The sequence below is a fragment of the Sporosarcina sp. BP05 genome, assembly GCF_014282005.1.
Classification (GTDB): domain Bacteria; phylum Bacillota; class Bacilli; order Bacillales_A; family Planococcaceae; genus Sporosarcina.
Genome location: NZ_JACFTD010000009.1, coordinates 1 through 57,671 on the forward strand (window position 1 = coordinate 1; position 57,671 = coordinate 57,671).

51 protein-coding genes and 1 pseudogene (1 of these 52 running past the window's edge) are annotated in these 57,671 nt (G+C 40.6%); 19 read left to right on the top strand and 33 right to left on the bottom strand.

Annotated features, from left to right (window positions below):
- Positions 1–385: pseudogene (locus tag H2672_RS11965) on the top strand (NADP-dependent phosphogluconate dehydrogenase); the annotation flags it as partial.
- 137 nt (positions 386–522) lie between these two features.
- Here the strand turns inward: H2672_RS11965 and helD are convergent.
- On the bottom strand, positions 523–2,754 hold the full coding sequence (helD, locus tag H2672_RS11970) for an RNA polymerase recycling motor HelD (protein ID WP_186671629.1): 2,232 nt from the start codon (positions 2,752–2,754) through the stop codon (positions 523–525).
- A 393-nt stretch (positions 2,755–3,147) separates the two neighbouring features.
- Here helD and H2672_RS11975 point away from each other — a divergent pair, with 393 nt between their 5' ends.
- Positions 3,148–3,336, top strand: coding sequence for a hypothetical protein (locus tag H2672_RS11975; RefSeq protein ID WP_186671632.1), 189 nt, complete (start codon positions 3,148–3,150; stop codon positions 3,334–3,336).
- Between the two features lie 129 nt (positions 3,337–3,465).
- Here H2672_RS11975 and H2672_RS11980 read toward each other — a convergent pair whose 3' ends face one another.
- Positions 3,466–4,149: an N-acetyltransferase gene (locus tag H2672_RS11980; RefSeq protein WP_186671634.1), complete on the bottom strand. Its 684-nt coding sequence runs from the start codon at positions 4,147–4,149 to the stop codon at positions 3,466–3,468.
- Complete coding sequence (locus H2672_RS11985) at positions 4,146–5,258, bottom strand: mandelate racemase/muconate lactonizing enzyme family protein (RefSeq protein WP_186671636.1); 1,113 nt, start codon at positions 5,256–5,258, stop codon at positions 4,146–4,148. Before H2672_RS11985 ends, H2672_RS11980 begins: the two co-directional genes overlap by 4 nt.
- 83 nt (positions 5,259–5,341) lie before the next feature.
- Between H2672_RS11985 and H2672_RS19965 the strand changes: the two genes are divergently transcribed.
- Positions 5,342–6,592: an HTH domain-containing protein gene (locus H2672_RS19965; protein ID WP_186671638.1), complete on the top strand. Its 1,251-nt coding sequence runs from the start codon at positions 5,342–5,344 to the stop codon at positions 6,590–6,592.
- A 70-nt stretch (positions 6,593–6,662) separates the two neighbouring features.
- Here the strand turns inward: H2672_RS19965 and nhaC are convergent, their stop codons facing one another.
- Positions 6,663–8,117, bottom strand: a complete 1,455-nt coding sequence (nhaC, locus tag H2672_RS11995) for a Na+/H+ antiporter NhaC (RefSeq protein WP_186671640.1) — start codon at positions 8,115–8,117, stop codon at positions 6,663–6,665.
- Between the two features lie 519 nt (positions 8,118–8,636).
- Here nhaC and H2672_RS12000 point away from each other — a divergent pair.
- From H2672_RS12000 to H2672_RS12010, 3 genes are all read left to right on the top strand, one after another.
- On the top strand, positions 8,637–9,965 hold the full coding sequence (locus H2672_RS12000) for a TrkH family potassium uptake protein (RefSeq protein ID WP_186671642.1): 1,329 nt from the start codon (positions 8,637–8,639) through the stop codon (positions 9,963–9,965).
- A 127-nt stretch (positions 9,966–10,092) separates the two neighbouring features.
- Positions 10,093–10,842: a polysaccharide deacetylase family protein gene (locus tag H2672_RS12005; RefSeq protein WP_186671644.1), complete on the top strand. Its 750-nt coding sequence runs from the start codon at positions 10,093–10,095 to the stop codon at positions 10,840–10,842.
- 256 nt (positions 10,843–11,098) lie between these two features.
- Positions 11,099–11,815, top strand: a complete 717-nt coding sequence (locus H2672_RS12010) for a 3-ketoacyl-ACP reductase (RefSeq protein ID WP_186671646.1) — start codon at positions 11,099–11,101, stop codon at positions 11,813–11,815.
- Between the two features lie 71 nt (positions 11,816–11,886).
- Here the strand turns inward: H2672_RS12010 and H2672_RS12015 are convergent, their stop codons facing one another.
- Positions 11,887–12,435 carry a DUF420 domain-containing protein gene (locus H2672_RS12015; RefSeq protein WP_370569643.1) on the bottom strand — a complete coding sequence of 183 codons (549 nt, stop codon included), beginning with the start codon at positions 12,433–12,435 and terminating at the stop codon, positions 11,887–11,889.
- Positions 12,436–13,427: 992 nt separating this feature from the next.
- Between H2672_RS12015 and H2672_RS12020 the strand changes: the two genes are divergently transcribed.
- Both H2672_RS12020 and H2672_RS12025 read left to right on the top strand, forming a co-directional pair.
- Positions 13,428–14,333, top strand: a complete 906-nt coding sequence (locus tag H2672_RS12020; protein WP_186671650.1) for an AEC family transporter — start codon at positions 13,428–13,430, stop codon at positions 14,331–14,333.
- Between the two features lie 118 nt (positions 14,334–14,451).
- Positions 14,452–14,883: a YusW family protein gene (locus H2672_RS12025; protein ID WP_255485795.1), complete on the top strand. Its 432-nt coding sequence runs from the start codon at positions 14,452–14,454 to the stop codon at positions 14,881–14,883.
- Between the two features lie 70 nt (positions 14,884–14,953).
- On the opposite strand, the gene H2672_RS12030 is transcribed toward H2672_RS12025, so the two are convergent.
- From H2672_RS12030 to efeO, 3 genes are read right to left on the bottom strand one after another with little or no spacing between them, the layout of a single operon-like run.
- Positions 14,954–16,687 (bottom strand): FTR1 family protein, encoded by a 1,734-nt coding sequence (locus H2672_RS12030; RefSeq protein ID WP_370569639.1) that lies wholly within the window; start codon positions 16,685–16,687, stop codon positions 14,954–14,956.
- A complete protein-coding gene (gene efeB / locus H2672_RS12035) occupies positions 16,662–17,939 on the bottom strand; it encodes an iron uptake transporter deferrochelatase/peroxidase subunit (protein ID WP_186671656.1) in 1,278 nt (425 codons plus the stop codon). The genes H2672_RS12030 and efeB overlap by 26 nt, the downstream gene beginning before the upstream one ends.
- A 5-nt stretch (positions 17,940–17,944) precedes the next feature.
- Complete coding sequence (efeO, locus tag H2672_RS12040) at positions 17,945–18,799, bottom strand: iron uptake system protein EfeO (protein ID WP_186671658.1); 855 nt, start codon at positions 18,797–18,799, stop codon at positions 17,945–17,947.
- Positions 18,800–19,108: 309 nt separating this feature from the next.
- Here efeO and pssA point away from each other — a divergent pair, with 309 nt between their 5' ends.
- Together pssA and asd are read left to right on the top strand one after the other, a co-directional pair.
- Positions 19,109–19,642: a CDP-diacylglycerol--serine O-phosphatidyltransferase gene (gene pssA, locus H2672_RS12045; protein ID WP_186671660.1), complete on the top strand. Its 534-nt coding sequence runs from the start codon at positions 19,109–19,111 to the stop codon at positions 19,640–19,642.
- 25 nt (positions 19,643–19,667) lie between these two features.
- Positions 19,668–20,447 (top strand): archaetidylserine decarboxylase, encoded by a 780-nt coding sequence (gene asd, locus H2672_RS12050; RefSeq protein ID WP_186671662.1) that lies wholly within the window; start codon positions 19,668–19,670, stop codon positions 20,445–20,447.
- Positions 20,448–20,952: 505 nt separating this feature from the next.
- Here the strand turns inward: asd and H2672_RS12055 are convergent.
- From H2672_RS12055 to corA, 11 genes are all read right to left on the bottom strand, one after another.
- Positions 20,953–22,398, bottom strand: a complete 1,446-nt coding sequence (locus H2672_RS12055; protein WP_186671838.1) for a DEAD/DEAH box helicase — start codon at positions 22,396–22,398, stop codon at positions 20,953–20,955.
- 157 nt (positions 22,399–22,555) lie between these two features.
- On the bottom strand, positions 22,556–24,601 hold the full coding sequence (gene ptsG, locus H2672_RS12060; RefSeq protein ID WP_186671664.1) for a glucose-specific PTS transporter subunit IIBC: 2,046 nt from the start codon (positions 24,599–24,601) through the stop codon (positions 22,556–22,558).
- Between the two features lie 310 nt (positions 24,602–24,911).
- On the bottom strand, positions 24,912–25,754 hold the full coding sequence (glcT, locus tag H2672_RS12065) for a glucose PTS transporter transcription antiterminator GlcT (RefSeq protein ID WP_186671666.1): 843 nt from the start codon (positions 25,752–25,754) through the stop codon (positions 24,912–24,914).
- An 85-nt stretch (positions 25,755–25,839) separates the two neighbouring features.
- Complete coding sequence (locus H2672_RS12070) at positions 25,840–26,814, bottom strand: quinone oxidoreductase family protein (protein ID WP_186671840.1); 975 nt, start codon at positions 26,812–26,814, stop codon at positions 25,840–25,842.
- A gap of 15 nt (positions 26,815–26,829) precedes the next feature.
- Positions 26,830–28,602, bottom strand: coding sequence for an acyl-CoA dehydrogenase family protein (locus H2672_RS12075; protein WP_255485769.1), 1,773 nt, complete (start codon positions 28,600–28,602; stop codon positions 26,830–26,832).
- Between the two features lie 21 nt (positions 28,603–28,623).
- Complete coding sequence (locus tag H2672_RS12080; RefSeq protein ID WP_370569641.1) at positions 28,624–29,688, bottom strand: phosphotransferase family protein; 1,065 nt, start codon at positions 29,686–29,688, stop codon at positions 28,624–28,626.
- 50 nt (positions 29,689–29,738) lie between these two features.
- Positions 29,739–30,602, bottom strand: a complete 864-nt coding sequence (locus H2672_RS12085) for a 3-hydroxyacyl-CoA dehydrogenase family protein (RefSeq protein WP_186671669.1) — start codon at positions 30,600–30,602, stop codon at positions 29,739–29,741.
- Positions 30,603–30,605: 3 nt separating this feature from the next.
- Complete coding sequence (locus H2672_RS12090) at positions 30,606–31,175, bottom strand: TetR/AcrR family transcriptional regulator (protein WP_186671671.1); 570 nt, start codon at positions 31,173–31,175, stop codon at positions 30,606–30,608.
- Complete coding sequence (locus H2672_RS12095; RefSeq protein ID WP_186671673.1) at positions 31,172–31,945, bottom strand: SDR family oxidoreductase; 774 nt, start codon at positions 31,943–31,945, stop codon at positions 31,172–31,174. The genes H2672_RS12090 and H2672_RS12095 overlap by 4 nt, the downstream gene beginning before the upstream one ends.
- A 2-nt stretch (positions 31,946–31,947) precedes the next feature.
- Positions 31,948–33,174, bottom strand: coding sequence for an acyl-CoA dehydrogenase (locus H2672_RS12100; RefSeq protein ID WP_186671675.1), 1,227 nt, complete (start codon positions 33,172–33,174; stop codon positions 31,948–31,950).
- A gap of 308 nt (positions 33,175–33,482) precedes the next feature.
- Entirely contained in the window at positions 33,483–34,445 is a 963-nt protein-coding gene (corA, locus tag H2672_RS12105) for a magnesium/cobalt transporter CorA (protein WP_186671677.1), read from the bottom strand.
- 300 nt (positions 34,446–34,745) lie between these two features.
- Here corA and H2672_RS12110 point away from each other — a divergent pair, with 300 nt between their 5' ends.
- On the top strand, positions 34,746–35,012 hold the full coding sequence (locus tag H2672_RS12110; RefSeq protein WP_186671679.1) for a DUF5658 family protein: 267 nt from the start codon (positions 34,746–34,748) through the stop codon (positions 35,010–35,012).
- Between the two features lie 190 nt (positions 35,013–35,202).
- Here the strand turns inward: H2672_RS12110 and H2672_RS12115 are convergent, their stop codons facing one another.
- Positions 35,203–35,520, bottom strand: coding sequence for a spore coat protein (locus H2672_RS12115; RefSeq protein ID WP_186671681.1), 318 nt, complete (start codon positions 35,518–35,520; stop codon positions 35,203–35,205).
- On the bottom strand, positions 35,517–36,281 hold the full coding sequence (locus H2672_RS19670; protein WP_255485772.1) for a hypothetical protein: 765 nt from the start codon (positions 36,279–36,281) through the stop codon (positions 35,517–35,519). Before H2672_RS19670 ends, H2672_RS12115 begins: the two co-directional genes overlap by 4 nt.
- A 296-nt stretch (positions 36,282–36,577) precedes the next feature.
- On the opposite strand from H2672_RS19670, the gene H2672_RS12125 reads away from it, so the two are divergent.
- Complete coding sequence (locus H2672_RS12125) at positions 36,578–37,195, top strand: YIP1 family protein (RefSeq protein ID WP_186671683.1); 618 nt, start codon at positions 36,578–36,580, stop codon at positions 37,193–37,195.
- A 541-nt stretch (positions 37,196–37,736) separates the two neighbouring features.
- Positions 37,737–39,713, top strand: coding sequence for a methyl-accepting chemotaxis protein (locus tag H2672_RS12130; protein ID WP_186671685.1), 1,977 nt, complete (start codon positions 37,737–37,739; stop codon positions 39,711–39,713).
- A 165-nt stretch (positions 39,714–39,878) separates the two neighbouring features.
- On the opposite strand, the gene H2672_RS12135 is transcribed toward H2672_RS12130, so the two are convergent.
- The 3 genes from H2672_RS12135 to H2672_RS12145 all read right to left on the bottom strand — a co-directional run bounded on the left by H2672_RS12135 (position 39,879) and on the right by H2672_RS12145 (position 41,901).
- Positions 39,879–40,400, bottom strand: a complete 522-nt coding sequence (locus H2672_RS12135) for a 5' nucleotidase, NT5C type (RefSeq protein WP_186671687.1) — start codon at positions 40,398–40,400, stop codon at positions 39,879–39,881.
- A gap of 475 nt (positions 40,401–40,875) precedes the next feature.
- Positions 40,876–41,430, bottom strand: coding sequence for a hypothetical protein (locus tag H2672_RS12140; RefSeq protein WP_222439381.1), 555 nt, complete (start codon positions 41,428–41,430; stop codon positions 40,876–40,878).
- A 93-nt stretch (positions 41,431–41,523) separates the two neighbouring features.
- Complete coding sequence (locus H2672_RS12145; RefSeq protein ID WP_186671691.1) at positions 41,524–41,901, bottom strand: PH domain-containing protein; 378 nt, start codon at positions 41,899–41,901, stop codon at positions 41,524–41,526.
- A gap of 594 nt (positions 41,902–42,495) precedes the next feature.
- Between H2672_RS12145 and H2672_RS12150 the strand changes: the two genes are divergently transcribed.
- The 5 genes from H2672_RS12150 (at position 42,496) to H2672_RS12170 (ending at position 48,137) form a co-directional block, all read left to right on the top strand.
- The gene (locus tag H2672_RS12150) at positions 42,496–43,005 is read left to right on the top strand and encodes a ferritin (RefSeq protein WP_186671693.1); all 510 of its coding nucleotides are present in this window, start codon (positions 42,496–42,498) and stop codon (positions 43,003–43,005) included.
- Positions 43,006–43,537: 532 nt separating this feature from the next.
- Positions 43,538–43,870 (top strand): DUF485 domain-containing protein, encoded by a 333-nt coding sequence (locus H2672_RS12155; protein WP_186671695.1) that lies wholly within the window; start codon positions 43,538–43,540, stop codon positions 43,868–43,870.
- 15 nt (positions 43,871–43,885) lie between these two features.
- Positions 43,886–45,436: a solute symporter family protein gene (locus tag H2672_RS12160; RefSeq protein ID WP_186671697.1), complete on the top strand. Its 1,551-nt coding sequence runs from the start codon at positions 43,886–43,888 to the stop codon at positions 45,434–45,436.
- 59 nt (positions 45,437–45,495) lie between these two features.
- Positions 45,496–47,439, top strand: a complete 1,944-nt coding sequence (locus H2672_RS12165; RefSeq protein ID WP_255485774.1) for a DUF294 nucleotidyltransferase-like domain-containing protein — start codon at positions 45,496–45,498, stop codon at positions 47,437–47,439.
- A 32-nt stretch (positions 47,440–47,471) separates the two neighbouring features.
- On the top strand, positions 47,472–48,137 hold the full coding sequence (locus H2672_RS12170) for a 3'-5' exonuclease (protein WP_186671699.1): 666 nt from the start codon (positions 47,472–47,474) through the stop codon (positions 48,135–48,137).
- A gap of 97 nt (positions 48,138–48,234) precedes the next feature.
- On the opposite strand, the gene H2672_RS19675 is transcribed toward H2672_RS12170, so the two are convergent.
- The 8 genes from H2672_RS19675 to argC form a co-directional block, all read right to left on the bottom strand.
- Positions 48,235–48,363, bottom strand: coding sequence for a hypothetical protein (locus H2672_RS19675; RefSeq protein ID WP_255485776.1), 129 nt, complete (start codon positions 48,361–48,363; stop codon positions 48,235–48,237).
- On the bottom strand, positions 48,356–48,664 hold the full coding sequence (locus tag H2672_RS12175; protein ID WP_370569642.1) for a hypothetical protein: 309 nt from the start codon (positions 48,662–48,664) through the stop codon (positions 48,356–48,358). The genes H2672_RS19675 and H2672_RS12175 overlap by 8 nt, the downstream gene beginning before the upstream one ends.
- Before the next feature lie 167 nt (positions 48,665–48,831).
- Positions 48,832–50,373, bottom strand: a complete 1,542-nt coding sequence (locus H2672_RS12180; protein WP_186671704.1) for an NlpC/P60 family protein — start codon at positions 50,371–50,373, stop codon at positions 48,832–48,834.
- A 173-nt stretch (positions 50,374–50,546) separates the two neighbouring features.
- Positions 50,547–51,470, bottom strand: coding sequence for a stalk domain-containing protein (locus H2672_RS12185; RefSeq protein ID WP_186671706.1), 924 nt, complete (start codon positions 51,468–51,470; stop codon positions 50,547–50,549).
- Positions 51,471–51,712: 242 nt separating this feature from the next.
- On the bottom strand, positions 51,713–52,864 hold the full coding sequence (locus H2672_RS12190) for an acetylornithine transaminase (RefSeq protein ID WP_186671708.1): 1,152 nt from the start codon (positions 52,862–52,864) through the stop codon (positions 51,713–51,715).
- Positions 52,861–53,640: an acetylglutamate kinase gene (gene argB, locus H2672_RS12195; RefSeq protein ID WP_186671710.1), complete on the bottom strand. Its 780-nt coding sequence runs from the start codon at positions 53,638–53,640 to the stop codon at positions 52,861–52,863. Before argB ends, H2672_RS12190 begins: the two co-directional genes overlap by 4 nt.
- Positions 53,603–54,829, bottom strand: coding sequence for a bifunctional ornithine acetyltransferase/N-acetylglutamate synthase (argJ, locus tag H2672_RS12200; protein ID WP_186671712.1), 1,227 nt, complete (start codon positions 54,827–54,829; stop codon positions 53,603–53,605). Before argJ ends, argB begins: the two co-directional genes overlap by 38 nt.
- Positions 54,830–54,844: 15 nt before the next feature.
- Positions 54,845–55,879: an N-acetyl-gamma-glutamyl-phosphate reductase gene (argC, locus tag H2672_RS12205; protein WP_186671714.1), complete on the bottom strand. Its 1,035-nt coding sequence runs from the start codon at positions 55,877–55,879 to the stop codon at positions 54,845–54,847.
- A gap of 216 nt (positions 55,880–56,095) precedes the next feature.
- Between argC and H2672_RS12210 the strand changes: the two genes are divergently transcribed.
- The gene (locus H2672_RS12210) at positions 56,096–56,875 is read left to right on the top strand and encodes an enoyl-ACP reductase FabI (RefSeq protein WP_186671717.1); all 780 of its coding nucleotides are present in this window, start codon (positions 56,096–56,098) and stop codon (positions 56,873–56,875) included.
- A gap of 328 nt (positions 56,876–57,203) precedes the next feature.
- On the opposite strand, the gene argH is transcribed toward H2672_RS12210, so the two are convergent.
- A protein-coding gene (gene argH / locus H2672_RS12215; protein WP_186671719.1) for an argininosuccinate lyase crosses the window boundary here: on the bottom strand, positions 57,204–57,671 show its 3' end. It continues 861 nt past the right edge of the window; the window shows 468 of its 1,329 coding nt (coding positions 862–1,329); its start codon lies off the right edge, out of view; it ends in the stop codon at positions 57,204–57,206.

A 57,671-nucleotide genomic window follows, 5' to 3' on the forward strand; every position in this document is an offset into this window, starting at 1 on the left:
TCCTTACGGAGAAGTAGCCATGATTTTCCGCGGAGGTTGTATCATTCGTGCCCAGTTCTTACAGAATATCAAAGATGCATTTGACACGAATAGTGAATTACCAAACCTATTAGTCGATCCATACTTCCAAGAAATAGTAGGAGACTATCAGAATTCGCTTCGCGAGGTATTAGCTATAGCCATTCAACATGGCATTCCAGTTCCTGCTTTCTCAAGCGCATTAGCTTATTATGATAGTTATCGTACTGAAACATTGCCAGCCAATCTGATCCAGGCACAGCGAGATTATTTTGGTGCGCATACCTATGAACGCCTTGATAAAGAAGGACATTTCCATACTGAATGGTCAGCGAAAAAAACAAAAACGCTAGTACCCTCAAAATGAACTTTGCCTACGTTTTCCACGCTCTGTGGTAACAGCTGCATGACCTGCATTCTATAGACCTAAAAAAAGTACCAGACCCGAAACGACTCAGAATCGTTTTGGCCTGGTACTTTTTATTATAAAAAGTCTATTCACAATTAGGAAGGGTTGACCCCTTCTGTGTCTGTCATACCAACAATATGCAGTTCATGCATCGGCCTTGTCATTGCTACATATAGCAACTTCCGGTCAATTGGATGACCCCGAAATGGTTCATCGAAAGCAGCGATAATGACCGCATCGAATTCTAATCCTTTTGCTAAGTGGCTTGGAACAATCAACAGACATTTGTCGTTGATTCCAGATTGATCACCCACTAGATGAACTGGCATTCCAAACTCATGCAGAGAGGTGAAAATTCTCTTTGCCTCTTTCCGCGTTTTACAAATAAGTGCGACAGATTGATGGCCACGTTCGATAATTCCTTCATAAATACGTTGAACGCCGACACCCTCTAGCTCATACATCTCATAATACTCAGGTTCCCTTCCATGACGGACGACCGGTTCTACGAGTGGTAGATCCTCATCCATCTGTGCGAGAACTTTATTCGCCAAATTCATTATTTCAATTGTCGTTCGGTAGCTTTTTTGAAGTGTCGTATACGTTGCCCGTGGAAACAGTGCCTTTATAGGTTCCCATGATGTTAATGATCTGTAACTATGAATTCCCTGGGCCAGATCCCCAACCATTGTAAACATATCCGTCTCTAGACCGTCTTGCATTGAAGCAAGCTGGAATTCGCTATAATCCTGCACTTCGTCGATGAAAACAACCCTCATTTTCCATTCGTCTGCAATGCCTCTAAGCTTTGCGTGCAAATAATAAAGAGCTGCTAAATCCTCGATTTCCCAAAACTCTTTTTTATGTTTTTCCAAAAAAACATATCTTTCGTTGTCAGACCATTCGTCTGCAAGTTCTGTTTGTAATTCGCTACTTGTTAACCATTCCCGATACAATTTCTTGACGTTGAACTTTTTGAATCTGCGCATATAAGCTGACACTACAGTTCTACCTTGCTTTTCAATGGCAGGAAGTCTTTCGTCGCGTTCTTCCAAGATTCTTGTTAGCTTAAGTTTCCGTCTTTCATCATCTCTGATTCCGTATAGAGCTTTATCAAGGGCTGCATCGTATTTTGTCGTCAGCATCTCCATAAGCTGCTTTCGTTTCCGCTTGACGTCACCTTGAATGATAATTTTAATTCTATCCAGTCTTTTCTCGACCGGCATATACGAAAACTCTTTCAGAAATAGCTGCTTCAACCGAGAGGCTTTCATGATCCGGTATTTTTCAATAAAGACATCTTCGAATAACGCAGCCGTTTCCAGTTCCAACTTATGCACGTAGCGTTGCATGATTTCCCTGTATTGAAGGCCTCCCTTCACGCGTGTTACAAAAAGCACCCCGGCATCCAACGTGTCTGACTCAGTCAGCTGTTCCAACTTGGCATCTGGATCTGTCAGCTTTAGTTTCAGTCCCGTAGCACTTAAAACATATTCGCTATATGTCGTCTGACAGATGCGCCCCACACCAAGTTCGGGAAGCACATCCGCTATATAATCCATAAATAATTTACTTGGCGCCAAAATCATAAGTTTATCGGAAGGGAAACTTTCACCCATTGTATAGAGGAAATAGGAAATACGGTGAAGAGCAATCGTTGTTTTTCCGCTTCCAGCCGCTCCCTGTACAATAATCGGTTGTTTCAAATTCGCACGAATGATTGCATTTTGTTCAGCCTGAATCGTCGATACAATTTCTGTCAGTCTTGTATCTGCCTTGCCAGCAAGGGCTTCCTGAAGAAGTTCATCATTCGTTGTAAGATCGACGTCACGGATATCAAGAAGTTCACCTTCCTCAATCCGATACTGCCGTTTGGAATAGAGATGTCCTTCGAACTCTTCATCTCGCACTTTATAGGATAGAGCACCCAGTCTTCCATCGTAATAAACATTTGCAACAGGTGAACGCCAGTCAACGATAATCGGTTCCTGCGTTTCCCGGTGGAATAAAGAAGTCTTTCCGATATAAAGTAGCTCATCCGCTTCCTCTTCCTTTCGAAAATGAATGCGAGCAAAATAGGGCTTTTGCTGAATAGCCTCCAGCCCTTCCTTTTGCGAACGGGCCATTTCAAAAAATCGGGCGTTTGTCAATATGTTGATATAGCTTAAACTGGAATCCAAATAATCCAAGTCAGCCATCGACTGACGGATTTGTTCTTGGGAGGATTTTACGTCACGTCGCGATTCCTCCAACAATTGCTGCATGTACTGTTTGGTGTAGTCAAGGCGCTGTAATTCAAACTCAAAGTCAGGATGTTTCTGAGACATACAGATCCTCCATTTGTCGTATTTTACGTCCTGTGCAGTTGTATGGGAGATGTTGGGGTTTATTAAACAGAATTGAAGTTTACCACTAGGTAGGGTTGGAATCAACACCGTTTCACATAATGGTATAAACATTCCGACAAATATGCTAATTCAGCAGGGTTATAGGCAAATAAGACACACTCGTTTCGAATTTTCAGACCTGGGCGTTTCTAGTATTAAAGTAAGTAGGCCTCTCATCAAATTCTCATCTGCCTCACATGTCCCTTTCATTTAGAAGCGCTATTCTATATTAGCAGGACAGGTTGAACGTATAACAACAGGCTTGCCGCGAGATATCCAGCCAGTAAAGATTGTTCCACAAAACTAGTAACGCAAAAAATGGAGGCCACCACTATGTTAACTAAACTTCAAAACCGAATTCATGAATGGATAACAGTAAACTACCAAGGGAAAGACTTTTCATGGCTTTCCCAAAATACAGTCACAAACTGGTTGAACCCAAATCCATTAAGCAAATATGAAATTCAGCAACTACAAATTGCAAAAATCAAAGCTAATGCCAAAATGCATAACTTTATTTAATATGCTTGGCGATCAATGCTAACGAATATACACTTTTCAGCATCCTCCCTAAAAAAGCTACTTTTTAAATTAAATCAACGAAAACACCCTACTTTACACATATGTAAAGTAGGGTGTTTCATACTTAGTTCATTTCTCAAAACGGACAACCCACTGATCTTCTACTAGATCAATTCCAGTACCCATCCAGCCCTCTTGCAGGTACCGCTGTTGTTGTTCTGTATCCTCCATCGGGACATAGTGACTTTCCGAGGCGACCTGTTCTTCGAACGAACGTGTTAAATCTTTCATCAATATATAACGGAGTAAGTTGCCGTATTTCACTTTAAGCTCGACGATCTGCATACCGTGAGCAAATTTATCTTTCAAACTGGCTATGTTAAAAGGAGCAACAGTTGTGCAAATGTAGCGAAACCGCTCTTGATTGACTTCCTTCATTAGAACTTTCCCCAATAACACTTGTAAGCCATTGCCTTGGAAGTCCGGATCAACATTCGAGATTTCGGAATATAGCACAAGCGGCCACTCATCTCTATGCAGTCCCGCATCCTTTCCAAGATGCTCTTCATCCAATTCAGGTTCAAGCATGGCCCGAAAAGCAATTAGTTGTTCCTTATAATAAGCACCTATCATTAGCCCTTTGCCATTTAAAATATACGTATATTCTTCCTCCATCAATGGCTGTAAAAAGGAACCAGTCGATAATGATCCAATCACTTTTCGCTGAAGTAAAAGGATTTCATCGAGCTGATCTACTGTTAAGCGTACGATAGTAATTTCATTTCCATTTTTCAAAAGATGATTTTGTTTCATCCGGTTACCTTCTCTGAGAACACAGTCAATTCTTGCAACACTTGCTCATCAATGTCGATTCCTAATCCTGGCTTGTCGCTCAAACGAATAAATGGAACGTCATAATGCAAATTTCCAACGTCTTTGCTGAATTTTAGAGGACCTGTTAATTCCACACTTGTTATAATCTTTTTCGAAAAGGCTACATGGAATCCAGCCGCTGAACCGATAGACGATTCAACCATCGAACCTATTTGGCACTCGATTCCCGCCATTTCCGCCATATGTGCAAGCTTAGTCGCCGGATAAATACCTCCGCATTTCATCAATTTAATATTCACTTTATCCGCAGCACGTTTGGCAATGATTTCTCTCATGTCACGCACGCCACGCAAACCTTCGTCAATCATCGTCGGAGTAGAAGATTTAGATTTCACTTCGACCATACCATCTATATCGTCGGCACGTACAGGCTGCTCCAACCAATCGAGCGAACAGTCCTGCAGCTTTTGAAGACCTTGCAATGTATTTGCGCTATTTACCCAACCCTGATTCACATCCACACGAATCGCGATATCTTCGCCTACACGCTCACGTACAGCTTGAATCCGTAACACGTCATCAGCCACATTGGTACCGACTTTCATTTTCATCGAACGGTATCCAGCGGCTACACGCTCTTCTGCTTCTTTCGCCATTGCTTCCGGAGCTGCAATGCTTAGCACATGCGTAATTGGAAACTCTTCGTGGTATCTGCCTCCAAGAAGATTATAGACAGGGACACCAAGTCCTTTTCCTGCGACATCATAGCACGCGATGTCAATGGCAGCTTTCGCCGTTGGTACGCCGTAAATTTCAGCATCCATCAATTCATGAATTCGCTCCATATTCATAGGGTTTTCACCTATTAACTTCGGTGCAAGTGTATTTTTCAAAATCTCGAAAGTGCCTTTCCAACTCTCGCCCGTTACATGTTCATCCGCTACACCTTCTCCATAACCGACTAAACCAGTATCCGTTGTGATTTTCACAATGATGGATGGCATGTAATCATAAGTTGCATAACTGATAACAAAGGGTTCATAAAGTGGTAAGTGAATCGCATAAATTTCAATTTCAGCTATTTTCATAAGTCAAAATCCTCTCTATTGGCAAACTCTATATTTTATTGTATCATTGTCGTTAAATAGTCGCTAATCATTGGGGGTTCATCGTGAAAATTAAAATCGCAGTTATCGGATCAACTGATTTTTGCCATCGTACAGAACAACTTGTCAGTAATCGCAAAGATATTGAACTTAACTGGTATCGCTACGCCGAACCAAGTGAAGCACCCCGTTTACTGCAAACGCTTAAACCGTGTGATGCCCTGTTGTTTTCAGGCTCACTCCCTTACTTTTATTCCAAGGAGTTACTTGATGCCTTACCGATTCCAGCCGTTTACCTGCAACAAGACGAAACAGCTGTAGCCATTACATTGCTTCAGTTAACTGCACAAAATCAGCAGGATTTGAGCCGCGTATCCATCGATGTACGTGACCAAAGCTATATTGAACATGTGCTCAATGATTTGGGCCGAAGTGTGGAGCTACCTTTTGTTCACTTGATAAAAGATGATGAAAAAATCACTACCATAGCGTCCTACCATCACACTCTCTCTTTACAAGGTAAAACAGATATGGCCATTACAAGTGTCCATGCTGTTTTCGAGCAGCTACAGCAACACAACATTCCTGCATGTAAGATGATCGATCCTGAAAGTACGATTCTTCGAAGTATTGAACATGCAAAACACCAAGCATTGTTACAAAAAAGTAACTCCGCCCAGATTGCAGTCGGAATTGTAAAAACAATCTCTCCGCAACAAGACATAGAAGTAATCATCACTGTAATGGCGTCCATCATGCAGGCACGGTGGAGTGTAAAGGATGGAGATTTCACCTTGTATACTTCAATGGGCAACATCGAATCTGCTATAAAAAACAAGGAATTCCTATCTGCGTTTCAATCACTTGCTACTAAAGCAAAAATGGCATTTGGCTGTGGTGAATCAATCATTGACGCAACCGAAAACGCGAATTTCGCACTTAATCTTATACAACAAAGTGATGGTCATTCTTTTTATATGTTAGATTCAAACAAAAGATTGCATGGTCCATTTCCACAATCTGACGTAGCGGTTGAGATGAAAACCACTGAACCCGCTCTCGTGGAGATGGCTGAAAAAACCAAGTTCAGTCCTGCAAATATTTCTAAATTGATGCAATACAGTCTGGAGCGTCAAACAAAACAATTTACTGCAAATGATTTGGCATTATATTTAGATGTCTCACGAAGAACCGCAGAACGTACGTTAAAAAAACTTGTCGACTATAAGTATGCGACAATCATTGGTGAGGAAATGACCTACCGGCAAGGAAGACCCCGTGCTTTATATGAATTTAACTTTCACTCTTATTTTTAAAAAGAATGGAAAGTCCACTTTTATCAGGTGAACTTTCCATTCTTTCTTGTCTAGGCTCAAGCGCCAGTTATTAAGCCAAATTTACCTCTTTGTTCATTTCCTCTTCTTTTAATTCGTCTACTGCAAGTTTTTCTTTTTCTTGTTCTGTCAACTTGACAATCGTAAAGCCTGTTAATGCATAAATAATGGATATTAACGGAACAACCAAATTCAATATGGCATATGGACCGTATTGGACGACGCTAACGCCCAATGTTCCAAAAATGAAGACACCACACGTATTCCATGGAATGAAAACAGAAGTCAGTGTTCCACCGTCTTCAAGTGCACGTGATAAGTTTTTCGAATGCAAGCCCATATTCTGATACGCTTTACTGAACATCCGTGATGGTACAACGATTGAGATATATTGCTCTGAACAAGATGCATTTGTTAAGAAACAAGCCCCGATTGTCGAGATAATTAACGACGCGGAAGATTTAACAACTTTTAGCAGCTGGTTCATTAATGCCTGAAGCATCCCTGAAAACTCCAATATCCCACCGAATGTCATAGCTACAATCGTCATGGAGACTGTATACATCATCGAATCTAATCCGCCCCTGTTAAATAATTCATCGACCATTACATTTCCAGTGGCAATTGTAAATCCGCTCTGCAACGCCTCAATCCCTCCTACGAGAGAACCGCCTTGTATAAATATTTGTGAAAGGAACCCAAGTACAATACCTACAACCAGTGCTGGAATTGCAGGTACTTTTAAGGCTACTAACACAATGACGGCAAGTGGCACAACTAAAAGCCAAGGAGAAATAAGAAAGTTTTCTTGTAGTACTTTTGCTGTTTGTGCAATTTCAGCAACTTCAATATTATTTTCAGCAAAACGCTTTCCTAAATATGCATATACACCAAGCGCGATCGCTAGTCCAGGAATCGTCGTGTAAAACATGTGCTTGATATGATCAAACAAATCCGTCCCCGTTAACCCGGCTGCTAAATTCGTAGTATCTGAAAGCGGTGACATTTTATCCCCAAAATAGGCTCCTGATATAATTGCTCCTGCAATCATGCCTGCTGGAATCCCCATACTTAAACCGATTCCCATTCCGGCTACGCCGATTGTTCCCATCGTCGACCATGAGCTACCAATTGCCAATGAGACAATTGAACAAATAAGACAAATTGTAACTAGAAACCAAGCGGGCGTAATGATTTGCAAACCATAGTAAATCATCGTGGCGACAATTCCGCCGCCCATCCATGCGCCAATTGTCAGCCCTACCAAAATAATGATAACAACAGCCGGAAGTGCCAAACGAATACCTTTATACATCATTTCCTCAATTTCTTTCCAAGTAAAGCCTGCTCTCCAAGCTACGATAGCTGCAGTCGACGTTCCAATTATCAATGGAATATGGGGGCCCTGTTCTAATTTAACAACCGTAAATATCATAACAATAATCATTATAACTAAAGGAAGTAGTGCCATCCAAAAACCAATTTTTTTCTCATTTTTTTGTTCCATCTATATTCCCCCCAAATGAAATATTCCCAAAATTATTAACTGTCGCTTAATAGTCGTTAATGAATATAGTAAGGGCTGTTTGAAGCAATGTCAACAGTATTTCCGCATTTATTGTAAGCGGTTTCAAACTTCCAGTAATTTTATACTAACTATTACTTTCTCAGGCCTGTATAGGTTGATAAAAAGTATCCTATTGAATTGGCTTAGGCTTCACCTTGTAAGGCACCTTCTCTCAGTAAATATAGGTATTCATTTGTTCAACTTATATAGTTGTTTATTTCCAAAAAAAGTATAGTGGAAAGGTAGCTGTTCTGATAATATGTAAGCAACTAAACACTATCAAGCTGATGTGCATAAATTCTATCCGCTGTTGCACTCTCGTCTTTTAGCTCATATAGTAACAGTCGAATGCATAATACTGTTCCCCATTGAGAAATTACAATGGGAAAGGTTTACTGTAGTTGGTTAATCAACAATCCTGCTATAAGGATTCATATTCTATAGGATGGGAGCCTGCATATGCATACAAAGAAAAAGTATAAACGACATATCTCCCCTCCAGTGGTGATTGCCGGGAATTTTCTGCTACTAATCCTTATCGGTACGCTACTTTTGAAATTGCCAATCGCGACTGAACATCCAATCACTTGGATAGATGCGCTATTTACGGTAACGTCTGCAACGACGGTGACGGGGCTAATTGTATTCGACCCGAGCTCTACACTCACCTTATTCGGTGAAATCGTTCTAATGTCCCTTATTCAAGTTGGAGGAATCGGCTTGATGGTATTTGCTGTAGCGATACTTTTATTGCTTGGTCGCAAAGTTGGAATGCAGAACAGAATTTATCTACAAGAATCATTTAGTTTTCAAACGCTCGGAGGAATGGTCAAATTCGTTCGTCAGATTCTTCTTTTTGTTCTAATTGTTGAAGGGGTCGCCATTATTATCCTGTCGTTCTATTGGGTACCAACTTTCGGGTTGCAAGATGGAATTTATTACAGTACTTTCCATGTCATCTCAGCATTTAATAACGCTGGTTTTTCATTATTCCCTGATAACCTCACTCAATTTGTTAGCGATCCGCTTGTTAATCTTGTTCTTTCCTCATTACTGATCATTGGAGGACTAGGGTTTGTAGTCGTGCTAGATCTTATTAAAAATAAGTCGTTCGTGCATTGGTCACTTCATACGAAGATGATGATTACCGGAACGATTGCATTAAATTGTGTGGCCACAGTGACAATCTTTGTTCTTGAGTTTAACAATGTGCACACAATTGCTGACTTTTCATTGGCCGATAAAGCACTGGCATCTTATTTCCAGGCGGTTTCACCTCGTACCGCCGGCTTTAACACAATCCCGACTGGTGACATGGAAGATGCTTCTTTGTTATTCACAATGTTCCTCATGTTCATTGGCGGAGGTAGTGCCTCAACTGCGTCGGGTATTAAATTGACCACATTTATGATTATTATCTTAGCAACCATTTCCTATTTTAGATCCATAGGGGAACCTCATCTTTTTGGGAGGACAATCAGATTTGAAATCATCTTTCGATCGTTAGCAATTGCAGCGGTTAGTACTATGATCGTTTTTGGTTTTATATTTTTATTAACAATTACAGAAACCATCCCAGTATTTCCTCTCGCATTCGAAGTCTTTTCAGCATTCGGGACTGTGGGATTATCAATGGGGGTAACCGAAGACTTTAGTGCTATTGGAAGAGTGTTATTATGTGCAGTGATGTTTTTAGGTCGCATTGGTCCACTGACATTATTCTTTTTACTGTTGAAACCGAAAAAAGAGTCTTTCCGTTATCCTTATGATCAAGTCCAGTCTGGATGAAAAATAAATGGTTCAAAGTACAAAAAAAATAGCCGTATAATCCTTCCTCTTTGACAAATACTATTTGCGAGGACATAAACACAAAAAAAATCCTCTGCCAAAATAGCAAGGCAAGGAGGGATAATACGTGAAGTATTGGGGATTAAAATTAGGAATTGTTAGTGTACTGTTTTTTTCAATTGCTTATGTTTCTTTTGCAACTGAGAAAGATAGGCCATATTACGAAGATAAAGGCTATGTACTGTGGAATATCAAGACAGAAGAGAAAATCATTGCTCTTACATTTGACGATGGTCCACACGCTACATATACACCACAAATTTTAGATGTGCTTAATAAATATGATGCGAAGGCTACATTTTTTGTTATTGGTGAGCGCGCAAAAAAATTTCCTGCTATTATCCTCAGAGAACAAGATGAGGGCCATGAAATAGCCAATCATACGTATACCCACCCCTATTCAAAAACTGCAGAAGTGCTAAAATCTGAATTAATAAAGACAAATGAGGTCATTTATGACATTACCGGTACTTATCCATCTTTGTATCGGCCCGTAGGTGGAAGTTATAATGATCGTATTATTAATATTGCCCTGGAGAATGGGTTTAGAGTAGTTATGTGGTCATGGCATCAGGATACAAAAGATTGGAAAAGACCAGGGGTATATAATATTGTAACAACAGTATTGTCAGGCGCTAAACCAGGTGATGTTGTTTTATTTCACGATGCGGGCGGTGATCGCTCCCAAACCGTGCAAGCACTCGAGGAAATTCTACCTGCACTTAAGAAGCAGGGATATGAATTCGTCACGATATCTGAACTTTGGAATAGGAATGGTAGTAAAGTTTCAAATCAAAAAGATGATTTATTGAAATGAAGTGCCATAAGATTTATCTACGATAGGCATATTGATGATTTCAAATTTCCCATTGTAAGTATAATAGGGCTGTCTACCATTAGTGTTGTGAAAGCAGTTAAAGTTAGTCGAAAACCAGTTTTAGTGTAACTATTTGTGTCACTTTTTTCACACCTCAGTTACCCCCAAACGTTTCTTATAATCGCCGCGGACACTAATTTACGCTGCATTTGTTATACTGCTCTATGTAGAAACTTTCATAGAGGGAGTGTTATGTATGCAAATCATAAAAGGTAAAAACGCTATAATTACTGGTGCAGGCAGGGGTATCGGCCGCGCAACAGCCATTGCTTTTGCTCAAGAAGGCATCAATGTAGGACTTATCGGAAAAACAGCCGAAAACCTTGAGAAAGTAGTAAAAGAACTAAGCGAATACGGTGTCGAAGTGACGATGGCAACTGCTGATGTATCGGATAATGAATCGGTTATTGCTGCAGTCGAACATATCAAATCAGAGCTTGGTCCAATCGATATCCTCATTAACAATGCAGGCATCGGTAAATTTGGCAAGTTCCTTGACCTTTCACCAGAAGAATTCAAAAATATTATTGATGTGAACTTGATGGGCGTCTATTACGTCACACGAGCTGTTCTTCCAGAAATGATTGAAAGAGAATCAGGCGACATCATTAATATTTCCTCAACTGCCGGTCAGAAAGGCGCACCTGTTACAAGCGCATACAGTGCATCAAAATTCGGCGTTCTCGGACTTACGGAATCACTTATGCTTGAAGTAAGAAAGCATAACATCCGTGTCAGCGCATTAACGCCAAGCACAGTTGCTACAGATTTGGCTTTCAGTGAAAACTTAACGGACGGCAATCCTGATAAAGTAATGCAACCGGAAGATCTTGCAGAAGTAATGGTCGCACAGTTGAAACTGCACCCACGTATTCTTGTTAAGTCTGCTGGTTTATGGTCGACGAACCCTTAATACCCCAGAATGTAAAAAGCCTTCCAAATCCCCTTTGGAAGGCTTTTTTACATTCTACAAACACTAATCACTTAATAATAAGGCGAAATCAATATATAGACCAACACACCAGTAAAACTAACATACAGCCAAATCGGCATTGTCCAACGAGCAATTTTCTTATGACGCTCATTCTCCATATTCCATGCTCGCGCCACACTTGTAAGTGCAAGCGGGACTATAGCTGCTGCAAGGATAATATGTGTGATTAGAATGAAGTAATAGAATCCAGCCATAAAGCCCTCTCCACCGTAGGGCGTGGATGGAGCCAGATAATGGTAAGAGACGTACGTAATTAGGAAGAGAAACGTTGTTACAAACGCCGCGTAAATAAAACGGCGATGAACAGTGATATTTCGTTTAAGAATGGCGATTAGAGCACAAACCAGGAATACAAACGTAAAACTATTCAAAATTGCATTCGTCAAAGGCAGAATTGTTAGATCGAACGCATCAAAATCTTTAACGCCTCGCATTCCAGACAAGACGCCAATTGCGCCGATAAGTATAACAGAAAGTGCAATAATCCATGGTTTATAATTACGTTTTTTAAACGTTTTTGTAGACTGTTCATTTTTCATCATAAATGTCATTCACTCCATTACTAGTTGAATAAAACGCTATCCTATAATTGTATAGCAAGAAGTAAATCAGTGCCTTATCAAAGAGTACTTTTTTGTGAACGAATACTGTGTATGTTGAACATATCTGTTGATTAACCCTTTATTTGCTTAAAATACTGGTGAGAAGGGCTAATAAAACACCGTTTTCACTAGACCATTTTCAGTCCGCTTTCGGCTAACTATTTATGACAGATTTACTGTGGGGCCCTAGTGTGGCTAGAAGTGACTCCGTCACTTCTAGCCACACTTTTTTCAGTAATCCTGTTACGAATAGTTGCCTGTCGCGTTCCTACAATGTTCAAGTGAAAAATGCAGGTATGTTTGAATGAAACGAATAGATGACTTTCTATATAGAGTGTAAGTGCCCGAAGATGCAATTTCTGGCACTCTTGCACGTTGGATAATGTGCTTCTTGCTTACTCTTAACAAAGTGAATGCATCTAATCATGTGACGTCCTATAGAAAGTGACTCTTCTTTAATTAAGAAAGAAAAAACCATAAAAAAAGCATCAGCCGCCAAAATTGCATCTTTGGCGGCTTTTCTCCAGGTAGATGCCCCTTTATTCTTTCGTTCCAAAAAGTTTCTGCACTCTGTGTACAAATGCATTTGGAATGCGACGGATGAAGGACCACCATACGATTAACGGTAAAAGTGTGTAGGGGTGCGACAATGTCGCATCCCTACACATTCAGACATCTCGATAATGGTATAGTAGTCATTCAATTCCAAAGCGATCCAAATGGAACTATACACATAGCACCCAGTAGGTGATCAAGTTATTTGCTGGTTACTTGGTAAATCAACAGACTTATAGGTTGAACAAATAAATCCTCATATAAGCCTTGAGCCGTACCTAAATCAATGGAATTCTTTACTTCACACTAGATAGTTGAATAGTCCGAATTCTGGTATGCTAGTAACAGGTCATACTGTTGGAGCTGAACCCTTAATGAATTTACTTTTAATTATTTTACCGGTATTTATCATCTTCTCTATTGGCTACATTGGACAAAAGTTTATAGGCTTTGATATTAAGTCTATTTCAACAGCAGCTCTTTATTTGATGTCGCCCTTTTTAGCGTTTCGGACATTTTACACAAATGAATTGACGATGGACTATTTCTATATTGTGTTATTTAGTCTACTCCTGACAACTATCCTGCTACTTGTCGTGTGGATTACGGCACTTAGTATGAAGGCAACGCGGTCACAATTATCAGCAATGATTCTTGGGGGCGTATTTATGAATAGCGGGAACTACGGAGCACCGGTAGTCCTGTTTGCATTCGGAGCAGTCGGATTTGACTATGCCGTCATTATGATGGTGTTTCAATCGTTACTCATGAATACTGTCGGCATCTTCTTTGCATCAATTGGTGGAGAAGAAAAATCTACATTAGGCCAGTCCGCACAACGAGTGATCCGCATGCCGCTCATTTACGCCGCCTTTTTTGGAATCGCACTCCAGCTAGTTTCAATTCCTATTCCAACCGCAGTCATGGAAGCCATCAGTCTCGTTGCAGATGCATCTATTCCGACGGTAATGCTTGTACTCGGTATGCAGCTTGCAGCTATTTCGCGAAAAAGAGTCGCTTACCGTTTTGTTTCCGCAGTCAGCATCATCAGAATGATAGCCTCTCCACTGATTGCAGTCGGAATTTTGTATTTCATGCCCGTCAATGACCTTCTAAAAGCGGTCATTATTGTACAAGCATCCATGCCGGCAGCGGCAAATACAACGATGCTTGCATTACAATTTGGGACGGAACCTGATCTTGTATCGTTTACAACATTTTTCACGACACTAATCAGTATTATCACCATTCCCGTCGTACTGTTCTTCCTAGGTGTTTAATTTTAACAGGTGATTGGATAACAGATTTGTCGTTCCCTCCCGTATAACTTCCCCCTACTACGGTTAGATTGAAAGTAATCTACTTTAGATAAGGCCGGAAAGGATGACCGAGTTGACAATGTTGCGCATAATTTTACGAATCGCGATGATTTCTGCCCTACTATTGATTGTTGGTTGTAGCAATAAGAACCTAGTAACAGAATCTGAATCGCCAAAAGAGCCGCTTGGTGATACATACGGCTTCACCGCTTTTGATGTAGCAATTGATACGAAAGAGATTAAAGGAGCAGTTACCGCCAATTATGATGAAAAGCGTGATAAAACAGAGGCAACTTACGAAAACCAAATGGAAGATCTTTATTTGCATGGTGATAAAGCCATGGAAAAACTCAATACGATCTTTGAGGAACTATCGCTTGAACCCGACATGGATGACGTAGATATCATCAAGCAGGCATCAGAGGCATTCGGAGTGATTGATTATAAAACGTTAAAATTGACAGTGAAATTTAAAGGTCATGATAAAAAAGTATTAATGATGACGAAGTAATCCCTGTAAAAAGATAGAAACGCCCCAATCAGCAAGTCGATTGAGGCGTTTTTTCTTGCAATCACTAGTACTACTTTTGCGCATCCACTCTTCTTTTATAAACAATCGTAATGACAATGGTAACGAGTAAAATCGCCTGGGCAATTATTGTCTCGGCAGTCGGATAAAAGCCAATACCATTTAGGATTGGCAACCCCTTCACCACAGTCATTGACACTACATTCGTCAATTGCAATGTATGCAAACTAACACCTATAATTTTAAATGCCAATACGTAGATGAGTACTGTCGCGACTAAAAAGAAACGATGAACTGGAATCCGACCACTAATGCGCAGCAACAGAAAGGCAATAATGACTAAAATGATGATTGCGAGTACGATTCCGCTGATAAATTCAGCTGTCGGCATTTTCGGTGCAATACCAGCGTAAAAGACAATGGTTTCGGCTCCTTCTCTAAACACAGAAAGAAAACTGATGAAGGCCATCGCCCATACACTTTGTTTTGAGATTGCATTACCCATCTGTTTCGAAATGTATTGATTCCACGAGATGACGGACGACTTTCTGTGAAGCCAAATCCCCACACCTAGCATGAGCACAGCCGCGGAAAGCCCGATATATCCTTCCATCATTTCACGGCTTGTGCCGATGGTAAGCGATTGAAACAGTGTCGACATCAAAATGGCCGCAACTGCACTTACCGTAATTCCGCCGAGTGCCCCGAGGTAAATCCATTTTTGCTTGGCTTCCTGGCCAGATCTCTTTAGAAATGCAATAAGTCCAATCATAATGAGTAAGGCTTCCAATCCCTCACGTAGTAAAATGAGGGCTGAATCCCAGAAACTATACGTTGTATTTCCTTGTAGAAGAGCAATCTGCTGTTTGAAGTTGTCCAACTTCACGTTGATGTCCTTTTCATCTACTGTCTGCTTTGACAGATCGCTTACAAGAATCGGAATCTCATTTTCAATTTTCGTATAGAGTTTAGCGTTTTTCGTTCGGATATCGCCTTCAACATTCGGCCAGATTGTGATGAATTCTCTTAGTGATTTAGCCGCTTCGTCGAATTTCTGGTTTTTAATAGAAACTTTACTGTCATCTAATAGATCAATTAGCGTAGCTAGCGAGTACCCCTCGTTTTTCACTACTACTTTTTCACCCAAAACAAAGTTTTGGATTGCTGTCGTTAATACATTGAATTGCTCCGTTAAAATAAGTGTATTCGGTTCATCTTCCGCTAAAGAAATGCGAATGAACGCGGTTTGTGTTTCAATTTTTCCGTAAGCGGCAAGATCTTGTTCCCGTACAGGCCGTTCACTTTTTTTCCAATCGGAAATGAAATTTTTAAGAGTAGCTTCCATCGTTGTTTTATCGCCTGATTGGATAGCCTCTTGAAGCACTTTCAAGGAAGGTTGGATTGCTTTATCAAAAACTTCCCTTTGCGCCTTTTCGTCGACAGGGTTCTCTGCTTTTTCAAGTGTATGCAATGCTTTTGATAGATTCGTTAATGCTTTAAGTCTGATTTCCGAACTTTTCGCTTCAAATGCTAGTTGCAGAGCTTGCTCGATTTCTTGAGATTTCACATTGTCCGCTACCGATAATTTTTGCCAATCCTCTTTGAAAGTGTCCAACGCCGCGATTGCCTCTGCATCATTTCCCTGTTTAGAGCCCATAATGGCATCACTGATTGAGATATACAATTCGCCGTATGATTCTGCCGCTTCAACTGGCGTCGTTATCAGTGTGAAAAATAGTAGTGCTATGAAACTGATTTGACTACAATATGCTAAAAAGTGCCTCACCGATATAACTCCCTTTTTGAATACCAGGGAAGCATGCAAAAAGTCCGCTGCCTCGATGTGTAATGTATTCATTCAATTTATCTGAACGACCGAAGCGATTTTGTATCGTTATAAACTGCTTCGGATTTTTTTGGAATGAAATGAAAAGTAATCCTGCATCGTATGCCCCTGTCTCATCAACAACGCCCGAGGCATAGCTGAATGCTCTTCTATGGATACGTTCGCCCGCTTCCCTTGCAAGGCGGGAATGGGAATCCACCGGAATGACTGGATTGCCTTTTTCGTCTAAGCGATTCACTTCCAGCTCATCCATTTCGTTCAATTTCCTAAGTGGTGCGCCACTATCTCGATGTCGTCCGAATACGTTTTCTTGCTCACGTAAAGCAGTGCGATCCCATGTTTCCAGATGCATTTGAATGCGACGAACAATTAAGTACGCTCCATCCGTCAACCAATTTTCGGATTCGCCCGGCTGAATCCAAACGACATTATTCATGTCTTGATTATTTTTCGAATTCGGATTGGCGCTTCCATCTTTAAACGCGAACAAGTTACGCGGAGTCTGTTTCACTCCATTCTTCACTGGGAATGAGTTAAAGCCAGTTTGAGACCACGCTAATGAAACCTTTCCGGAAGCCGCGCGAATCAAATTTCGAACTGCATGAAACGCAACTTGTGGGTCATCCGCACATGCTTGGATGCAGATGTCTCCGCCTACATAAGCTGGATTAAGCTGATCTTTCGGGAAGTGTGGAAGGTCTTTAAGCTCTTTCGGTTTTTTACCGCTCAATCCCAGGCCTGGTTTCTCAAAAAGCGAAGGTCCAACGCCAAAGGTCAACGTTAAATTGGATGCATCAAGCCCTCGAGCTTCACCTGTATCTTTCGGTGGAACAAAACCATTTGCGTCAGATTGCGAAATGGATTCACCATTCATCAGACGGACTGCAAGAGGCGTCCACATTTTGAACAGCTCTTGCAGTTCATTTTTAGATGTTACCAAGACCTTTAAAGATGCGAAGTAGACATGACTTTGGGTTTGCGTCGCAATTCCAGATTGATGCCTACCGTGAAACAACACTTTATTGGTAGCATTCATGTCATCTTCAAGAGCCATCATTCCGAACGTATTCAGAATGCTACCTAACCCCGAAGCACCTATAGCAATCCCGACCGCTCCAGCGCCTGTATATTTCAGCATCTGTCTGCGTGATATTTTCTTGTTGAATAATTTTTCTTGTTGTTGATCTGACATTCTACTCACTCCATAATAATGCCGATTTGACTTAATGGCTCGCCAAGTTGATTGACAGCTTCTGCTAACGCTTTAGTATCCTCTTTCGTTAGCTGCTCATAGGATATATAATTACCACTGCCATCTTCATGTTTCGCTAATAGATTGTTCAAATCTGTAAATTTCGCAGTTAACGTATCAACTAGTTTTGCATCTTTAAGTTTGATTTTTTCTTTTAGTATTTCAACTATCTTCTCTGCCCCTTCAATGTTCGCTTTAAAATCATAGAGGTCTGTATGGGAATAAATTTCTTCCTCTCCTGTAATTTTTGACGTAGATACCTCATTAAGGAGATCCACTGCACCCGTAATCATCAAATCTGGTGTTACTTCAACGGTTTCAACACGTGCTCTCAGTTCTTTCGCGTCTTTTAATAATTGATCCGCTGTCTCTTCGTAACCTACTGTCGTATTTTCAACCCAAAGACCATATTCAATTTTATGATAGCCTGACCAATCTTCTTTGCCCTGCCCCTCTTCCTCCAAATCGGCAAGACGCGCGTCAATACGTGGATCTAAATCGCCAAAACTTTCCGCTATAGGTTCTGATCGTTCAAAATACATACGGGCTTTCGGATAAATTTCTTTCGCTTTGTCAATGTCTCCATTTTTGACGGCTATTACGAATTTTTCTGTTTCAATAAGAAAGTGATCCATTTGTTCCATTGCGAATGCTTGATAAGCTTCCATTTCAGTTTGTAAATCAACCGTTTCCGGCTGTGTTTTATCAGTGTTAGCAGGGGCTGCATCCTTGTCGGCATTACAAGCTGCCATGATAACTCCGCCTGATAGAATTAGTGCTATAAGTGCTTTTGATTTCATCTTGAACCTTCTCTCAAGTTAATTTCTTTCTTAATTAATAATGATAATCATTGTCACTAAAATGTCAATATATAATTCATACTTTTTTAAGCGACCAGAATAGAGTAACAGTTGAAACTTGCACTCTAAATTGCACACCTTTCATTATTCAAGTATAATATAAGATTACCGGTTATATACTTTATTTTAATTCGTCATTAATTTCACAGTTTTCACCATAGAAATCATGGTATCATTGTATTTTGGGGTAGTTGAAATCATGGCTATTAATTAATCTGAAGTTGTCTATACACTATTAGGAGGTGTTTTATGTTTTCACCCGATTACGTTGAACAATCCAAAGTTAAAGCGCAGTTGGCGAATGCAATTACATTGTTGAATTTAAGTTTTGGCGTTGTTGCTATCATTCTTATTATAAAAGGCTTAGGTCATATGAGTTTACTATTCATTTTCCTTGCTGCATTATTCGATCGTTTCGATGGAATGGTGGCAAGACATTACAATGCAGAATCACTCTTCGGCAAAGAACTCGATTCGTTATGCGATCTTGTTTCATTCGGTCTAGCACCTGCATTATTAATTTACGAAACAACACTTCATACGGCACCTTGGCTTGGAGTCATCGTTACCATTTTTTACGTATTGGCTGGCGCAGTTCGTCTGGCCCGCTACAACTCATCTGAATTTGATGGTGCATTTTATGGTGTTCCGATTACAGCAGCGGGAATTGTCATGACATTAAGCTTTTTCCTTGTTCCATATGTCGGCCCCTTATTTTTCGTTGTATTGATGTTGATTATGTCAATATTGATGATTAGCAATATTCGTATTGCGAAAGTGTAAATGACTAGTTCGGAGGATAATATAAATGAAAAAAGCACTCTTTAAGTCTTTTGTTGAGCTGACGGGGAATCCAGTTTCTTCTGCTCTTTTAAAATCATTTACAGGCTCACGATTTAGCCGGCCGTTCATTCAACCATTCAGCAATGCTTATCGCATTAATAATGACGAAATGGAATACCCAATTTCACACTATAAGAGTCTGCAAGCACTCTTTACACGGCAGCTAAAAGATGGAATACGTCAAGTGGATCCTTCGATGAACGTCCTCACTTCACCAGTGGATGGCGTTGTAAGTGGATTTGGGAAAATAGCTACCGACCAATCTTTCCTGATAAAAGGCCATCAGTATAAGATAAACGAAATTATGGGTACCTCTGAAAAAGCAGCTGCTTATAAAGATGGCATGTATTATATCTTTTATCTATCTCCAAGCCATTATCATCACTTCCACTATCCTGTAACGGGAGCATTGGTTTCACGATACGCCCTTGGCGGCGTTTCTTATCCTGTGAATAGTTTAGGATTACGTCTTGGACAGAGCCCCTTCTCCACGAACCATCGACTAATTTCAGAAGTAATGACGGATTTCGGAAAAGTGGCCATTGTAAAAGTCGGTGCGTTAAATGTGAATAGTATTCAGCTCCTTAACTCTTCGAAAGAATGTATTAAAGGTAATGATTTTGGATATTTCAGTTTTGGTTCTACGGTTATTCTGTTTATAGAAAATCACCCAAACTTTACTCCGACTGTTGAGTTGAACAGTGAAGTACTAGTGGGACAACCAGTTGGTAAGTGGATTCAATAGTAAAGAAAAAAGCAATTCTTGATCAGATAAGACTGATCAAGAATTGCTTTTTTTTATGGTAAGAAAGTATACGTTTTTTTCAACTTAGAATAGTGTCTAGCTTCAGGCGCCAGCCGCTCGGGGGCCCACAGGATGTGGGTCACGTAGCCATTGCCGCAGGACGCGGCGTAATTAGGCTACGTTCCTTGAAAAGCAATCCAGCTATGTGGCAAAGAGCGCCACGTCGTGCCTGCAAGGATGCAGGTATGCAGTTGTTGCGACAGGACGTCGCGCACTTAAGCTGCGTTCCTTTTAGGCGCCTTCCGCTTTCTTAGTGTCTAGCTACAGGCGCCAGCCGCTCGGAGGCCCACAGGATGTGGGTCACGTAGCCATTGCCGCAGGACGCGGCGTACTTAGGCTACGTTCCTTGATAAGCAATCCAGCTATGTGGCAAAGAGCGCCACGTCGCCGGATTGACTTATGCCTGTCGCGCCTAGAAGGCGCCTTCCGCTTTTCTTATGGGCAGTTATTTATTCGCTATATGCACTTTCAATAGCTTTCCTTTAACCGTTGTCGTTTTCATTTCATTCAAAACGAGTTTACCTTTACCGTTCAATATATCAATATACGTCACAGTGTCCTGTATTTTGATGATTCCAATGTCTTCTGCCGACACGCCTGCAATATTTGTAATTGTACCGACGAAGTCCACAGCACGCAGCTTTTTCTTTTTGCCGCCATTAAAATACAATTTAATAATATCTTTGTTTACTAAAACATTTTTGTTCTTTTTCAATTCAGGTAGACTCTCCAGCTTTTCAGTGAACGCAGCCATTGCGACAACAACTGCCTGTTTCGATGGAGCATTGCGTTGTTCAATTTCAAATCCGATGTACGCTTCAATCTCATCAAGCAAGTGATTTTCATTAGGCGTGACGAAAGAAATCGCTTTCCCTCTTTTACCAGCCCGTCCAGTTCTTCCTACTCTGTGCACATAACTTTCAGTTTCCACAGGCAGGTCATAGTTAATAACGTGCGTAATGCTGTCGATATCAATACCACGTGCAGCAACATCTGTAGCAACCAAGTAGCGGAATTCACCGCGCTTGAACTCATCCATAACAGAGAAACGGTCTTCCTGCATCATACCGCCATGTAGTTTATCGCAAGTATAGTGTAGTTTTTCAAGCTGTTCAGTAACACTGTCCACCTGATCCTTTGTACGGCAAAAGATAATACAGCTATCTGGATTTTCAACAACAGTCACATCACGCAGCAGGTCAAACTTTTGGGGATCCCTTACGATAATGAGTGAATGGTCAATTTGATCCGTCAATGTCACAGTTGAAGCTATCTCAATATTTTTCGGGTTGTTCATGTATTTACTGCTTAGTTTGCCAATCTTTTCAGGAAGTGTTGCTGAGAACAGCATAGTCGTTCTGTTTTTCGGTAATTTATTAATAATTGATTCGACTTGGTCAATAAAGCCCATATTTAGCATTTCATCAGCTTCATCAAGTACGAGATATTTAATTTGGTCAAGCACAAGCGAACCTCGCTCAATATGATCAAATACACGCCCTGGTGTTCCCACAACTACGTGGCATTTTTGCTTCAGTTCTTCTTTTTGATAAGCATATGGAGATTTCCCGTAGACAGCAGCGGCTTTAATACGCTTAAAACGGCCAATGTTTGTAATGTCTTCTTTGACCTGGTCTGCAAGTTCACGCGTCGGTGTTAAGATTAGCGCCTGTGGTTTATTCTCATCCCAGTTCACCATTTCACAGATGGGAATTCCAAAAGCCGCCGTCTTACCGCTACCCGTCTGTGATTTGACAACTAAATCGTTTTTAGTAAGTGCCGCAGGAATTACTTTCTCTTGCACTTCTGTAGGTGAAGAATACCCAAGCCCGTCTAGCGCCCGTGTAATCTCCTTGCTTAAGTTGTAATTTTGAAATGTCATTGTAATCAGCCTCTCATTCTAAGTGTATTATCTCACAAACAGGGGCCATTCGTCAGTTAAGGAAGTCTTCTGACACTAATTATAAGGGTGATATATAAAAAAAAGAAAGGAATCAGCCATTTTATTCATGGCTGATTTCTTTCTAAAAGTGCGTGGTACCCATTCTTTATTTTTCAATGGTGACAATGTTTTCTTCTTTCAATTCAACAGTACCTGACTTATTAATAACGACTGATTCACCCTCAAATAGATTAGTGAAGATAATCGGAGTAATGATTGAAGTCGCATGTTCCTTAATATAATTAACATCGAACTTCAACAAAGGTTGTCCTTTTTTAACACGATCACCTTGTGCAACTAAAGCTTCGAAACCTTTACCCTCTAATTTTACTGTATCAATCCCAACATGAATTAAAATTTCTCTTCCTGAATCAGCTAGAATCCCTAGTGCATGTTTTGTCGGGAAGAAAGTAACAATTGTCCCGTCAACTGGTGACACAACAGTACCTTCTGATGGTACAATCGCAAAACCGTCGCCCATCATTTTTTCGGCAAACACAGCATCAGGTACTTCTGAAAGCGGCTTAATCTCACCTTGTATTGGTGAAACAAACGCTTGATTATTTTCATCCAAATAAACTTTGCTATCAGTAATAACCGGCTGTTTTACTTCTTCAGAACGAGATCTTTTTCCACTGATTACGTCTTGAATTTGACCTTTAATAATCTCAGATCGCGGTCCAAATATTGCTTGAATATTATTTCCAACAGTAAGCACTCCAGCTGCTCCAAGTTGTTTCAACCGCTTTTTATCTACTTGGTTCTCATTATTCACAGATACACGAAGTCGCGTAATACAAGCGTCAAGGCTTGAGATATTTTCTTTTCCACCCATTGCTTGTAATATTTCAAACGCCAAATCATCCGCTGCTACACCAATCTCACTAGACGCATTCTCTTCTTCAGGTTCGCGGCCAGGCGTCATGAGGTTAAACTTCTTAATAGCAAACCGGAAACCAAAGTAGTAGATGACTGCAAATACGAGACCAACTGGAATGACCATCCAAGCATTCGTCTGCGGATTTATCGCACCAAAGAGAATATAATCAATTAAACCTCCAGAGAACGTCATACCAATTTTCACATCTAAAAGATGCATGATCATAAATGAAAAACCTGCAAAAAGTGCATGGATTCCAAATAATACTGGCGCTACGAATAAGAATGAGAATTCAATTGGCTCAGTGATTCCCGTCAAAAATGACGTAAGAGCCGCGGATCCCATAATTCCCGCCACAATCTTTTTTCGTTTAGGATCTGCGCAATGATAGATGGCAAGAGCTGCCGCTGGAAGACCAAACATCATAAATGGATATTTTCCAGTCATGAATGTTCCTGCTGTAAGTTCTTGTACACCATCTTTAATTTGTGCTTGGAAAATCGGGTTATCACCTCTGATAACCTCTCCCGCTTGATTGATATACGTTCCGAATTCGAACCAGAATGGTGTGTAGAAAATATGATGGAGTCCGAATGGAATTAACGAACGCTCAACTACACCAAATACGAATGCTGATAGAGCAGTGTTCCAGTTAAGAACAAAGTTTGAAAAAACATTTAATGCTTCTTGTACTGGTGGCCAGATTAAGATCATTAGTAATCCAAGGACAACGGCAGAAGCTGCTGTAGCAATCGGTACAAATCGTTTCCCGGCAAAAAAACCAAGGTATGATGGCAACTCAATATCGTAATAACGATTGTACATCGCTGCGGCAAGCACCCCAACTATTATTCCTCCAAATACACCTGATTGGAGCGATGGTACTCCGAGTAATAGTGCATAAGCCGGGTCTCCCCCTTCTAACACCGTTTTTGCAGAAAGACCGAGACCCGTTCCCATCGTGGCATTCATTATTAAATAGCCAACAATTGCGGCGAGTGCAGCAACGCCTTCACCACCTGCAAGACCGAGGGCAACCCCAACTGCAAACAGAATAGGTAAGTTACCAAAAATGATAGCTCCCGATTCCTCCATAATAGATGCAATCTTTACAACCCACCCACTATCAAGGAATGGGGCAAAATTAGTTAATACTGGATTTTGCAAAGCATTACCAAATGCTAATAATAGACCTGCCGCCGGTAAAATCGCTACCGGAAGCATCAGTGATTTACCGATTTTTTGTAAAACACCGAAAACTTTTTTAAACATAGTAAAACCTCCCTTTATACATAATTCAGTCATTGGATCTCTTCATTCCCCTGAAAAACGGCATAAAAAAACATGAGTATAAAAGAAATTGAAATAGCCATCAAAAGGTTTCCCTCTCGAAGCTGTATCAATCATCTTTGTACTCATGCCTGATTCTCTCAGTAACACGTATGAAGATAATATATTATTAAATTATATACGAATAGCTAGTAAAATACCTATTAACTAATCCAATGACTTTAAAATCAATCGTACCATAGATAGATTAATTTTTCAAACAGATTTTAATATCCGTAATTGTTCCAAATTATTATTCGACTCTTGATTGAATCCGCTGTAAATGAAGTGTTAAATAAACTGCTTCAGCATCATAAATTTCCATTTTTAGTGTCTGTTGTATCACTTTGATCATCTTCCAAGCAAGATTGTAACAAACTGGATACTCTGTTTTTAACAGTCCCGTCATTTTTTTCGGTTCTGCAATCCTCTCTCCCCGCACTACCCGTTCAATTGTAAAACGAAGATGGCGGATCAACCGCATATAATCAATACTGTTTTTATCAATAACTACTTCAAGTTGCTCTTCAATCATTTTGACAAGCCGAACCATTAACTCTGAATGTCTTGTTAAATCACGCACATCTTTATTCACAAGGGCACTGTGAATATGTAACGCGATGAAACCAATTTCACCTTCAGGGAGTGCGACAGTTAGCTGTTTATTAACCATCGCCGTAACTTCAGCGGCTATTTTATATTCATCGGGATAAAGTGCCTTTGTCTCAAGCAAAAATGGGTTTCGGATCGCCATGCCACGCCTCATCCGACTGACCGCGAATACTAAATGGTCTGTGAGCGCAACATGAATATGTTCATTCAGTGGCATATCAGACCTCGCTTGAATAATTTCAACAGCGGAAATAAGTACTTTCAATGTATCTTCATCAAGAGTAGAAAGAAGTTGTTTGTACTGCTCCTGCTCCTTAGGGTCATTCAACACAAATAATTTTTCAACCTTTTCTTGAATAATCGGCTCTCCACTTTTTTTCCCAAAGCCAATGCCTCGACCAATTAAAACGACCTCATTACCATTAACATCAGTAGCAATGAGCACATTATTATTCAACGCTTTCTTAATTAGATACGTTTTCATCCATCTATCCCCATTATCTTTTCTTGACTCTATTCTAGCACTAATCTCATTTGAATAGGAGCTTGTTATGCTCGTCATGGGTGTATTAAGGAACCAAAACAAGTTTCCCCATCGTTTTTCTCCCCTGCATCAGTCGATGTACATCCGCAGCCTCTTCCAGTCTGTACGTGCCGCCAATCGTTAGTGCTAAATCACCGCTTTCAATAAACCCAAGTAATTCCTTGAAACTAGCTTGATACATGTCATAATTTTTCATAATTTGAGGCAGGAAAAATCCGATGACAGATTGATTGCGGCGCATCAATTCTCCAGCAAGTAATGGTGAAGATTCACCGCTTGCTGCACCAAATACAACCACACGGCCAAATGGGGCAAGGCATTTCAGCGTCTTGCGGAAAATATCACCACCGACCATTTCAAGTGCTACATCCACACCTTTCCCGTCGGTTAGTTCACGGACCTTTAATTCCCAACCTTCTTCTGTGTAATTAACAACATGATCGGCACCCATTTCTTTTGCATGCGCCAATTTTTCAGCACTGCTTGCAGTAGCGATAATCTTGCCTGCTCCGAAGATTTTTGCAAGTTGGACTGCAATTGCACCAACCCCTCCAGCTGCTGCATGAACCAGAACGGTTTCTCCTTTTTCAAGCCGTCCCATTGTTTTTAAAATATGGTAAGCCGTCTGCCCTTGCAAGGGTAGCGCGACTGCATTTACAAAATCAACACCGTCAGGAATAGGTGCGAGTGCCATCTCATGAAGGTTGACATACTCCGCATAACCTGCCGATTCGATTAGAGATACGACGCGCATACCAGGTTTATAACGTTTAACGTCTTTTCCTACTTCGGTAATAATGCCGGCAACTTCAGCACCTGGCATGAACGGCAGCGGAGTCGGCACAACGTATTTCCCTTCACGACGCGCGATATCTGCATAATTCACGCCAATCGCCTTCACTTCTACTAACACTTCTTGATCACCGACTGTTGGTGTATCGATATCTACTAGCTCCAACACGTCTGGACCTCCATACGCTTCAAATCGAATTGCTTTCATCATCAAAATCCCCCTTTAAGATATATACTGCCGTGATTCATTAATGGTTTTCGCAATAGCCCTCTTCGTTTGGATTGTTCCTTCACGCGCCAGTTCACTCAATCGATTTATCACATCAGCAACTGCTGTCTTGCGCTTCTCTTCTGTTGTTACGCCTGCAATCAATTTACGGGCAATTATTTCAACTTTGAAAAGCGTATCGTCAATCAATGCTTCTGTCAGCTGCACTTTAAGGGCAGATTTTTCTTCACCCATTTTTGCAATTGATTTCTCGGTTCGCAGTACAGCAGATTCAGCTGCATATAGGGCAATTGCTATGTCGGCCAGTCTCAGTAACGTTTCTTGCTCATCAACAATACGGGCTGCAAAAGCTTCATAAGCAAAGCCCATGGACAGCAAAAACACATTGCGTATTGCACGGATTGCTTCTTTTTCACGAGCCAGAATGTCACCCGTTAGCGCAGTTGATTGCTTCAGTTGTGCAACAGCTTGACCAACTAGTTTCGGAAGTGGGACTATTCCTTTCCCCGCCTGTTGCAATAGAGCCATTGGAATGAGCAATCTGTTGATTTCGTTCGTGCCTTCGAAAATGCGGTTAATGCGCGAATCACGATACATTTGCTCTACCTTGTACTCTTTTATGAAGCCATAACCGCCATGAAGTTGCAGTGATTCATCTGCAACGTAATCCAAGGTTTCAGAACCAAATACTTTGCAGATAGCAGTTTCAACCGCATACTCCCTCATTCTGCTCGCAATAAGCTTCGTGTCACTTGACTCGTCCAATTCACCAAGTGCATCTTCAAGATAGGAAGCAGTTCGGTATTGAAGAGACTCTGTTGCATAAATACGGATGGCCATATCAGCAACTTTTTCTTCGGTAGCTGTAAATGATGCAATCGTCTTGCCAAATTGTTGACGTTCATTCGTATAATCAATAGCTAATTTGAAGCTGTATTTGGCGGCTCCTGTACAGGCAGAACCAAGATTGAAGCGGCCTAGATTTAGTACGTTCAATGCGATATGATGTCCTTTTCCGATTTCACCTAATAAGTTCCGGACAGGCACTTCACAGTTGTCGAAAAATACGGCTGTCGTGGACGACCCTTTGATGCCCATCTTCTGTTCTTCTGGTCCGAGCGATAAGCCTGGAAAGTCTTTTTCAACGATGAATGCCGTGAACTTGGTACCATCGACTTTTGCATAGACAATGAATGTATCGGAAAATGAGGCATTTGTAATGAACATCTTCGTTCCGTTCAATAAATAATGCGTTCCTTCTTTATTTAATAGCGCTGTAGTAGATGCAGCTAGGGCATCCGATCCAGCAGAAGGCTCAGTAAGGCAATAAGCGCCGATAAACTCACCAGATGCAAGCTTTGGCAAATACCTATCTTTTTGCCACTGCGATCCGAAATACGTAATCGGTAACGTTGCGATACATGTGTGATTGGAATGTGCAACGCTATAGCCACCTGCAGCACCGATAATTTCTCCGACAAGCCCTTTCGTTATTTTATCGAGGCCAAGCCCACCGTATTTCTCGGGGATACTATGGGCTAGCAAACCCAATTCTCCTGCTTTTCCAAGGAGTGACCTGACAAGTGTAAAGTCCCCTCCTTCAATTTGTTCATTGTGCGGCCGCACTTCTTTTTCAATGAACTTCTTCGCTGTATCAGCAATCATCTGGTGTTCAGCTGTAAAATCTTCCGGGGTGAAAATAGCTTCTGGCTGCGACGTGCTGTGTAAAAATGAAGTTCCACGATAGGTTAGTTGTTCAGTAGTCAATCGCTTTATCCCCTTTCACAATCATTTTGTCGTTCCAATCATCGCTTGCTTGACAAGTATCTCTACAAATTTATCCATATGGGCGAAGCGTGCATCTGTCGTTTGTCCATTTTTATAGCGGTAATAAATTTGCTGACAAATGACTGCGAGTTTAAAGTACGCAAAGGTACTATAATAATTGATGTTCGTCATGTCCCGTCCACTTTTCTCCGCGTAACGCGAAATAAATTCTTCCCGTGTGAAAAATCCTTTTTGAATCGTAATCGGCGGTTTACCAAGTCCATGCAGTAGCTGATCCGGATCATCTGCCTGCATCCAATAACTTAGCGCCGCCCCTACATCCGCAAGTGGATCTCCAACGGTTGTCATTTCCCAGTCAAACAATCCTGTCATCTCACAATAATCAGGTGAAAACATTGCATTGTTTAATTTATAGTCATAGTGAATAATCGTTGGTTCAGCTGATTCAGGAATATTGTTTTGCAGCCAAGTGGTTAGTGCTGCAATTTCCTTAATAGTTGATGTCTTCGCCTTTTCATAGCGCCCAATCCAACCATGGACTTGTCTTTCCAAGAACCCGTCCGGCTTGACCATCTCAACAAAAGTCGTTTCTTTATAATCAATAGCATGTAACTCCACAAGTTTATCAATCATAATTTCAGATACTATTCTTCCTAATTCTTCAGGAGAATTCGTACCACTCGGAAAGCCTGTATCTAGAACAATTCCGTGCCGTCTCTCCATAATGAAAAACGGGCTACCTATAATTGATGGATCATCACAATAGACAAGTGGTTTGGGTGCCGTTGGATAAACAGGATGAAGTGCAGCTAGTACATTAAATTCTCGTTCCACATCATGCGCTTTGGCAGCAACTGGACCAAGTGGAGGACGTCGAAGTACAGCTTGCCAAGTCCCAATTTCAAGTTCATAGGTTAAATTAGAATGGCCCGTTCCAAACTGCCGAATTCCAAGTTCACCTTCTTGTAAATCGGCACAATTCTCCCGTAGAAATCGCAAGAGAACTTCTGCGTCCAATCCTTCTCCCTTTCGGACAGGTATCGTATCGTTAGTTGTTGTTATCACCCTAATCACTCCCTATTCTCTTGATGTTAATTCACCCTTATCAGCCGCGATTAATAGGAATAGAACCCTTGTCCCGTTTTCCGACCTAAATGACCTGCTTCTACTTTCTGCACAATACATGCAGGAGGCTTGTCTTCCTGATTTCCCGTTTCCGCGAATTGCTGCTGCATGACAAAATTCACAACATCGGCGCCGGATAGATCAATAAGTTCAAACGGTCCCAATGGATGCCCGAGCGATTTCTTCACGATTAGATCTATCTCTTTAAAATCAGCAATTCCATTTTCAAAAAGTGCAATTGCTTCTTTATGAATAGCGCCTAATATACGGTTTGCGACAAAGCCAGAAATCTCCTTCCGCAAGATGATACCCATCTTACCGATTTGATCGCAAACAGCCAATGCAGTCTGTGCCGTTTCTTCAGACGTTTCTTCACTCATGACAATTTCCACACACTCCATAACGAGGGGGGGGAAGAAGAAATGTGCGTTACAAACCTTGTCAGGACGTTCTGTTACTTCTGCAAGCAACGAGTTGACAATGGTTGAACTGTTAGATGCTAAAATTGTATGTTTTGGTGTAAGACGGTCCAGCTCCCTAAACAATTTCATTTTACTAACTAGTTTTTCTACAATCGCTTCAATTACAAAATCTGCATCTTTCGCGGCTTCGTTTAGATTATCCGTAAACGTGAGATTCTGAAAAGCAATTTCCTTGTTAGCCGCAGTTAACTTCCCGCTTGCAACCCATTTATCCATACGCTTTTTCAAGCCAGTTTCTGCATCCTTCAGTGCTTCAACATTTACATCCTGCAATGAAGTTCTATATCCTCCAAGCGCGCACAGCATAGCAATTTGATGCCCCATTTGTCCCGCTCCAACAACTAGAATATGCTTAATTTCATGTGCACTCATCATTCATTCCCCCTTCAAATCAATTCCGCGTAAGATGAAATCCATATACATAATCGCAAGCTCTTTTGACGATACATTCCCTGTTGGATCGAACCATTCATAACTCCAGTTTGTAACTCCCAGAATCGCAAAGGTAGTCATTTTAGGTTCAAGACTTTCACGAAACTCCTTCTTTTCGATACCCTCCTTAATGATTTTCTCAATAGTGAGATGGAACATTCTGCGTTTGTTTTTTATGACACTACTGTTTTCCTCTGATAAATGACGCATTTCCCTAAAGTAGACACGTACATTTGAACCTTGTGTCTGGATATCGTTAATGAGCATCCCCACAATTTCGGTAAGTTGATTTCGGCAACTGTCATTGCTGTCTAAAACCTTCTGTTGTCTGCTTAATAAATCATCGATATAGCGAAGATGGATATCCATAAGAAGCGTTTCTTTACTCGTGAAATAATAATAAAAGGTCCCTTTCGTCACGCCAAGTGACTCAACGATGTCCTGAACAGATGTGGCACTAAAGCCTTTACGCTCAAAAAGTTGAATGCTTTGTCTTGTGATAGCCTCTTTCATAACGTACTCATTCCACCATCGACAAGCAGGATATCCCCTGTCACGTAGTCAGATGCTTTCGAAGCCAAGAATAGTGCGACGCCCTTTAAATCTTCTTCAGACCCTAAGCGGTTTAGTGGTGTGGAATTAAGGATGTAATCATGCCCCTGTTCAATTGTGGCTTTCGACATTTTGGTTGGGAAAAATCCCGGTGCAATCGCATTGACGTTAATGTTGTGCTGCCCCCATTTAGCCGCGAGATCTTTCGTAAATGTAATGACTGCTCCTTTACTAGTGTTGTAGCCAATGGTATCCATAAAGCTCGGATGCGTCCCTCCAAGTCCAGCAACGGATGCGATGTTGATGATTTTCCCGCTTCCTTGCTCAATCATGACCTTTCCAACTTCTTGACTCATCAAAAATGTGCCATTGACGTTTACGTCCATTACTTTTCTCCAAGCTTCATACGGCATGTCAACAACAGGCGCACCCCATGTTGCCCCGCTATTATTGACGAGTATGTCGATCGTGCCAAAAATCTCCATCGTCTCTTCAACTACCCGTTTTACATCTTGCTGTTTCGTCACATCACATGTGAGACCAATCGACCGAACACCTAGTGCTTCCAGTTCTTTACTCATTTCACTACAAGCTTCAACATTGCGCGAACACAGCACAACGTTTGCACCTGCTTCCGCAAATCCTCTTGCAATTTGCGCTCCAAGCCCTCTACCTCCACCTGTGACGATTGCTGTTTTTCCTGTTAACTTAAAAAGGTCAAGTACGGTCATTATTAATTCCCCTTTCCGTGAGCGGCATATTTTTTTAGTTCCAGACGTGCGATTTGATTGCGATGTACTTCATCTGGTCCATCAGCGAGACGCAGCGTTCTAGAATTCGCCCACTGTGCCGCCAATGTATAGTCTCCGCTTACACCCGCTCCGCCGAATGCCTGAATAGCGCGGTCGATTACACGCAGTGCCATATTCGGCGCTGTCACTTTAATCATCGCGATTTCCGCTCTCGCTTCTTTATTGCCAACCGTGTCCATCATATAAGCTGCTTTTAACGTCAAAAGACGTGCCTGCTCGATGTCGATGCGTGATTCTGCAATCCATTCCCGAATGACGCCTTGCTCGGCAATTGATTTCCCGAATGCAGTACGTTGTTGGACACGAATACACATTTCTTCAAGCGCACGTTCAGCAGCACCAATTAACCGCATGCAGTGATGAATTCGCCCAGGTCCTAGGCGCCCTTGTGCGATTGCGAATCCTTTTCCTTCGCCCCACAACATGTTTTCCGCCGGTACACGAACATTGTCAAATGTGATTTCCGCATGTCCGTGCGGCGCATGATCATAGCCAAATACAGAAAGCATTCTCTCAATCTTGACTCCGGGTGTATCAAGTGGCACTAAAATCATCGACTGTTGCTCGTATTGCGCAGCATTAGGATCGTTCTTGCCCATAAAAATAGCCACTTTACAACGTGGATCGCCTGCGCCGGACGTCCACCATTTACGCCCATTTACTATATACGCGTCCCCGTCACTGATAATGCTTGACTCAATGTTTGTTGCGTCGCTTGAAGCGACATCCGGTTCAGTCATCGCAAAACATGAACGGATTTCGCCATCTAAAAGCGGTTCGAGCCATTGTTTTTTCTGCGCTTGCGTTCCATACCGCACAAGTACTTCCATGTTTCCCGTGTCAGGTGCGTTGCAGTTAAATACTTCTGGACCAATTAAGGAACGGCCCATAATTTCGCATAGTGGTGCATATTCTATATTGGTAAGGCCTGCACCCAGTTCACTGTCCGGGAGAAACAAGTTCCATAGGCCTTTCTCGCGTGCCTTCGCTTTCAACTCTTCCATAATTGGCGGATTTTGTGCCCAGCGATTTTCTTGCGCATTTAACTGTTCGTCAAAAATCTTTTCATTCGGATAAACAAATTCGTCCATAAACGCTGTCAACTTCTGTTGTAATTCAATCGTCTTTTCCGAATATGAAAAATTCATGATTATTCTCCATCCTTTCATTCTATGAACAATATGTGTACTAACCGGTTGGTATGTTCAGAATATAGTAACTAATCAATATTTTAATACTTACTAGTTCAATAATCAAGTATATGGCTAAATAAGGGATTCCATCATATTCGCTTCGGCGCTCGGGTATGCCTCCCGCCCCATTTATGGCGCCTTCGATAAGTGTATTTAGGTATTCATTTTTCAACAATAGTGTTAGGGAAACAAAATATAAAAAGGCGCCAGCTATGTAGACGCTGACGCCTTTCGATAAATCTATCCATACAAACGACTACCATTCACGATTTAAACATACCCAACCAACCTTTATATTTAAACAACGCCAACATAGATGTCCCTATTACAAGCATAACAATTAATACGATGATGTATCCATATCGCCAAGTAAGTTCCGGCATGAACTCAAAATTCATCCCGTACACACCCGCTATAAATGTCAGGGGAATAAAAACGGACGATACAATCGTCAGTATCATCATAATACGGTTCATCTGATTCGAGTTAATCGATAATTGGCTGTCCCTAATATCGGTTGTTAGCTCCCGATTCGATTCAAGAATATCTCCAAGTCGCAGCAAATTATCATAGATATCACTAAAATATGCTTGTTCATTCGCGGATAAATTTATCCGTTCTGAGTTTATTACCCTATGTAGAAGTTCATGCATCGGCAAGATTGTTCGCCTTAATCGCAATAAATTGCTGCGGACTTCAAATACAGAGTCCATGGATAAATGAACCGTTGACGGCGAAAGCATGTCTTCAATATCATCCAGATGATCTTCTATTTTATAAAGCACCGGGAAATAATCATCGACAACTTTATCAATGATCTGATGCGCAACGAAAACATGCCCCTTCTTCCATCTCCCTGGATTCTGAATAATCTTTTCCCTCGCATTTTCTAGCCCCTGAACCGCCGTGTAATGAAAAGTGATGACATAGTTTTTTCCGAGATACAGATTTATCTCTTCAGCTTTTATCGTTTCATGATTTATGGCATGCAATACAAAGAACGCATAGTCATCATAATAATCCAATTTCGGTCGTTGAAGACGGTTCAAACAATCTTCAATAGTAAGTGGATGAAATTCAAAAAACGAATGCAACAAAGAAGCCTCTACTTCTTCTGGATTTTCAAAATCCACCCAGTACCATTTGAATTGACGAGTATGTATGTCTTCTAGCGGAAAATCAAACAATAATTTATTCTCTTCTGTAAGCCCCATCGTTCGGATCAAACAAACACCTTCTTTCTAACTCAACAAACCTTATTAAATAGTAGTAAATATAATGGCATAAAGAATTCCATTGAATTCGCTACGGCGCTAGGGGATGCCTTGGTTCGATTTATATAGTATACAAAAGAAAATCATTAACCGCATTGATTGCAATCTTATTATCCTAGTATGAATACCCACAAGTTATCCCAAACTCTATGTAGAACTTTACCTATTGTCAACATGGGAGGCGTTACTATTCAAGAACTTAGAATTATATTTCCCACTCGTAAAACACTAATTATCGCCGGGATTCTTCTTTTGTTATTGGCCGTTGTTGATTCATTCTTCACTGATTTTGGCATTCAAAAACAGTATATCACTGAAGCAAATCCATTAATGGCGTTCATCTACGACACAAGCATTCTAGGGTTTTACGCCCTTAAAATTAGTTTGCCCTGTGTTTTACTCTATTTACTGACAATGATTGAACCGAAAAGGTATTTAAAACTATTGATTGGATCCGCACTTCTGCTGTACAGTGTCGTTCTAGTTCAGCATATTTATTGGCTTTCATTAGTCTTTTAGGACTAAGAACCAAAAAACAGACACCACTCAATCGACTAAGTGGTGTCTATTTGTCGTCTACGAAATTATAAAATCTCGTACTGTGGATGAGTTGAACGTAGAGATTTTACGTCTAGACTGCAGCGCCTAGCCCCTCGAGCCGCTTGTGTCTTGTCGGGGCTGAACAGGCTCTTGAGCTTTAGTTCTTTTGTTATTTTAGTTGTTGTTTGTACTCGGTGTACTCCTGATGAAGGGCTGTAACTTCACTAGGTTCAGCAGGTGTAATCGAGCACCAGCCATGTTGAAATTGCAGATCATACAATTTCCGATGTTGCTGCGATGTTTCTTTCATCATATCAAATAGTAACGAGTAGTACTTTGCATTACTCGCTTCAGGCATAGCAATTGCGTAGGAGTTGCACATATTTTTTTCTGTGGCTAATGCTGTACTTAACAGATCAGAATCATTAACCGCGGACTTTTTAGAAAGCTGAGTTTTAGGATTTTGAATTTTTTTAGAAGAAGTCATTGCACATTACCCCCGTTTTCATTCAGGATAGTTAGCAAATTATCATAGTGCGTCAAGTGCATTTTCCCTGCTTCATCGAATTGACGCTTCAAATCGGGCAGTTGGCAGTTTTGAGTGGCTTGTCGATACTGTTTCACCGCTAGCAAATTCGAATTCAGCATATTTTGCAAATAGCCAATGTCTGATGTAGACACCATCCTTGGGCGCTCAAAATAAAGTATCTTCTGTTGTTCCTGTGGTTCGGGTTGCTTTGATTCTTGTGATAGGGGCGGTTGTTGTTGTTGTTGTTGTTCCGGTTGTTGCTGCTGCGGCGGTTGTTCTGCCTGTTGCTCCTGCGGCGGTTGTTCTGCCTGTTGCTGCTGCGGCGGTTGTTCTGCCTGTTGCTGCTGTGGCGGTTGTTCTGCCTGTTGCTGCTGCGGCGGTTGTTCTGCCTGTTGCTGCTGCGGCGGTTGTTCTGCCTGTTGCTCCTGCGGCGGTTGTTCTGCCTGTTGCTGCTGCGGCGGTTGTTCTGCCTGTTGCTCCTGCGGCGGTTGTTCTGCCTGTTGCTGCTGCGGCGGTTGTTCTGCCTGTTGCTCCTGCGGCGGTTGTTCCGGTTGTTGCTGCTGCGGCGGTTGTTCTGCCTGTTGCATCTGCTGCGATTTTTGTTGCTGTTGTTCTTCTTGTTCTTGCTGTTGAATCTGTATCTGCAGTTCGAGTTGTTGAAGTTGTATTTGCAGTTTCTTTAGTTGTTGAAGCTGTTGTTGTGATTGCGCAGACTCCACACTTCTTAGCTCCCTTCAAACAATTTACCTTTAGTATGAATCTTGATTCAGATATTATACCGTCTGAAGTGAAAATACCAGGCTATGAATGAATCAATTCAGAATCGAATCATGTCCTGGTACCATTTAAATAGATTGTTGCTAAACAGGAACACGCTTCGGTTTACGTCTCATATAGTATAAGTAGAGGAATTGCCATTGGATTCTGACCGTTATTGATCCTAACAAATGTATAAAAAAATCGAATAATACAATTCCACATGGTTCGTATTATGACGAAAAGGAGCAATTAAAGAATGAATCCGCTATTTTCGATTTGGACACAGCCGAGCAACACAATTCGATATATTATCAATCATAAATCGATGATGTATCCATTTATGTTAATTTCCATTTCCGCGCTTATCAATAGCATTATGGCATTTGCAGACTTAGGCTTATTTAACGGTTTGTCATTATTTACAACACTCGTTGTCGTTCTTTTTTCTAGCTTATTTTCAGGGCTGGCTAGCTGGGGCATAATTATAGTTGCGTATACGTGGATTGGTAAATTATTAGGCGGGACAGGAACAATGCGAAAAATGGGACTCGCGACTGGGGCCAGTACAATCCCTATGATTTGGACAGCGCCTATAGGATTCATCGCAATTTCCCTCTACGGACAGCAGCTTTTCGCTACACCAACTGGCCCGCTAGGTACCAATATGTCCGTGGGCTTCTACTTCTTTCAAACCTGGATTATGTTAGCTATTTCTATCTTCTGCCTTACTGTAGAAAGTAAAGCAATTGGAATTGTTCACAACTTCTCTGCATGGCGCGGTTTTGGCACAATGATGTTATTTATGTGCTTTATAGTCGTTATTTCAATCATTATCCTTGGGTCCATATTTTCAATTCTTCTTGCTAGCATTTAGTTATCATTTAAGAATGATAAAGCCATTCTGTTACGAATGGCTTTTTACGTATTTACTTCGAAGGTTGTCTACCATTTAAAAACTTCAGATTAAACGACAAAGTTCTATGTTTTTCACCACATAACGCTATTATTCTAGTAAATCCGTTTACGATAAAAATTTTATTACTTTTCTAAACAAATAAATAACCCCATATTCTTCTAGATGAATTGCATAAATTCCTACTTCAGAAATCGCCTTTTAATCGAATGAAACTCTGGTACTATTGGTTTTCCAACCTATATTCAGCCATAAACACTCCCCTCGTTTTGGTTCACCTTAATTCCTCTACCTTCCTATTTTACTTTTCTTCAATAATCGGTCCCTTCATATAGAATATTATGACATGTTCAATTCTTTAGTTTAGTAGTAAACTAATAGTTAATGGGTAAATCTGATTCCTTAGTTCTACATATTTTCACGTAGCTGCCTAAGTAACCATGCACTATTTTCCCGATTTTCTAAGACTTAAAACACATGAATAAAGAAAGAGGTTAGCTGGATGAAAAAAATCTTAATGGGCCTGGGAAACATTAAAACGAAATTAATTACGTCTTTTGCAATCGTGTTAATTATTCCTGCAATAATTATTGGAGCACTCGCTTATATGACGGCCAAAGATGCAGTTGAATCTGAGATATCGGCAGGTTTTACTGAAAATATCAACTTATTAAACACAACGATTGACAATACTATGCAAATAAAAACACATGATATAAATACTTTTTCTACAAATATAACTTCAAGGCTATATCAGGGAGATAGCAGTCCAGAACTACGTGAAAAATTCACTCAGTACGGAGAGCTGCATCCGGAAGCCGAAATCATTTATATAGGTACAGACAAAGGTTTGTTTATACAAGAACCTGATGTAGGGATTCCTGCGGATTATGATCCTAGAAAAAGACCTTGGTATATAGAGGCGATGGACAATAAAGGTGAAGTCATTATTTCAGAACCTTATATATCAGCTAGTACAAATGAAATGGTTGTTACCCTTTCCCAGGCAATAAAAGATGGTTCTGGTGTTGCAGCAGTTGATATCAACCTAAACCATTTACAAAAAATAATCAATCAAGTGAAAATAGGTAAATCAGGATATGCCGTTTTAGTAGACAAAAGTAAAAGGTATATCGCACACCCTACCGAAGCAGCCGGAAATGAAGTAAATATTGACTTAGCCGATAAACTTTTTGCACAAGAAACCGGACAGTTTGACGCTAAGTTTGATGGTGAAGAAAGATTAACGGCTTTTGTAACCAATGAATTAACCGGTTGGAAGCTTGCAGGATCTGTAGCCACCTCTGAGATTAATGCTGCAGCCTTACCCATTCTACAAAGAACTGCCTTGATCATCTTACTCGCGATTATTATAGGGGCGGTAGCTGTTTACTTTATTATTAACTCCATCATTAATCCAATCAAAGACCTAAAAGAAAAAGCGATTACAATAAGCCAAGGGGACTTAACACAATATATCGATGTACAAACTAACGATGAAATCGGACATTTAGGACAAGCATTTAACGACATGCAGGAAAGTCTCAGAACATTAATTAAAAACGTTGAAAAGAGTGCTGAATTAGTAGCCTCCTCCGCTGAAGAATTATCGGCAAGTGCTGAACAAACAAGCGACGCCACAGAACAAGTCGCAACTTCAATACAAGAAGTTGCCTATAGTGCAGAGATGCAAACAGACGGGGTAGATTCGGCCGCTCAATCGTTAGCTACTATTTCTATAGATGTTACGCAAATTGCAGAAAGCTCTACGATGGCTTCTGAACTTTCTTATCGCGCGACGACTGAGGCTGAAATAGGCGGTCAAGCAGTCACGGATACAGTGAACCAAATGACCTCTATCCAAAAATCTGTTATTGAATCAAATACAATTACCAAGTCTTTGCATGAACGATCTAAAGAAGTACGCTCGATTTTGGATGTCATTACGGGTATTGCCGGCCAAACAAATCTACTTGCTTTGAATGCTGCAATCGAAGCAGCGAGGGCTGGTGAGCATGGCAAAGGATTTGCTGTCGTAGCTGATGAAGTACGGAAGCTTGCGGAACAATCTCAGAACTCTGCAACTGAAATTCGTGAAATCGTGGAAGGCATTCAAGTGGATACAAAGAACTCTGTTGAAATCATGGAACGTATTACGGAAAATGTACAACAAGGCGTAGATGTATCGAATGAAGCCATTGAGAAATTCAATCAAATCATTCACAGTATGCAAGAAATCACGCCTCAAATGGAAGAAGTTTCGGCCACCGCCCAACGAGTATCTGCATCTGTTCAAGGAGTCACTGTCACAACAAATGAAATTGCGAACAGTGCGCAAGGTAACGCGGCAGCTTCCCAAGAAGTAGCAGCGTCTTCAGAAGAGCAACTAGCTTCGATGGAAGAAATTTCTTCATCGGCTGAGTCACTATCCTTCATGGCAGAAGAATTAAAAGAATTGATTTCTAAGTTTAAGTATTAATTGATCTTAGATTTCATCATGATTAGAAGCTTAACTTTCTCTTGTATGAATAGAGAAAGTTGGGCTTTTATTCTAGAATTCTATAAAACAAAAAGACATCCCGAATTGCACTTAATTTCTGTGCACTTTGGGATGTCTTAATATTACCGGCGTCTAGAGAATCCACTAAAGAAAATAGTCCGCGACTTCTATCCAATTGTTTAAACGGGTATAGCCAGTTGCATTTGTATTATGTGGTGCGGTAAAAAGAATTCCTATCCCTTGAAACGCTTCCAGATTGCTTGGCGTGTCATCTATTAGATAATCTGCATGAATAATACTTTTATCACCACAGAACACGAAATTCTTTTCATTCAAAAAGCTGAAATGTTTTTTTAGCCATTGATATTTTGGCGCTAAAGAAGCTGGAAACTCCATTGCAGCGGTTACAATATAAATTTCATACTGGGCACTTAATTCTTTTATGACTTCTTGGCTGTCTTTTATCACTTCTAATTCCAAGAAAAATGATTCGTTGTCTAAATATTGATCGACCTTCATTTCAAACCTATCATCTAAATCCGCAAGTTTTTTCCCCTGCAAATGTTGAGGGGTGTAATTCTCTTGGAATTCTTCATTGAATAACTCCAGACATTTAGCACTAAAATGCGATATGACTTCATCCATATCGATTGCGATTCTTATCACAGAAATTTCTCCTTTGTTATTCGTCGTGAACTACCGAACATTTTAGTGGCATGTTTCGGAATTCAGTCCTATTCACTGTTTCTTCATATTACACCATTCAATGATAAATATTATAACAGTTTTGGTTAGTATTTGGGTTTTCGTCAATGTATTAGGAGTTAGCTAGATGCTAATTACATACCCGGGACACCATTTTCGCCCTTCAAATTGTGGCAGCAGCTGGCACCGAATTCAATTTATATAGCACTGGACATGAAGGAACCCACGTATCTTGCTAGCCGCCTTTTGATTTGGTAAACTTGCGTTAACAATAGGATATATATAAAATACCGCTTGACGTTGGTGCGTCAAACGGCTTTGTAATAGATAGTTCCCTCAACGAGGATTGGCCTGATAGTTGAAAATAGATACCTGATACTAAGACAATTCGAAATCGAATCAGGACAAGGTGCTCTAAATTTTCACCCTCAACTTTTCATTTCCATACAGTCATATACTTCTTACGGTATTTGATATCTTCTTCCGCCCCAATTAAATCCAACGCAAGTTGTTTAATCTCTTCCTCTTTTAATTCATCATATAGTTTTTTCAAGCCTTGAATCATATCAAATCGAATCAAGGTATAATTTTTTTCATGCGCACCGTTTCGAAAGCGATCTTCTATATGATTAAGCACAATCTCTTTTTGTTCTTTTCCAGCTAATCCGACCTGCCATATCGATTGCAGGCTATGTCGGGCTGTAACAAATTTCGGATCCTTGGTCACTTCCCATACCGCTGAAAAATCGCCTACTATGCGTTTTTCAGGATCACTTTTCGCTAGACCTACTAGGAACTGAGCACCCCTGGATCTTCGATGATTATCTTTATCTGTTAGCCATTCTTTTAGTTGGTCCCAAACTTCATAAGCCCAGTCAACTTCTTCTTTTATAGCTGCATTAATCGCATTAAATGCTTCAAATTGAAGATTTTTGTCCTCTGCTTCCAAATTTTCGAAGTAGGATTGGGTTACACTGTCCACTTTTTTCATCTCCCCCAATATAAAGTTAATTACTGATTTAGGTGGCTTTTACTAAGACAACTTAGAATTACATGGTAATCAAGCACCTTAAATTGACCTAGTTTATTTCAGAACGTATTCTGCAAGTACACTTTGTACTTTATAAATATTCAGGGATTTATTGAATTTCTTTTGAATTGGTGTCGAACTTCCAGATAGCCAGACTTTCAGTTCAGCATCAAGATCAAATGTTCCTGCGGTTTCGATTGAAAAATGCACAACACTTTTGTATGGAATGGATTGATACTCAACTTTCTTTCCCGTTACGCCCTGTTTATCAACAAGTATTAATCGCTTGTTCGTAAATATTAACAAATCTCTTATTAGTTTATATGCATGTTCCACTTTTTCAGTAGGTGTAAGTAAATCTTTCAGCTCTTTCTCTACTTTGCTCACTTCAATTTCAGACGCATTTCCCAACATTCCATCAAAAATACTCATTATAATTCCCCCAATTTATAGTTTTTTAAAGCCCCTAAAATAAATACTGCTCGGTTTGGTAACTCATATATGGCCCCCTTCGGCAAATTAATGAATTACCCCATAGTCCTATCATTTTACCATATATTGCAGGTAGTTTGTCTGATAAGGAACAGTACCGGGTTTAGGAAAAATTATGAGGCAAACTTTAAAGCCGCCTTCCGTAATTGGATGAGGCTATTTTCTTTGCATATAAAAGCAATGTCTGAAGATCTTCAATTGTTCCTTGGGCAATCATTTTTATGACTTGAACAACGTTCTTCTGCCACATTCAATGGGCTCTACCTATCGCTTGCTGATACTACCATAAGTAGTAGTGAACAACCGTATCTGCTCTGAATAAAGAATGGTTTCAATTTTGTCAGGAGCCTGACATTCGTATGTAACCTCTATTATTCTTTGACCACAGAAATAATCGAAAATTGTTGCCCTCTCCTGTCACACAAATTCCGAAGACGACATAATTCCGCACTTTCAATCAAAATACGTGATTGTAAATCTAGATTAGGCTATGATAAAGAAAGGATTGTCCTAACAATAAAAGGAGGCAATATGATGATCAGTCTACGACTAGCAGACGCTCTAAATCAGCAAATGAACAATGAGTTCGACGCCGCACAAGCTTATATGGCAATGGCTGCTTATTGCGAGCACAATAATTACGCTGGCTTTGCCAATTATTATCTTCAACAAGCTGAAGAAGAACGTTTTCACGGCATGAAGATTTACAACTATATGAATGACCGCGGGATACAAGCTAAATTCTCCGCAACGTCAGAACCCAAAATTGAATTTTCAACAATATTAGATACATTTGAATCGGGTTTACAACAAGAAAAAGGCGTTACCAAGAACTTTTATGAATTAACGGACCTCGCTTGGGAAGAAAAAGAACATGCTACGATTTCATTTTTGAGATGGTTCTTGGATGAGCAAGTTGAAGAGGAAGCATCTTTCGATACACATATCGAATACCTGAAACGCATCGGGGAAGATAAAAATGCATTGTATATTTATGAAAAAGAACTTGGGCAACGCAACTTCTCTGCAGAATCTGGAGAATGAATTCGTCCAATAATTTAAAACACCCCTCACTTCCTTGATGAAGATGAGGGGTGTTTTGTGATTTATTGGATGATTAGCCTACATTTCTTATGCATCGCACTTTCCTCTACTAACATGTTGATAGGTTACTAATAGTCGTGTGACTTCACCCAATATATACTGCACTATTGGATTCTTAAATAGGCCGCCTTACTAGTGGTAGCCGGAGCAAATTCAATGGGATTCTTTATTTCAAACATATATCTTTAAATTGTTTCCATGAACTATACGAGCCGCTAATTCGACGCAATCTAATAAGTTCCTTCTAATTCCCCACCGTGACAAAATAAAGTTTTAACTATTCAGAAAAAACACCTTGTACGTTAACAGTAAATTTGGTAATGTGAACTTAGCTTCCTGTTATTCTATTCACATTTTTAATAGTTTCAAAACATTTTTGACAAATATTTGATAACGCTTTCATATGAAAGGAGGTTAATTGTCCCAATAGGCTACTTGTTTTCGATACTTTATAAAAAAAGGGGATGAAATCGTGGGTAAAAGTTCGAAGAAAAATCAAGTTAATTCGGGATTGGATTATGAAAAAATTATCAATACACCTGAATTCAAAAAATTAGTCAAACGAAAAAGAATCTTTTCTACTCCTTACATTATTTTCTTTTTTATTGCCTATTTTACACTACCCATTCTCACAGGATATACAACCATACTTGAGAATCGAGCTATCGGCTGGATGACTTGGACATGGGTGTACTCATTAAGCATGTTCGTCATGGTGTGGGTATTTACTTCTATCTATATGAATAAAGCGAAAAGCTTTGATATAGATGTTGAAGAAATTCTAAAGAAAAATGTTGTAAATTAAAGGGGGTATTTATACATGGCGGATATTATATCAATAGCAATTTTCGTTGCAGTCATTGGACTTACACTCGGAATTACCTACTGGGCTGCTAAGCAGACAACAACTGCAAGTGATTTTTACACGGCTGGGGGATCATTAACCGGATGGCAAAACGGAATGGCGATCGCTGGAGACTACTTGTCTGCTGCATCATTCCTTGGAATTGCCGGTGCAATTTCTTTAAATGGATTTGATGGATTTTACTATAGTATCGGCTGGTTAACAGCTTATCTTGTGGTTTTATTTTTAATCGCTGAGCCACTTCGTAATCTAGGGAAATTTACGATGGCTGATATGATTGGAGCACGCTTTGGAGCAAAAAAAGTTCGAGGCGCTGCAGCGTTAAATACAATTACGATTGTATTATTTTATATGCTTGCTCAGCTTGTAGGTGCAGGTGCACTTATTAAATTACTTCTCGGAATTGACTACTGGATTGCAGTACTAATCGTTGGTGTCATGATGACAATCTACGTATTATTCGGTGGTATGACTGCAACAAGTTGGGTTCAAATTGTGAAAGCAATTTTACTTATGGTAGGTACCATTGTTATTTCGTTCCTCGTTCTATTAAAGTTTAATTTCAACTTTATTGGCATGTTTGATGCCATGAGAACTGCAACGCCACACGGCGATGCCTTCTTACATTCGGGAATAATCTATAAAGATCCGATTGGTTTGATATCTGTTCTAATTGCACTCATTTTAGGTACCGCTGGCTTACCGCACATTTTAATGCGTTTCTTTACGGTAAAAGATGCAAAAACAGCTCGTTCTTCTGTTATTTATGCAGTTTGGATAATAGGTATCTTCTACGTTCTAACCATTTTCCTCGGATTCGGTGCAGCTAAGTTTGTTGGCGTGGATGCAATCGTAGCTGAAAATGCTGCTGGGAACATGGCTGCGCCAATGCTGGCAGGTGTGTTAGGTGGTTCAGCATTAGAGTCATTTGTTGCAGCAGTTGCGTTCGCTACGATTTTAGCAGTTGTCGCTGGATTGGTATTATCAGGTGCATCAGCAATTGCACATGATATTTACGCCGAAATTATCAAAAAAGGGAAAGTAACTGAGAAACAGCAAGTAAGAGCTGCAAGATTTGCTGCAATTGCCGTGGCTGTTTTCTCCATTATTTTAGCGCTCGGCGCGGAAAAATTGAATGTCGCGTTTCTTGTTTCACTCGCATTCTGTATCGCGGCATCAGCGAATGTTCCAACAATTCTTTTTACAATCTATTGGAAAAAATTTAATACAACAGGTGCAGTTGCCTCAATGCTAACTGGTTTGATTGTCGCGCTCGTTCTTGTTGCATTAAGTCCTAGCGTTATTAATCCCGTAGAAGGAGCGGCATTCTTCGTTGGGCAACCACTTTTCCCATATTCAAACCCTGCCATAATTTCAGTTCCTGCAGGATTCTTAGCAGCAATTATTGGTACACTCGTTTCATCTAAGAAGTTCGAAGCTGAAGAAATTTCTTATGCTGAAGTGAAATTTAAAGCAGAAACAGGTTATAGAGAACTTGAGCGATAATTCATTCTGAAAAATCCCCCTCCCTAGTTTTTTGTAGATGAGGGGGATTTTTCTTTAAAATGATGAAGGTGGTGGAATCCATAATGAACAGCGAACAACAAGAAATGTATAAGAAAGTTCATGACCAGCCTATTTTTAGAGGATTATCTGGTGCGGAATTTGCTGAACTAATGGCTGAATGCAAACTTACCTATTACCGAAAGGCTAAAAAAGTGGACTACTTTAGGACGCCTGATGAAGGATTGTTACTCATTTTAAAAGGGACAGCAGAAATATTCATAGAAGGCAATGATGGAAAATCCTTTGCTCTTGAAGAAGTTCAGGAATGTGAGGTAATCGGGCTTTCAAACATCGCTTATTATTTAGGTGAGTCAAATCGGCCACTTGATAGACACCATCTCGAATTGGAAATAGTAGAAGATTCCTATTGCCTGCAAATTCCTTTCTCTGTCGTACAAAAAAGATTAGATGATACGGATGTCCGCGACGCCATATTGAAAAGTATGTCTATTCGACTAGCTAATGTCTACGCTTCCCTTGGTGAGCAGATTAAGTTGTCAGACGAATGGGGGGAAAGCGAGCCTTATGTACGTCGTGTAGAAGACTTTATGAACTCCCCTGCTATTACAGTCTCAGAGGACGCGGCGGTTCAGAAAATAGCACGAATAATGGTTGATAACTCAATCAGTTCGCTAATGGTAGTCAATCAACAAGAGCAATTAACGGGTATTATAACAGAAAAAGACCTTGTACAAAGAGTCGTTGCCCAAGGGTCAAACGGCGAACTAAAAGCGGTAGATGTTATGACAAAAAAGCCGCATACCATTTCCCGTCATGATTATTATTACGAAGTACTTTCGGCATTTTATAAGAATGGGGTAAAGCACTTACCCGTCGTCCAAGGTAATCGTCTGGTTGGTGTCGTTACACTGTCAAATCTGATTTCTAAACGGGACCGTGGATCGATGGGCATATTAAAGACAATTGAAGAGTCTTCTTTTGACAATCTACCTGTCGTTAAAAATGCGATTTATGATGTATTATCAAGTTTAATTAATGATGAAATCTCTACCATTCATACGTTGCAGATTATTACAAAATTATACGACCGACTCGCACGGCACTGTGTGAAGCTTGCTGTACAGTCATTGGAGAGGCAAGGCAAAGGTAAGCCGCCAGTTCCATTCGCGTGGTATCAGATGGGCAGTGGTGCCAGGGGCGAACAATTCATGGTGACGGATCAGGACCATTTCCTTGTCTACACTGACCCCTATGAAGGTGATAAGAAAGAAGTAGAGACCTATTTTTCATTGCTCGGGGAAGTAATTGTTGAGCATATGGAGAAAGCTGGTTATTCCAGATGTGACGGGAAAATGATGTCTAGCGAGGCACGATGGCGCGGTTCCGTTACTGAGTGGCAGCATCGTCTGCGCAGTTGGGCGTTGAAGGCGACTGATAATGATCTATTACTTGGCTATAATTTTTTATCTTTTCGTTTTCTACTGGGTGATGCATCGTTACACAATCGGTTTGCTCGGATGGTACAAATCCAATTGAAGTCCTCGCAAACTTATCTTTATTATATGGCGCAGCAGGAACAAAACAAGCCCATACCGCAAGTAAGTCATTCCTTCTTGGCATTATTTAAAGGAAGAGGAACCCGCGAAGTCATCGATATCAAAAAAAACGCATTATTTCCAATGCATCATTGCCTGCAAATACTGGGCGTACAAAAAGACATCGTTTCCGGTACACCTTTACAATTAATAGACGACCTAGTGAAAAAAGGTGAACTGTCTTCTGGATTTGCGGATGATATACGTCATGCGTATGAAATTGCACTGAAAACAAGAATTCAACTGTCTTGGAAAAAACATTTGCGTGATGAATCTTTTACAACTGAAATTCAGTTTGCTTTCATTCGTAGATGGGAACGGGATGAATTAACAACGATGTTAAAGACAGTCCACGCATTGCAATCACATTTACTAGCAAAATTATAAGCTGTTTTCAGTTTTGGCATGGAGGTATATGTATGTTTTGGAGAAAACAACGATTAAACTATAAACTGGATCAATCATTTCTGCTGGATACAAAGTTGCGTGATATGCCGTTTACCGTCTTTGATACCGAAACGACCGGGTTCGCAATTGCTGCATATGACGGGCTTATCGAAATTGGGGCTGTCCATGTCGATAAATTAGAAGTGACTGATCGTGTGTTCCAGACCTTTGTAAAACCTTTAGGTGAAATTCCAGAACATATTACAAAGTTAACCTCGATTGAACAACATCATGTGGAAAATGCACCTACTCCACTTGAAGCAATAGAAAGCTACTTTCAGTTCATTGAAGATACGAAGAGCGGCGGATGGATTGGACATCATGTAAGCTTTGATACACTGGTCATAAAAAAAGAATTACAGCGTGTGAAATGCTCGTACGAAGAACCATCGTCATTTGACACGATTGATTTGATTGAATATTTGAATCCTTCTTGGGATCAGCGAGATCTGGCGGAATACGCCCGGATATTTGGTACACGAACATTTGAACGTCACCGTGCGCTTGGAGACGCACTGACAACGGCTCATTTATTCATCGAATTATTGAAGCGTCTTGAAGATAAAGGAATTTTAACCTTGGCTGATTTACTACGGTTGAAACATGGCAAATTACTACTAAAGACAGCTAGATTTTAGCTATAACGAATAAAACAGGACCCGTTGATTTCTTAGGAGTCCTGTTTGCCCTTGGTTCAGCTTTTTTTGTGCTTTTATGATGAATATGCATTCTTTATTATACTAAGTCTTCCACTTCCGTCAAATCTCTTAAATTTGTTGAACCGAAAACGAGGAGAAGAAGAAATACGATTAATATGATCGTATTGATAAATTTACTGGCGTCAAAACTGATTGGTTCACCCACGTCCGTTCCTCCTGCCTTTATCCATTCGCCTTTTGATTCCCTCGAATACCTCGTCTAATGTCAAATCCCCGTTTTTCTCTAAAAAATCAGCCATTTCATTCACTTTGTTATCGTTCAGGTTCTTGAATTCCCCCAACAATGTAACGGAAATAACGGGTTTATCTCTATACAATTGTGCCGATTCAACTTTCAGTTTGCCAAGCAAAAGGAGTGATGCGGCTACGATTTCAAGATCTTTCCCCTTCAAGAGATCGCCCAGCGTGTATTTTGAATTTGGATATTGATTGAAATTGTTGTACACGCCTAAACACATCCTTTTTCGGGATAGTGATTCGTACTTTGCTGCCTTATTGTTTATCTTATGTTGAAGGCTTTATCTTTGTGTTTGGAATTCCTTGGTAGTATATTGATTTCCCTTATTTATGGAAATACAGTTATAAAAAAAACACCCCTAAGGATGCTTTTACTTTATTTCAAATACCTTCTTGAGCCCGCATAGTTTGCTTTGTATGGGTGTGTATCGATGGATACTATTTCGACGTTTCTGCTTGAATTTGGTGCGTGTATCATTTGACCTTTTCCGATATACATGCCGACGTGATAGACCTTCCCTTTGCCTTGATTGTACGCAAAGAATAGTAAATCGCCTGGTTGCATATTTTTCCTTGCAACAGGTATACCATTGACCGCCTGAACGAATGAATCACGTGGAATCATGATGCCATGATTTTTGTACACAGAATGGATTAGACCCGAACAGTCAAAGCCAAAACCTGATATACCCGACCAAACATACGGCAGTCCCAGGAACATCTTCGCACTATCGACGATGTCTTGTTGGGTCGGTTTTGATATTGCCGCAAAGTTTTTAACAACTTTAGCATCTTGCTTACGCAAATATTTCACACCATTTGCAGGCGTTTGAACATGCAACCAATCGCCTTCTTCCTTAATGACAGGAAGCATTGTTGTATAACTGATATCCATGAATTTATTGGTCTTTTTTGGTTCATTATAAAGAGTAGCGATATTCGTATCGACGATTGCTAGCTGGCAATCTGTATAATCAGTCGTTATTTCTGTCACATGGGATTTCGGGACCCATCCAGGATAACCCGCTTTATTCCTAGGTGTGTATTGGTCCTTTACAGCAATTTCATGCCAATTTCCGCTACTTTTCAAAATGACGACTTCCTGTCCATATAAGGCCTGCGTATCCGTTCGACCAACGAGCCATAATTTTTGGCTGACAGACATACTTTTCGCCCACTTTTGGATATCTGTAGGGCTCGAAATAGATGGACGGTCCACTACACGATTGTTGTTCGGTGATTTCCATAAGTTTGTCACTTGTACAGTAACAACAGCCGTCTTTTTACTGTCTGACTTATAGCAGACAGGCTGTTGTTTAAATTCCGGATTCAGTATTCGTGCGATGAACACACCGAAATTCGCTTTCGTAATGAATGCTGTCGGCTTATATAAATTGTTTGGATAACCCCTTGTGATTTCATTGGCGAATAGTGTTTTAATCGAATCAGACGCCCAGTATGCTGGATCGACATCTTTGAATGCCTGTTCTGATGTTCCCTTCAACTTAAAAGCCTTGACTAAAATCGCTGCCATTTGTCCTCTAGTTAACTTATCGTTCGGCATGAATTCGCCGTTCGCATTACCGTTGACGAAACCTTCATCGGTTATTGTAGCTATGATATCGTATCCTTCGTCTTCTGGAGTGACGTCGATGAAATTTGGATCGGGTCGGTCTACCATTTCGAGACCTAGCGCCCTAATAATCATAGCCGAAGCTTCCAGGCGCGTAATTTCTTCATTCACACCAAAACTTTGTAAAGGATCCGCAAAGATAATACCCCGCTCTGCCAAAAAATCCAATTCTGCTTTCGCCCTGTACTTATCATCGACATCTTTGAATAAAGGTGCCGCAGAAACAGTGCCAAGTGTAGTGAACATAACTAGCAGTGCAGTAAAAAATAGCATAAATTTTTTCATCAAAGATAAACTCCCTTTCTATTAATAGATAGTAAATTAACAGTACAGGAGATAGAACATTCTGTATAGTCATTCTTCATGAATATACATCAAAAAAAGCCTGAAACGTCTGCCCTTTTTTAGGGCAGCCCCATCGTTTCAAGCTTTCTTTCATATGCCATGCTTTTCGGTTATTAGTTATTAATTAATAGCTCCAGGAAGTCTTCTGAAACGTATGTTTTCATACCTTTCAGATCAGGTGCAACTTCGAATTTACGGATGCTTTTGTTATAGCCATACATTTTGTCGCCACGTTTAATTGTGAATGAACTGTTGTCTAGTGTAACAAGTGCACCATTGATTTTTGATTGAGAAAGGACATGATAACCAAGATGCTCAGCCACTTTACGAAGTGGAATCATCTTGACGCCATCTTTCATATAGTGGTCGTTAGCGATAATTTCTGTTACGCCTGTTGATACATCTGGTACCTCTGGTGTTGCAATGTATAGAGCAATAATTTTAGTTGGTGGTGTTTGTGGTGGTAGACTTCTCGTTGTGATTGAGTAAAACACCATCAATTCTTTACCATTCAACTCTTTCAATTCGATTGCTTTTCCTTGTTGATTGAAAAGTGGCGTATCTTCGCCGATATTCAATTTCAACTCGCCATCCAAGCTTAAGAATTCTTTGTCGAACTGGCTGACCTTCACTTCTCCGAACACTTTTTCATCTTTTGCAACTACAATTTCGGGTGTCACTGTTGTCGGATAAATCAGGAGCATCGGCTTGTTTTTATCGTAATAAGCTGCGATAGTGGCACCCTTTTTTAGTTCTGCTGGTTTTAGAGATTTAGTCGTCCCACTATTGAATAACAGGGAGTCATCATTAATACGCAAAATTGTAATCATTTTATCTTCATTTTCAATCGTTACACGGATTCCAGCTTCTTCTTTTTCAATTTCTTGAATGACGCCCGTAGCTTTCATAAAGTTTGTCGTGACTAGTTCTTTTTCGCTAACGGCTTGTGTAACCTTTTCCTGTGCTTGTGCAGAATAGCCACCTACTACGCTTCCTGCTAATAAAGCTGCTAATGCGATTATACCGATTTTTTTCATTTTAATTCTCTCCTCACTTTTCGTAACTCTATGAATTTGACGGAGAGAAATGGTAAAAGTTACATTTATTTTTTCGGTGCCATTATGGGATATGATTGGACAGTTGGACTTTATGATATGCACTCTCGATTTTAGGCTCAGAAAACAAAAAGACCCGCTATTTTAGCGGATCCGTTCGTTTTAACCTTCAGACAGAGGTCGATTGAATAGCGTTTCACTGAACGCCTTAATTCAAATGATCATTACGTTATTGCAGTTTTTTCGGCGAGTAGAACGGCAGAAAGAATAGCCACTGCTTGGTCGATTTCTTCATATGTAACCGTTAATGGTGGTAATAGTCGTATGACATTGGCTCCCGCTTGAACTAACAGCAAACCTGCTTGTTCCGCCTGTTGAATGAATGGCAAAATCTCCTCTTCGCATTCAATGCCTAGCAACAGACCCGCCCCACGGATAGAGAATTGGTCTTGCGGCAATAAAGTCTGCAGCTTCTCAATCAGATACATCGATTTATCTTCAACTTCTTGCAGGAACTTTTTCTTAAATATAATATCAACAACTGCTTGTGCAACTGCAACAGCTAACGGGTTGCCACCGAATGTCGTACCATGAGTCCCTGGTCCGAAGGAATGAAAAAGCTCACTTGATCCGAGCATAGCACCAATCGGGAAGCCCCCCCCTAATCCTTTAGCAAGTGTAATGATATCTGGCTCAAGGTTTGTCTGCTCATAGGCGTAACGCGTTCCCGTACGTCCAATACCCGTCTGTACTTCATCGACAATAAGTAATATCCCTTTCGACTTGCAGATTGCTGTTATTTTTTGTGCAAAGTCGGGATCAATTTGATGGACGCCACCCTCTCCTTGAATAACTTCTAGCATAATTGCAGCTACATCACCGTCAATCGCATCTTCCAATTGCTGTTCGTCATTGTATGGTATGATACGAAATGTTTCCAGCAGTGGCCCAAATCCTTCGCGAACCTTGGCTTGCCCTGTCGCAGACATGGCGCCAAATGTCCGACCATGAAAGGATTGTTCAAATGTAATGATGACATTTTTCTGTGTATGTTTTCGAGCTAATTTAATAGCTGCCTCATTCGCTTCAGCACCACTGTTACAAAAAAAGGCGTGGCTGAAAGGCGTTTCTTCCACCAGCTTTGCAGCTAACAGTTCCTGCTCCGGGCTTTCAAATAGGTTTGAGACATGCCATAGTTTTTCACTTTGCTTTTTGACTGCCTCAACGAGCGCTTGATGTGCATGACCAAGACTGACGACCGCGATTCCACTTATAAAGTCGAGATAGTCTTTTCCTTTATCATCCGTCACGACCGTGCCTCGCCCTTTTACTAGATGGACTGAACGACGTGCGTAATTTTGAAATAGCGTAGTCAAATGAAAACCTCCCTGTATTTAACTGTGGTTCCTTCTAATTGCTGACCGACAATTTGCACTGACGGAATACCTGCGCCTAAACAATCAAGTGCAGCTTTCACTTTGGGCAACATGCCTCCGTAAATTTCACCTGTTTCAATCCACTGGACAATTTCTGTTGGTGATGCCGTTTTTTGAACAGTTCCTTCTATTTGAATACCCGGAGTATCCGTCACAAGAAGCAGGCTGTCTGCATGAATCGCTAGCGCAATCTTACTTGCGACGGTGTCCCCATTAATATTGAGGGGTGCTCCATCTTCTGTTGCACCGATACATGAAATAACTGGCACTATTCCTGCTTGAAGAAGTGTTTCTATTAATTCGGTGCGGACATCCTGAATTTCTCCAACAGAGCCGTACAGTTTTTCATCTAATATCGTGCAGGTAAGCAGTTTCCCATCATATCCGCTAACGCCTATCGCTTCAATTCCACCTTTATTTAATTGATGGACGAGGGCCGGATTCACTTGACCTATTAATGTCGATTGAACAATCCCCACCGCTTCTTTGGACGTCACCCGGATACCGTTCACTACGGACGATAACACGTTGTTTCTAGCAAGCTCCTTATTAATAAAAGGTCCGCCGCCATGAACAACTACTACATCATGACCGTTTTTTTGTAATTGTATAATATTCGTAAAAAAGCCTTCATTCAACCCTTCCAGCATACTTCCGCCGAGCTTTATAACCATTCGTTTACGAGCGATATGTTGCGTTGATTTGGACATAGTCATATGTTAAATCGCACCCCCATGCTACTCCTTGACCATTTCCCTTATGAAGATCGACCACAATCTTAACTTCTGGTTGTTTCAAATAAACAAGGAGTTGTGCTTCCGAAAATGGAACAGGCTCCCCCTTTTCAACAACAGTTGTTGGTCCAATATTAATTTTTATCGCATTCGGATCCAGCGTCGCTCCACTATAACCAACAGCCGCGATAATTCTTCCCCAGTTGGCGTCACAGCCAAAGATCGCTGTTTTCACAAGTGGTGAACCAACCACCGTTTTGGCAATCTTACGTGCTTCTACATCCGTAATCGCTCCTGATACTTCAACTTCAATAAGCTTCGTCGCGCCTTCACCGTCTTTTGCAATCATTTTCGCAAGGTCTTGAGAAACAGCATGTAATGCTTCCGTGAATTGTTCCCAGTCCGGATGTGCCGGGGTCAGCGAATTATTGCCTGCCATCCCGTTTGCCATTACAAGCACCATATCATTCGTAGATGTATCGCCATCCACTGTAATCGAGTTAAACGTCAAATCCGTCACCGTTTTGAGGGCAGCTTGCAGATGAATTGATTCGATTTTAGCGTCCGTTGTGATAAAACCCAGCATTGTTGCCATATTCGGGTCAATCATTCCCGATCCCTTTGCAGTTCCGGCGATAATGATTTTTTTGCCATCAATCACTGTGCTATATGCTGTATTTTTTGTTACGGTATCTGTTGTTAAAATTGCTTGAGAAAATAGAATCGAACCTTCTAATTCAGAACTTGGTTCAAGTTTCTGTATCCCCTTTACAATCGGCTCCATTTTCATTAGTTCCCCAATAACGCCTGTTGATGCGACGCCGATTAAATCAGGTGAAATTCCAAGCTTTTCTGCCGCTTTTTGTTGCATAAGGCGTGCATCTTTCAATCCTTGCTGACCTGTACAAGCGTTCGCATTTCCCGAATTCACAATGATTGCCTGCATTTTCCCTGTCTGCTGTATTGCTTCTTTTGTGACAAGTAGTGGAGCAGCCTGAATTGCATTCGTTGTAAACACACCTGCAACATTTGCTGGTACTTCACTAACGAGCAATGCCAAATCATTTTTCTTATGCTTAATCCCACAATGCATTCCTGTAGCTTTGAAACCAATTGGGGACGCAATGTTATTTCCCGCTATACGCTTCAGAGCTAAAACTGTTGTCGTCATAATACTCCCCCTAAGTTAAATGAATGCCGGGACAAGTGATAGGCCGGTTATTTCCTCAAAACCACATTGTACGTTCATATTTTGAATGGCTTGCCCTGCTGCCCCTTTGACTAAGTTGTCAATGACAGAAACGATTGTTGCCCGATTCGTCCGCGGGTCAACTTTTACGAGTAAATCACAATAGTTTGAGCCGTATACTTGATTGGTGCCGAACTTATCTTTTTGTTGCATAACACGGACAAATGGATGATTGGCGTATGTTTCTTGCAGACAATCAATGAGATCTGCTTCTGTTACGCCTTCCGCAACTGGTGCATAACTCGTCGCTAGAATTCCCCTTGTCATAGGAACGAGATGGGTACTAAATGTAATAGGTGGTATTTCTTTTGCAAAGAATGCAAAGGCCTGCTCAATTTCTGGAATATGCTGATGTTGATTTAATTTATAGATGGCTGTATTTTCATTCGTTTCGCTGAAATGTGTTAGTTGACTTGGCTGATTGCCAGCACCGGATACGCCGCTTTTTGCATCGATAATTAACTGGCTCGCGTCGATTGCATTTTCTTTTAATAATGGTAATAGCGACAACAAAACCGCCGTTGGATAACAACCCGGATTGGCAATTAACTGTGCCTGCCGGATTGCATCATAATTCCATTCAGTCAATCCGTATACACTTTGCTCAACAGCTGACGCCGGTGCAGGTTCTTTTTTATACCACTGCTCATATTGAGATACATCTTTTAAACGAAAATCTCCTGACAAATCGATAAGTTTTGGTCCTTTGCCGATTAACGGAGGAAGCAATGTACTCGCTACGCCAGCAGGAGCACTTGAAAAAACGACATCGAATTCTGCTAATCTTTCTAGCTCTATTTTTTGAAGTGGCTGATCGACTATATTCATAAGATGTGAATACTTATGCGAAAACACCGTTCCTTCTTCAGATGAAGTGAATAATTCGATTCGTTCAATTTCAGGGTGGTTATGCAGTAGCCGGATGAGCTCAAGCCCACCATAACCTGACGCGCCAATGATTCCTACCTTCATCACAATCACCCCTGTTATAAGTTATTCTTATTATATGTATGTATAATTATAAAGTCAACTGTATTTTTATTTATTTCAAGTATTACATTTTTGAATGCGTTTTCATTTCTTATGTCGTGGCTATTCACAATTTCTAAGCTAATATGCTATAATTTATTTAGCATCTGGTACTAATAATAGGTATATACAATTTCTTTACTTACTCAGGAGGTTACTATGGAAGATTTACTTAAAATTAAAGGTAAAAATATTGTTGTAATGGGCGTTGCAAATGAACGGAGCATTGCTTGGGGCGTCGCAAAAACACTTTTTGCAGTCGGTGCAAATGTTATTTTCACCTATCGGAAAGAGCGTTCACTTGCGAAACTTGAGAAGTTGTTAAGCTCAGCCGGTTACGAAGCAAAACTAATCGTGCAATGCGATGTGAATGAGGATGAAAGTATCCACGAGGCATTCGGAAAAATCGGTGCCGAAGTCGGTACTATTCACGGAGTTGTCCACTCGCTTGCATTTGCGCATGCTGAGGATTTGAAAAATGACTTTGTTGAGACTACGAGAAGTGGTTATGCATTTGCACAGGATACGAGTTCTTATTCGCTTATTGCGACTGCTAGAGAAGCCCGTCCATTCATGACAGATGGCGGTTCGATTGTAACAATGAGTTATTTGGGTGCACAGCGTGTGCTTGACGGCTATAACGTGATGGGTGTTGCAAAAGCAGCACTTGAAGCATCTGTTAGATACCTGGCGTTTGATTTGGGGAAAGAAAATATCCGTGTCAACGCAATCTCTGCTGGTGCGATTCGCACACTGTCTGCAAAAGGCATAGCTTCCTTCAATACGATTTTGACGCAAATTGAAGAAAACGCTCCATTAAGACGCAATGTGACACAAGATGAAGTAGCTGACATGACGCTTGTTACGTTGAGCAATCTATCCCGCGGCGTAACTGGTGAAATCATTTATGTAGATGCTGGCTATAATATAATGGGTTAAGAAAAGCGGAAGGCGCCGTTTAGCCCCGACAAGCGCTGGAAGGCTTGAAGATAAAGGCGGGCTTTGCCTTTTCGGCAAGACTGAAGCGACTCGAGGGGCTGGCGCTTGGAGCCTAGACACTGTTCCGTGTCAGAAAACCTATACTTTCTAATCTTATGAACAAAAACTGCTTAAAAGGACAAATTTGTTCTTTCAAGCTGTTTTTATTTGGATATGGGGATTGTTGATTAGTGGAGAGTGATCATTTTATTATGCGGACCGACCATATATCTCCGCTAACTGGTCCTACAAAAAAGAAGGACTGTCTTATAGTAGACAGTCCTTCTTTTCATTTACTAACTTGCTTCATCAAGTTCTTATTCCCTTTAGTAATGATGTTTTCATAATCAATATAATCATATATATCATCCGTAATCTGTTCGCTGAACTTAGCCAACTCTTCCACCGTCAAATCCTCGATTGCTTTCTTTTGTTGCTCGCAGTAAATAATCAGTTTTCCAACGATTTCGTGCGCGTCACGGAATGCTGTCCCTTTGCCTACTAAATAATCGGCAACTTCGGTTGCATTAAAAAAACCTGCTTTAATCGCTGCTTTCATATTATCCGCATTGACATGTAACGTATCAATCATTTTCGACATGATTTCGAGGCAATCCATAACGGTATCCAGTGCATCGAAAAATTGTTCTTTATCTTCCTGCATGTCTTTATTATAAGTAAGTGGTAATCCTTTCAACGTCGTCAGCAATGAAAACAGAGAGCCATAGACGCGTCCCGTTTTCCCTCGAATTAATTC

Coding starts and splice junctions, on each gene's coding strand:
- helD (WP_186671629.1), bottom strand. CDS start 2,754: ATGTCTCAGAAACATCCTGACTTTGAGTTTGAATTACAGCGCCTTGAC.
- H2672_RS11975 (WP_186671632.1), top strand. CDS start 3,148: ATGTTAACTAAACTTCAAAACCGAATTCATGAATGGATAACAGTAAAC.
- H2672_RS11980 (WP_186671634.1), bottom strand. CDS start 4,149: ATGAAACAAAATCATCTTTTGAAAAATGGAAATGAAATTACTATCGTA.
- H2672_RS11985 (WP_186671636.1), bottom strand. CDS start 5,258: ATGAAAATAGCTGAAATTGAAATTTATGCGATTCACTTACCACTTTAT.
- nhaC (WP_186671640.1), bottom strand. CDS start 8,117: ATGGAACAAAAAAATGAGAAAAAAATTGGTTTTTGGATGGCACTACTT.
- H2672_RS12000 (WP_186671642.1), top strand. CDS start 8,637: ATGCATACAAAGAAAAAGTATAAACGACATATCTCCCCTCCAGTGGTG.
- H2672_RS12010 (WP_186671646.1), top strand. CDS start 11,099: ATGCAAATCATAAAAGGTAAAAACGCTATAATTACTGGTGCAGGCAGG.
- H2672_RS12015 (WP_370569643.1), bottom strand. CDS start 12,435: ATGAAAAATGAACAGTCTACAAAAACGTTTAAAAAACGTAATTATAAA.
- H2672_RS12020 (WP_186671650.1), top strand. CDS start 13,428: ATGAATTTACTTTTAATTATTTTACCGGTATTTATCATCTTCTCTATT.
- H2672_RS12025 (WP_255485795.1), top strand. CDS start 14,452: ATGTTGCGCATAATTTTACGAATCGCGATGATTTCTGCCCTACTATTG.
- efeB (WP_186671656.1), bottom strand. CDS start 17,939: ATGTCAGATCAACAACAAGAAAAATTATTCAACAAGAAAATATCACGC.
- efeO (WP_186671658.1), bottom strand. CDS start 18,799: ATGAAATCAAAAGCACTTATAGCACTAATTCTATCAGGCGGAGTTATC.
- pssA (WP_186671660.1), top strand. CDS start 19,109: ATGTTTTCACCCGATTACGTTGAACAATCCAAAGTTAAAGCGCAGTTG.
- asd (WP_186671662.1), top strand. CDS start 19,668: ATGAAAAAAGCACTCTTTAAGTCTTTTGTTGAGCTGACGGGGAATCCA.
- ptsG (WP_186671664.1), bottom strand. CDS start 24,601: ATGTTTAAAAAAGTTTTCGGTGTTTTACAAAAAATCGGTAAATCACTG.
- glcT (WP_186671666.1), bottom strand. CDS start 25,754: ATGAAAACGTATCTAATTAAGAAAGCGTTGAATAATAATGTGCTCATT.
- H2672_RS12070 (WP_186671840.1), bottom strand. CDS start 26,814: ATGAAAGCAATTCGATTTGAAGCGTATGGAGGTCCAGACGTGTTGGAG.
- H2672_RS12085 (WP_186671669.1), bottom strand. CDS start 30,602: ATGAGTGCACATGAAATTAAGCATATTCTAGTTGTTGGAGCGGGACAA.
- H2672_RS12090 (WP_186671671.1), bottom strand. CDS start 31,175: ATGAAAGAGGCTATCACAAGACAAAGCATTCAACTTTTTGAGCGTAAA.
- H2672_RS12095 (WP_186671673.1), bottom strand. CDS start 31,945: ATGACCGTACTTGACCTTTTTAAGTTAACAGGAAAAACAGCAATCGTC.
- H2672_RS12100 (WP_186671675.1), bottom strand. CDS start 33,174: ATGAATTTTTCATATTCGGAAAAGACGATTGAATTACAACAGAAGTTG.
- H2672_RS12115 (WP_186671681.1), bottom strand. CDS start 35,520: ATGACTTCTTCTAAAAAAATTCAAAATCCTAAAACTCAGCTTTCTAAA.
- H2672_RS12125 (WP_186671683.1), top strand. CDS start 36,578: ATGAATCCGCTATTTTCGATTTGGACACAGCCGAGCAACACAATTCGA.
- H2672_RS12130 (WP_186671685.1), top strand. CDS start 37,737: ATGAAAAAAATCTTAATGGGCCTGGGAAACATTAAAACGAAATTAATT.
- H2672_RS12140 (WP_222439381.1), bottom strand. CDS start 41,430: ATGAAAAAAGTGGACAGTGTAACCCAATCCTACTTCGAAAATTTGGAA.
- H2672_RS12145 (WP_186671691.1), bottom strand. CDS start 41,901: ATGAGTATTTTTGATGGAATGTTGGGAAATGCGTCTGAAATTGAAGTG.
- H2672_RS12150 (WP_186671693.1), top strand. CDS start 42,496: ATGATCAGTCTACGACTAGCAGACGCTCTAAATCAGCAAATGAACAAT.
- H2672_RS12160 (WP_186671697.1), top strand. CDS start 43,886: ATGGCGGATATTATATCAATAGCAATTTTCGTTGCAGTCATTGGACTT.
- H2672_RS12165 (WP_255485774.1), top strand. CDS start 45,496: ATGATGAAGGTGGTGGAATCCATAATGAACAGCGAACAACAAGAAATG.
- H2672_RS12170 (WP_186671699.1), top strand. CDS start 47,472: ATGTTTTGGAGAAAACAACGATTAAACTATAAACTGGATCAATCATTT.
- H2672_RS12180 (WP_186671704.1), bottom strand. CDS start 50,373: ATGAAAAAATTTATGCTATTTTTTACTGCACTGCTAGTTATGTTCACT.
- H2672_RS12185 (WP_186671706.1), bottom strand. CDS start 51,470: ATGAAAAAAATCGGTATAATCGCATTAGCAGCTTTATTAGCAGGAAGC.
- argB (WP_186671710.1), bottom strand. CDS start 53,640: ATGACTATGTCCAAATCAACGCAACATATCGCTCGTAAACGAATGGTT.
- argJ (WP_186671712.1), bottom strand. CDS start 54,829: ATGACGACAACAGTTTTAGCTCTGAAGCGTATAGCGGGAAATAACATT.
- argC (WP_186671714.1), bottom strand. CDS start 55,879: ATGAAGGTAGGAATCATTGGCGCGTCAGGTTATGGTGGGCTTGAGCTC.
- H2672_RS12210 (WP_186671717.1), top strand. CDS start 56,096: ATGGAAGATTTACTTAAAATTAAAGGTAAAAATATTGTTGTAATGGGC.